Annotated in this window: 47 protein-coding genes and 2 riboswitches (1 of these 49 running past the window's edge); of the genes, 19 read left to right on the top strand and 28 right to left on the bottom strand. The window is 45.1% G+C overall.

The features are described from left to right. Nucleotides 1-46, top strand: the end of a protein-coding gene (locus Q1A86_RS05830; protein ID WP_299804067.1) for a hypothetical protein. Its footprint begins 239 nt before the window's first position; 46 of the gene's 285 nt are visible here — the last part of the coding sequence; the start codon falls outside the window, past its left edge; the stop codon is at nt 44-46. A gap of 60 nt (nt 47-106) precedes the next feature. On the opposite strand, the gene Q1A86_RS05825 is transcribed toward Q1A86_RS05830, so the two are convergent. Next, nucleotides 107-3,688, bottom strand: a complete 3,582-nt coding sequence (locus Q1A86_RS05825) for a hypothetical protein (RefSeq protein ID WP_299804064.1) — start codon at nt 3,686-3,688, stop codon at nt 107-109. 485 nt (nt 3,689-4,173) lie between these two features. Here Q1A86_RS05825 and Q1A86_RS05820 point away from each other — a divergent pair, with 485 nt between their 5' ends. Further along, nucleotides 4,174-4,539 (top strand): DUF805 domain-containing protein, encoded by a 366-nt coding sequence (locus Q1A86_RS05820; protein ID WP_299804061.1) that lies wholly within the window; start codon nt 4,174-4,176, stop codon nt 4,537-4,539. Between the two features lie 72 nt (nt 4,540-4,611). Here the strand turns inward: Q1A86_RS05820 and Q1A86_RS05815 are convergent, their stop codons facing one another. The 6 genes from Q1A86_RS05815 to Q1A86_RS05790 all read right to left on the bottom strand — a co-directional run bounded on the left by Q1A86_RS05815 (nt 4,612) and on the right by Q1A86_RS05790 (nt 11,445). Next, nucleotides 4,612-6,654: a S9 family peptidase gene (locus tag Q1A86_RS05815; RefSeq protein WP_299804059.1), complete on the bottom strand. Its 2,043-nt coding sequence runs from the start codon at nt 6,652-6,654 to the stop codon at nt 4,612-4,614. A 365-nt stretch (nt 6,655-7,019) separates the two neighbouring features. Then, on the bottom strand, nt 7,020-7,697 hold the full coding sequence (locus Q1A86_RS05810) for a DUF2076 family protein (protein WP_299804057.1): 678 nt from the start codon (nt 7,695-7,697) through the stop codon (nt 7,020-7,022). 320 nt (nt 7,698-8,017) lie between these two features. Then, on the bottom strand, nt 8,018-9,265 hold the full coding sequence (locus Q1A86_RS05805; RefSeq protein ID WP_299804053.1) for a nucleoside transporter C-terminal domain-containing protein: 1,248 nt from the start codon (nt 9,263-9,265) through the stop codon (nt 8,018-8,020). Nucleotides 9,266-9,314: 49 nt separating this feature from the next. Continuing rightward, complete coding sequence (locus Q1A86_RS05800) at nt 9,315-9,872, bottom strand: NAD(P)H-dependent oxidoreductase (RefSeq protein ID WP_299804050.1); 558 nt, start codon at nt 9,870-9,872, stop codon at nt 9,315-9,317. A gap of 340 nt (nt 9,873-10,212) precedes the next feature. After that, a complete protein-coding gene (locus tag Q1A86_RS05795) occupies nt 10,213-10,707 on the bottom strand; it encodes a hypothetical protein (RefSeq protein WP_299804047.1) in 495 nt (164 codons plus the stop codon). A 258-nt stretch (nt 10,708-10,965) separates the two neighbouring features. Then, on the bottom strand, nt 10,966-11,445 hold the full coding sequence (locus Q1A86_RS05790) for an aminoacyl-tRNA deacylase (RefSeq protein WP_299804045.1): 480 nt from the start codon (nt 11,443-11,445) through the stop codon (nt 10,966-10,968). Between the two features lie 423 nt (nt 11,446-11,868). On the opposite strand from Q1A86_RS05790, the gene Q1A86_RS05785 reads away from it, so the two are divergent. Next, the gene (locus Q1A86_RS05785) at nt 11,869-12,891 is read left to right on the top strand and encodes a tetratricopeptide repeat protein (protein ID WP_299804043.1); all 1,023 of its coding nucleotides are present in this window, start codon (nt 11,869-11,871) and stop codon (nt 12,889-12,891) included. Nucleotides 12,892-13,122: 231 nt separating this feature from the next. Here Q1A86_RS05785 and Q1A86_RS05780 read toward each other — a convergent pair whose 3' ends face one another. Genes Q1A86_RS05780 through Q1A86_RS05770 form a run of 3 tightly spaced genes read right to left on the bottom strand, consistent with a single transcriptional unit; the run spans nt 13,123 to nt 15,266 of the window. After that, nucleotides 13,123-13,848 carry an amino acid ABC transporter ATP-binding protein gene (locus Q1A86_RS05780; protein ID WP_299804040.1) on the bottom strand — a complete coding sequence of 242 codons (726 nt, stop codon included), beginning with the start codon at nt 13,846-13,848 and terminating at the stop codon, nt 13,123-13,125. Further along, on the bottom strand, nt 13,841-14,521 hold the full coding sequence (locus Q1A86_RS05775; RefSeq protein ID WP_220758753.1) for an amino acid ABC transporter permease: 681 nt from the start codon (nt 14,519-14,521) through the stop codon (nt 13,841-13,843). The genes Q1A86_RS05780 and Q1A86_RS05775 overlap by 8 nt, the downstream gene beginning before the upstream one ends. 7 nt (nt 14,522-14,528) lie before the next feature. Next, on the bottom strand, nt 14,529-15,266 hold the full coding sequence (locus Q1A86_RS05770) for a basic amino acid ABC transporter substrate-binding protein (protein ID WP_299804033.1): 738 nt from the start codon (nt 15,264-15,266) through the stop codon (nt 14,529-14,531). A gap of 391 nt (nt 15,267-15,657) precedes the next feature. Between Q1A86_RS05770 and Q1A86_RS05765 the strand changes: the two genes are divergently transcribed. The 3 genes from Q1A86_RS05765 to Q1A86_RS05755 all read left to right on the top strand — a co-directional run bounded on the left by Q1A86_RS05765 (nt 15,658) and on the right by Q1A86_RS05755 (nt 17,982). Beyond that, nucleotides 15,658-16,605 carry a LysR family transcriptional regulator gene (locus Q1A86_RS05765; RefSeq protein WP_299804031.1) on the top strand — a complete coding sequence of 316 codons (948 nt, stop codon included), beginning with the start codon at nt 15,658-15,660 and terminating at the stop codon, nt 16,603-16,605. Nucleotides 16,606-16,865: 260 nt separating this feature from the next. Next, the gene (locus Q1A86_RS05760) at nt 16,866-17,645 is read left to right on the top strand and encodes a nucleoside phosphorylase (RefSeq protein WP_299804028.1); all 780 of its coding nucleotides are present in this window, start codon (nt 16,866-16,868) and stop codon (nt 17,643-17,645) included. Between the two features lie 97 nt (nt 17,646-17,742). Continuing rightward, nucleotides 17,743-17,982, top strand: coding sequence for a YgjV family protein (locus Q1A86_RS05755; RefSeq protein ID WP_299804025.1), 240 nt, complete (start codon nt 17,743-17,745; stop codon nt 17,980-17,982). A gap of 195 nt (nt 17,983-18,177) precedes the next feature. On the opposite strand, the gene Q1A86_RS05750 is transcribed toward Q1A86_RS05755, so the two are convergent. From Q1A86_RS05750 to Q1A86_RS05690, 13 genes are all read right to left on the bottom strand, one after another. After that, the gene (locus Q1A86_RS05750) at nt 18,178-18,519 is read right to left on the bottom strand and encodes an NINE protein (protein ID WP_299804024.1); all 342 of its coding nucleotides are present in this window, start codon (nt 18,517-18,519) and stop codon (nt 18,178-18,180) included. Nucleotides 18,520-18,847: 328 nt separating this feature from the next. After that, complete coding sequence (add, locus tag Q1A86_RS05745; protein ID WP_299804022.1) at nt 18,848-19,843, bottom strand: adenosine deaminase; 996 nt, start codon at nt 19,841-19,843, stop codon at nt 18,848-18,850. A 94-nt stretch (nt 19,844-19,937) separates the two neighbouring features. Beyond that, nucleotides 19,938-20,037, bottom strand: a riboswitch (purine riboswitch). A 159-nt stretch (nt 20,038-20,196) separates the two neighbouring features. Continuing rightward, nucleotides 20,197-20,469, bottom strand: a complete 273-nt coding sequence (locus tag Q1A86_RS05740) for a YdcH family protein (protein WP_299804019.1) — start codon at nt 20,467-20,469, stop codon at nt 20,197-20,199. A 235-nt stretch (nt 20,470-20,704) separates the two neighbouring features. Further along, a complete protein-coding gene (locus Q1A86_RS05735; protein ID WP_299804016.1) occupies nt 20,705-23,983 on the bottom strand; it encodes a mechanosensitive ion channel domain-containing protein in 3,279 nt (1,092 codons plus the stop codon). Nucleotides 23,984-24,439: 456 nt separating this feature from the next. Beyond that, the gene (locus Q1A86_RS05730) at nt 24,440-25,678 is read right to left on the bottom strand and encodes a RidA family protein (protein WP_299804013.1); all 1,239 of its coding nucleotides are present in this window, start codon (nt 25,676-25,678) and stop codon (nt 24,440-24,442) included. 310 nt (nt 25,679-25,988) lie between these two features. Continuing rightward, nucleotides 25,989-26,612 (bottom strand): urease accessory protein UreG, encoded by a 624-nt coding sequence (ureG, locus tag Q1A86_RS05725; RefSeq protein ID WP_299804009.1) that lies wholly within the window; start codon nt 26,610-26,612, stop codon nt 25,989-25,991. Nucleotides 26,613-26,769: 157 nt separating this feature from the next. Beyond that, complete coding sequence (locus tag Q1A86_RS05720; RefSeq protein ID WP_299804007.1) at nt 26,770-27,453, bottom strand: urease accessory protein UreF; 684 nt, start codon at nt 27,451-27,453, stop codon at nt 26,770-26,772. A 3-nt stretch (nt 27,454-27,456) separates the two neighbouring features. Further along, a complete protein-coding gene (gene ureE / locus Q1A86_RS05715) occupies nt 27,457-27,969 on the bottom strand; it encodes an urease accessory protein UreE (protein WP_299804004.1) in 513 nt (170 codons plus the stop codon). 73 nt (nt 27,970-28,042) lie between these two features. Continuing rightward, entirely contained in the window at nt 28,043-29,746 is a 1,704-nt protein-coding gene (gene ureC, locus Q1A86_RS05710) for an urease subunit alpha (RefSeq protein ID WP_299804002.1), read from the bottom strand. 2 nt (nt 29,747-29,748) lie between these two features. Continuing rightward, nucleotides 29,749-30,066 (bottom strand): urease subunit beta, encoded by a 318-nt coding sequence (locus Q1A86_RS05705; RefSeq protein ID WP_299804000.1) that lies wholly within the window; start codon nt 30,064-30,066, stop codon nt 29,749-29,751. Nucleotides 30,067-30,127: 61 nt separating this feature from the next. Continuing rightward, a complete protein-coding gene (ureA, locus tag Q1A86_RS05700) occupies nt 30,128-30,430 on the bottom strand; it encodes an urease subunit gamma (protein WP_299803998.1) in 303 nt (100 codons plus the stop codon). Nucleotides 30,431-30,519: 89 nt separating this feature from the next. After that, nucleotides 30,520-31,437 (bottom strand): urease accessory protein UreD, encoded by a 918-nt coding sequence (locus tag Q1A86_RS05695; RefSeq protein WP_299803995.1) that lies wholly within the window; start codon nt 31,435-31,437, stop codon nt 30,520-30,522. Between the two features lie 321 nt (nt 31,438-31,758). Beyond that, a complete protein-coding gene (locus tag Q1A86_RS05690) occupies nt 31,759-31,929 on the bottom strand; it encodes a hypothetical protein (RefSeq protein ID WP_299803992.1) in 171 nt (56 codons plus the stop codon). A 475-nt stretch (nt 31,930-32,404) separates the two neighbouring features. Between Q1A86_RS05690 and Q1A86_RS05685 the strand changes: the two genes are divergently transcribed. Then, a complete protein-coding gene (locus Q1A86_RS05685) occupies nt 32,405-33,145 on the top strand; it encodes a hypothetical protein (RefSeq protein WP_299803989.1) in 741 nt (246 codons plus the stop codon). 103 nt (nt 33,146-33,248) lie between these two features. Here Q1A86_RS05685 and metH read toward each other — a convergent pair whose 3' ends face one another. Then, nucleotides 33,249-37,004 carry a methionine synthase gene (gene metH / locus Q1A86_RS05680; protein ID WP_299803986.1) on the bottom strand — a complete coding sequence of 1,252 codons (3,756 nt, stop codon included), beginning with the start codon at nt 37,002-37,004 and terminating at the stop codon, nt 33,249-33,251. Nucleotides 37,005-37,253: 249 nt separating this feature from the next. On the opposite strand from metH, the gene Q1A86_RS05675 reads away from it, so the two are divergent. The 11 genes from Q1A86_RS05675 to Q1A86_RS05625 all read left to right on the top strand — a co-directional run bounded on the left by Q1A86_RS05675 (nt 37,254) and on the right by Q1A86_RS05625 (nt 49,029). Then, complete coding sequence (locus Q1A86_RS05675) at nt 37,254-37,877, top strand: histidine phosphatase family protein (RefSeq protein ID WP_299803983.1); 624 nt, start codon at nt 37,254-37,256, stop codon at nt 37,875-37,877. Between the two features lie 370 nt (nt 37,878-38,247). Continuing rightward, nucleotides 38,248-38,400, top strand: a riboswitch (cobalamin riboswitch). Between the two features lie 118 nt (nt 38,401-38,518). Continuing rightward, complete coding sequence (locus Q1A86_RS05670) at nt 38,519-39,439, top strand: ABC transporter ATP-binding protein (protein WP_299803981.1); 921 nt, start codon at nt 38,519-38,521, stop codon at nt 39,437-39,439. Further along, nucleotides 39,432-40,487, top strand: coding sequence for an iron ABC transporter permease (locus Q1A86_RS05665; protein WP_299803978.1), 1,056 nt, complete (start codon nt 39,432-39,434; stop codon nt 40,485-40,487). The genes Q1A86_RS05670 and Q1A86_RS05665 overlap by 8 nt, the downstream gene beginning before the upstream one ends. Nucleotides 40,488-40,532: 45 nt before the next feature. Then, entirely contained in the window at nt 40,533-41,561 is a 1,029-nt protein-coding gene (cobT, locus tag Q1A86_RS05660; protein ID WP_299803976.1) for a nicotinate-nucleotide--dimethylbenzimidazole phosphoribosyltransferase, read from the top strand. A gap of 370 nt (nt 41,562-41,931) precedes the next feature. After that, nucleotides 41,932-42,711 carry an adenosylcobinamide-GDP ribazoletransferase gene (locus Q1A86_RS05655; RefSeq protein WP_299803974.1) on the top strand — a complete coding sequence of 260 codons (780 nt, stop codon included), beginning with the start codon at nt 41,932-41,934 and terminating at the stop codon, nt 42,709-42,711. Continuing rightward, nucleotides 42,708-43,289: a bifunctional adenosylcobinamide kinase/adenosylcobinamide-phosphate guanylyltransferase gene (gene cobU / locus Q1A86_RS05650; protein WP_299803971.1), complete on the top strand. Its 582-nt coding sequence runs from the start codon at nt 42,708-42,710 to the stop codon at nt 43,287-43,289. The genes Q1A86_RS05655 and cobU overlap by 4 nt, the downstream gene beginning before the upstream one ends. A gap of 11 nt (nt 43,290-43,300) precedes the next feature. Continuing rightward, a complete protein-coding gene (locus Q1A86_RS05645) occupies nt 43,301-44,908 on the top strand; it encodes a cobyric acid synthase (RefSeq protein ID WP_299803968.1) in 1,608 nt (535 codons plus the stop codon). 329 nt (nt 44,909-45,237) lie between these two features. Continuing rightward, entirely contained in the window at nt 45,238-45,915 is a 678-nt protein-coding gene (gene cobO / locus Q1A86_RS05640) for a cob(I)yrinic acid a,c-diamide adenosyltransferase (RefSeq protein WP_299803964.1), read from the top strand. 592 nt (nt 45,916-46,507) lie between these two features. Next, a complete protein-coding gene (locus Q1A86_RS05635; protein ID WP_299803961.1) occupies nt 46,508-47,344 on the top strand; it encodes a cobalamin-binding protein in 837 nt (278 codons plus the stop codon). Between the two features lie 422 nt (nt 47,345-47,766). Next, a complete protein-coding gene (locus Q1A86_RS05630) occupies nt 47,767-48,324 on the top strand; it encodes an HdeD family acid-resistance protein (RefSeq protein ID WP_299803958.1) in 558 nt (185 codons plus the stop codon). A 321-nt stretch (nt 48,325-48,645) separates the two neighbouring features. Then, a complete protein-coding gene (locus tag Q1A86_RS05625) occupies nt 48,646-49,029 on the top strand; it encodes an MAPEG family protein (RefSeq protein ID WP_299803955.1) in 384 nt (127 codons plus the stop codon). 319 nt (nt 49,030-49,348) lie between these two features. On the opposite strand, the gene Q1A86_RS05620 is transcribed toward Q1A86_RS05625, so the two are convergent. The 3 genes from Q1A86_RS05620 to Q1A86_RS05610 all read right to left on the bottom strand — a co-directional run bounded on the left by Q1A86_RS05620 (nt 49,349) and on the right by Q1A86_RS05610 (nt 53,197). Next, a complete protein-coding gene (locus Q1A86_RS05620) occupies nt 49,349-49,729 on the bottom strand; it encodes a cytochrome c3 family protein (protein ID WP_299803952.1) in 381 nt (126 codons plus the stop codon). A gap of 192 nt (nt 49,730-49,921) precedes the next feature. Next, nucleotides 49,922-51,565, bottom strand: a complete 1,644-nt coding sequence (hutH, locus tag Q1A86_RS05615; RefSeq protein WP_299803949.1) for a histidine ammonia-lyase — start codon at nt 51,563-51,565, stop codon at nt 49,922-49,924. Between the two features lie 72 nt (nt 51,566-51,637). After that, complete coding sequence (locus tag Q1A86_RS05610; protein WP_299803946.1) at nt 51,638-53,197, bottom strand: flavocytochrome c; 1,560 nt, start codon at nt 53,195-53,197, stop codon at nt 51,638-51,640. 982 nt (nt 53,198-54,179) lie between these two features. Between Q1A86_RS05610 and Q1A86_RS05605 the strand changes: the two genes are divergently transcribed. Beyond that, nucleotides 54,180-55,706 (top strand): sigma-54-dependent Fis family transcriptional regulator, encoded by a 1,527-nt coding sequence (locus Q1A86_RS05605; protein ID WP_299803943.1) that lies wholly within the window; start codon nt 54,180-54,182, stop codon nt 55,704-55,706. Between the two features lie 208 nt (nt 55,707-55,914). Here Q1A86_RS05605 and Q1A86_RS05600 read toward each other — a convergent pair whose 3' ends face one another. Further along, nucleotides 55,915-57,072, bottom strand: coding sequence for a porin (locus tag Q1A86_RS05600; RefSeq protein WP_299803941.1), 1,158 nt, complete (start codon nt 57,070-57,072; stop codon nt 55,915-55,917). Between the last annotated feature and the right edge of the window lie 599 nt (nt 57,073-57,671).

Here is a 57,671-nt window from a genome sequence, read left to right as displayed (position 1 = left end):
GGTGAGTCGTCACTTAGTCGATTGTGAAGACCCATTTAAAGCTTAGAGAAAGAAAATAAAATGAATAAGGCTGAGTGATGGCTCAGCCTTATTATTAATGTTTACTTTACCTTAATGCCGCCTCGACTCTGTCACGGATTTTTCGCGATTTCTCTTTGGCGAACAGCTGCATAAATTCTGCAGCATCAACTTGCTTGGCAAGAATATCCACTAAGGCTGCTTTGGTTTGAATATGCAAGAATGACATCAGTGGTTTGATTTCATCTCGGCGCGCCATAGCGGCAATATATTCGCCCATACATGGGCGGTATTTTTTGATCATATATAGCAGTAGATATTCACGTTTAACGTTTCGGCTAAATAGCCAATCGAGTAGTGCTTGAAACGCAGCCTCTTCATAGTCATCTTCATCGCATGCTAAACGAGTAGTTAAATCCATTTTTCCCTGCAAAGCGAGTTGATCCATATAGCCATCTACGAGCCCGTCGGTAAACACCTTATAGGCTGCGTAGCTATGGTTTGCGAGTAGTTCTACTAAGCGGCCACAGCGTTCATCATCGAGTAGCCACACATATTGGCTTAACGCATGGCTGCGATACTCTTTTAAATTGGCCGTGGTTTCATAGCTGACATATTGATTAAACTGCGGCGCAAACTCAGCATAATCTAGCTCGCCTTGCAGATATGCCCATAGGTTTTGGTTAACTTGGTTTCGGCGCTCTTCTGGACTAGGTAAGTTTTTGACTGCATCAATAACGCTTTGGGCGTCTACCTTGTCGTTAAGGATTAACACCTCGCCGCCGAGGTAGAGGTTGCCGTCTTTCACTGTGTCTTTGTCTGCCACTAACACCTGTAGCTCGTCGCCAACTTGCTGCAAGATCTCGGAGCATATCCAATCCATTCTATCGTTTCTGCGGGTTTGACTCAGATCGGCATTAGGATGCAATGTCAATGGTAATCGTAACTTTTTAGGTAACTCGCCAGCGTCAGTGACAAAGCCAGAGAAGCTCACATAGTCGCTAAATTTTCTCCCGATCACCTCTTCCCACGAATTAGTATTAAGCTGAATAAACTCTCTCAGACATTGCTTTAGCTCATTATCGAGTGCAAAGGGTAAGCTTGGAAAACGCATCGCCGCATGCTTATGAAAATCTAGCTTTATTGGTTGATAGCTGTAATCGAGTCCGCGGAGTAACGCCTTGGCATCACTACGTCTTGCAGCGGCCAGCATGCCTGGCTTCTCATCGGCGAGCTCACCGATTAACTCCACTAAGTTAAGGTAATCATCGGTACGTGAGGTGCTAGCGCTAAACTGCTCAACCTGGTAGGCCAAGGTGAAGGCTTTATCTATGCCATGGCTGTTAAGCATATCGAAGAAGTTGATTTCATCTAACGGCGAATCACACTTGAATTTACGGCTATGCTCGCTAAAGGCTTTAGCGATAACATGAACAACTCTAACAGGCGCCATAGTGATCAGCAGTTGCCAAATACGCTCTGCATTAATGGCTTCAGGGATGTCGAGTTGCTTTAGCCACAAGCAAGCGAGGACCACCCGTTGATAGTCATCATCGTGGTCATCTAAGAAGCTATAGCTTTTCTGTAGAGGACTAATTTTAGGGAAATACAAAAATGCTTGGCGGCAGATATCTTGGCTATACAGGTGTTGGTTTAATAGCGCTATCACCTGTTGCAGATTTAGCTCAGGCTTAGCGTCAGTAAAATAAGCTTTTAGCTGTTGTAGCTCTGTATCATTGAGGCCTTTTTCGGTGAAAGGCCCATCTTCTAAGATGTCGGCATTTTCGAGCATTAAGTTAACCGCACGTTCAAATACGCCATTTAGCCTTACATGTAACGCTTGGGTGTAGTCATCATTGCGATTTTGCAGCTTATCTTGCAGTAATAAGTATGCGCATAACGTATCGATACCAAGCTCATCTTCCGGCCAGTCTTGGCAGTCCAAACAGGCGCGATTGGCAAACAGCTCATCAGCCTGCTCGAGCATTTCGGCCGATACTTGGTTGTAACCTATGTCGATAAATTCATCTAGTAGGCTTTCGAGTGCCTTTTGCTCCGTTCTGCTTACACCTGAATCCAGCTTTGGTGTGGCATCGCTTGGCATGAAACGAGCGTAATAGTCTTCAACGCTGATAATCGCTTGATACTCTGACTCGCCCGTAAGCAGGTCGCACATTTCGTCATTAAAGGCTTGCTGGCCAAAGAAACGATAGAAAATGTCAACAAATCGCAGCATGGTTTGCGCATCGCGTACTCGGCTTGCCGGTTGTGTGTTAGCCGATCTCTGCTCCGTATCATTACAATGCATATCAGCATGAGCACTGACGCGGTTGATAAAGCCATTGCTCGATTCTTCGCTCATATCCTCATCAACTTCTAGCAGCAAATCTTTTGCTAGGTGCTCCATCACTTCATGGAAGTTGTCGCGCACATGCTCAAAGTCGTCCATATCCCAGCAAGACTCTTGGATGGCTTCAAAAAAGGTTAATGCGTGCTTTTCACTATGAGGGACGATGTTAAAGCATTCAATATCATCAAGGATCTCCGGCTTTTCACCCGTAGATATGTAAGACAGTAGAGCGTCGCTATTTTCAAGGCTCAGCATAAATTCGCTGACCATCTTAAGCCCGCCTAGATACTTGTCGCGTGCTTCTTTACGCTCAGCGCGTTCAATTCGTTGCTTTTGTTGCTGGGCAATACTGCCTGCGTAACAACAGAGTTTGCCATTAAGCTCATGCTTTAGCAGGTTTTGCAGATCCATCGCCTCATTTTCAAGGCTGTCATTAATGAAATGTTCAGCCAGCTCGCAGTTCATCTCTTCACTGTCTTTACCACAACTTTCGGCAAATAAGGTGAGATATAAATTGAGGATCGGCTTTTGTTCTTCAAGTGAGTCATGTTGGCTATAAACTAGTGCGGGCTGAGCGTGAAAACGCTGCTTTACTAACTCAATAAAGCGCGGATATTTATCAGGGTTAGCTTTTAAGTAATCCCCAAGTGGCTGGTATCTTGGGGCTGGTTGTTCCCAATCACTGCCGTAAAAAGCGAACCTAAAGCTGTGATTATCACACCAGATAAAGGCGTTAATCATCGCCTCGCACCAACCATGTTTCCTGAGTAGGCTTAACATCATATCGCCATAGCCTACCGCATGTTCATCATCCCAATAGGGGATAAAAAACTGCGCTAAATAAATCGCATCATTAGCGTCTTTGGCCGCCATCATATATAGCGGTTCTGCGCCAAATACTCGAGTGTCATCGAGCCACATCTCACTGGTGTCGTTTTCAAAGCGGGCGTAGTTAACTATAGCTTGTGCAGTCTTACGCAGCTGTGGGTAAAGCGAATCATGCTCAAGGGCTAGGGCAAATAATAGGGTTTCAGATAGATACAGCAGACGTTCATCACTTACAACATAACTACTTAAGTGGCCGCCATCAGGATTAAGCCCGAGAGCATCCATAGTGGGTTGCTTATCTTGCAGCATGTCCAGTTGTAGGTGTTCAGTTGTGCCGCTACTGTTATCCATAAACATCAAGTTGAATCGACCGCCTCTAACAAAGGCTTGATGCGCTTCTAATTGAGCTTGATAGCTTTGCAAGGCTTGCTCGATACTGGCAGGGCTGTGGCGGTTAAATTCAATAACTTGTAGCTGGCTAAATGCGTCCATACTGCTGTCCTATTAACGCTAAATCGATTCCAAAGCCGGTAAGGTAGCGGCTATCTATTTGCTGTTGAGCATAACCGATTACCCTATTTATAACAGTTGTTTAGCTGAGCGTTACTGTCGATAAAGTGTCAATTTGTGATAGAGCTTGGTTTTGGATAAGTCAGTTGTTTGATAATTAGTCTGGTGGTGTAGGTTTATTTTTCTATTGGAAAATGATGATCAGGTACGTGACTCGCTTTTTAATGTTAACGATTGGACATTGATTGCTTGGGTTAGTATGGTTAGTTCCGCAACAAGGATGCCGCACCGAAATCTTCTGATTTAGGTGCCTCCCACATCAGGATGATGTGTCTCAATCTTAGTATTTGTTTACTCATCTTGAACCGATAAATTCTTGTCGCTATACACTAGCCTTTAACTGGCTTCCATTATTTGGCAGGGCTTGTTGTTAAAGGAATTTAAAAGAAACTTAAAAGGAAGTAAGTATGAATTGGTATCTCCTCGCCCTAAAAAAGTATTTTGATTTTAGTGGCCGCTCACGACGTAAAGAATATTGGATGTTTGCGCTATTCAATATCATCTTCAGCATAGTGCTGAGCTTCATTGACGGTATTTTAGGTACCATGAGCTTAGAAACTGGAATGGGGCTATTGAGTGGGTTATACGGACTAGCGGTATTTATTCCAGGGCTTGCGCTTACGGTACGCCGACTACATGATATTAATAAGAGTGGTTGGTGGTTACTGATTCTACTGGTACCACTAATCGGTGTGATTACGATATTCGTTTTCTGCGTGCTCGACAGTAAGGCTGAAGAGAATAGCTGGGGTATGAGCCCTAAGTTGGCTTAGGCGTTAGCTGTTAATTAAAAAGGCTGCCAATGGGCAGCCTTTTCGTTTCTAGCTATTCATTACAGACTTTGATTAACGTCCGCCTGGCTCGGCAAAACGTGTCATCCAATCTTCGACTTGGTTATACCAGTAGATAGAGTTGTTCGGCTTCATGATCCAGTGATTCTCATCGGGGAAGTAGATCATCTTTGATTCGACACCACGGCTCTGCAGAGTACGGAATAGCTCAAAACCTTGGCCAACTGGTACACGGTAATCAAGCTGACCGTGGATCACTAATGTCGGCGTGTTAAAGTTCTCTGCAAAGTAGTGCGGAGAAATCGACTTATAGATCTCGGGCTTTTCCCAGTAATGACCAAATCGGGTGCTGTGCACCGCAAAGTCAGCCGACATTTGTGAATACATGTTGTACACGGCTGCATGGATCAGTAGTGCGTTAAACGGGTGCTCTTGGCCTAAAATAATTGAAGACAAGTAACCGCCATAACTCGCACCGCCGGCGACCATACGCTCGCTGTCGATCCAGTCTTTTTGCTCAAACCAGTCAGCCGCTTTAAGTACATCTTCTAGTGACTTATTCTTCCAGTCAGGGTTGATGCTGTCAGCAAACTCTTGGCCGAAACCGCTCGAGCCGTGGAAGTTTGGCCATGCTGTGACATAACCCCAAGAGGCAAAGGTTTGTGCGTTCCAGCGGTAGTGGAAACCGTCAGAGATAGCATTGTGTGGGCCACCGTGAATCAGCATCATTAGCGGATACTTCTTGCTGCTATCAAATCCTGGAGGGTAATGGACCCACATCTGAATGTCTTGATCGTTATAGCCTTTGTAGGTTACCGACTCATAAGTACCCATGTCGACATCTGCAAGAATGTCATCGTTAAAGCTATCTAGACGCGTCGTTTTGCCGTTACGCGGGTTAATGGTCACAAGGCGTGCTGGGTATAAAAAGCTGTCGTTGGTGGCAACGATAGTGCCGTCTTCTGCCATCACTGGCTTACCAAAGTTAGTGTCTTTGGTAATGGCTTTTACTTTGCCGTTTTTAGCATTGATATGATAAATGCGGCTAGTCGCGGCATCATCAATTGCGGCATAGAAACCTTTGCTGTCGGCAGTCCAGCCAAAGCGTGATACAGAGCGATCCCAAGTGTCGTTAATCACCTTTGGTTGACGCTGTTTCATGTCCATCAAGACTAGGCGTGATGTGTCAGCATAGAAGCCGTGGATCAGCTGCTGAGTAAAGGCTAAGGTTTTACCGTTAGGGCTAAACTGCGGATTGCTATTTGGCGCTTCATTATCTGGAGTTAAGTTTTCTGCTTTGCCGCTACCGATCTTAGCTAAGAAAATATCAATCTTAGGATCAACTTCGCGGGTTTTCATTGAAGCGTTCCAGCCATTAGCCGTAAAGGCAATCCACTGCTCGTTTGGCGCAATATCATAGCTTGAGGCGCTTTGTGATGAGCGTGGTAACTGCTGACTCAGTGGTTGAGTGATAGCTTCGATTTCACCGCCTGTTGCAGGAATACGGAATACATGAGCCTCGCGGTCTTCATCAATCCAGTGATCAAAGCTTGAGTAAGGTAGCTCTGTCCATTGGTGGGCAGAGACTTTGGTTTCTTTGTCGGCCTTTAGCTGCTCTGTCATCTCCTCCCAGTTCTTACCTGGGAAAATACGGCTAATAAAGTAGATATGTTTACCTACCCACTTCATACCGTAAACGCCGCCCGGTACGTCGGTTAGCTTTTGCGCCTCACCTGGACCTGTCATTGGTAATAGGTAAACCTGGCCTGCAGAATCGTCATCACGCTTGCTGATAAATGCGAGTGTTTTGCCATCCGGTGAGAAGGTGGCTTCGCTAGCGCGCATGCCTTTGGCTGTTAGTGCTTGTTGGCTATCGCCATCTTTGTCAAATAACCAAAGCTGGGTTGAGCCTTTATCTTCAGGCACATCATATTGGGTCACTGGGGCGACGATTTTGTCGCCGTCCGGTGAAATAATTGGACTGCCTATACGGTTAAGTTGCCACAGCACATCAACCGAAAGGGGTTTAGTTGAGTCTGCAAATGCACTTGCCATCGGCATTAGCATAGACAATAACAGGATCCCGGCTTTCTTCACGAGTGGTTCTCCTTAGGAGCAATTTGTTGAGTTTTTTATTAGTGTTTTAGCCAGCTTGTTACTGGCGAAGCTAGTATAGCCACGAGTATTACAAAAAGGATATCAATATAAAGAGGCTGTTGCAGATGGTTACAATTGGAGGCTTTACGGGGAGAAAATAGGCTTAAGCTTTGTGAGCGAGGAGCAGAGTGGTGCAAGTGTTTGGCCGATGGCCGATGGTGGACTAAAACAGAGTTAAGATCGCTTAGTTAAAAGCACTTAGCTAAAAGCATCTAGATAAAGCAAGTTAACAGTATTTCAGTGGCGGCCAAATTAAAAAGGGCATTTGGCTACCACCGATTGACTATCTATGGCTGGAGTTGAGATTAAAAATCTTCGTCGTCGCCACCAAAATCGCCAAAACCACCATCGCCAAAACCTGCGTCATCAAAGCCGCCGAAGCTTTCATCACCGCCAAAACCTGTGTTAGCAAAAGTGTCTTCGCTCGCATACTCAGAAGCAAAACCAGAATTGTCATCTAAGAAGCTAGAACCTGTATCTTCAGGTGCTGCGGTATCAGCAGCTGCAGTTTCTGTTGGCGCTTCAGTTTCAGCAGGAGCTTCAGGTGCGACTTCCGGTGCCGCTTCAGCAGTTGCAGTCTCTTCGCCACCAAACAGTGCATTGCTAATTAAGTTGCCGGCAACCATACCCGCTGCAACACCCGCTGCAGTTTGCATGAAGCTACCAAATGCACTTGGTTGACGTACAGGCTGAGGTTGTACTGGCGCTGGGTTAGCACCGCCCATCATACGGCTTAGTGCGCCACGCTCAGATTCTTTTCTGAAGTGATCAACTTGAGTCTGTAAAAAGTCACTTTTTGACTTCAGCTCTTTAAGTGCCATCTCTTGTACAAGTACCGCTTGAGTTAACTTGTAAACGATATCTTCTTGAGAAGCGATCTCTTGGCTGATTAGGCTTTCAGCTTCAGCATCTTTTGGCTTGTTCGGGCTAGCCTTTAGTTTGTCGGCTACGTTTTGAATCAGTTCTTGTTCTTGCGGAGTCATTGTCAAATTCCTAAATGTAAGGATACGTCTTTACGTATTTGACGCGCATCCTAGCCTAAGGTTCACAGAGTGCGTATAACTAATAATTAATCAGCTAATCAACAGCTTAAATAACTATCAGTTAACAACAATTAACAAACAAGCAGCTTTAAAAACTTACAAAGATTAAGAGAGTTTTATCTAAAATTGCTTAGGCTTTAATCTGTATCGAGAGGAAAGGGTAAAGCAGAGGGAAGCTAGAGAGGACTAGGAAAAGCTAAGTGGTAAACAAGTGCTTACCCTATCAAAGGGTAAGCACTTTCAGTTGGGCGTTTATAGTCTTAGAAAGACATAAACAGACCAACAACGGTCGCCGATAATAGGTTAGCTAGTGTTGCAGCTAAAAGTACTTTCATACCAACAGATGCGATGTAGCTAGACTTATTTGGGATCATGGTGCTCAACGCTGCAACCACCATAGACACTGAGCCGATATTAGCAAAGCCACATAGCGCAACAGTGATGATAGCCACAGACTTTGGTGACATCACTTCGCCTGTTGCTGCAACCACAGTTTCACCAGAGATGTACGGAGCAAAACCTGCGTAAGCAACGAATTCGTTAAGTACTAGCTTTTGTGCGATAAAGTTACCGGCAATATTGGCTTCAGCCCAAGGTACACCGATTAACCAAGCGATAGGTGAGAATGCATAGCCCATTAATAGCTCAAGAGTCACATCCTTAAAGCCAAATAGTCCGCCAGCCCAGCCGATCATGCTGTTTAGCATCGCCATTAAGCCGATACAGGCAATCAAAATTGCACCTACTACTGCGGCAATTTGCATACCAGCAATTGCGCCTTTAGCAATCGCATCGATAAAGTTAGATGGCTTTTCATCATCTGGCAGTGCAGGTACATCACTCACTGGCTGCTCAGTCTCTGGGATCATTAACTTAGCAAATAATAGACCTGCTGGCGCACTCATAAAACACGCCATAACTAAGTAGCGCACTTCAACGCCCATACCTGCAAGACCTGCTAATACAGAGCCTGCAATCGAGGCTAAACCACCGACCATGATGGCAAAGATCTCTGATTTAGTCAGGTGTGGATGCCAAGGTTTAACGAATAGTGGCGCCTCTGTTTGACCACATACCGTGTTGGCAATGGCGTTCATTGACTCGGCTTTCGATGAACCAATTAGCTTTTGTAGACCGCCACCAAGTACTTTAACTACAAAGCCCATGATACCCATGTAGTGCAGTAAGCTAACTAATGAAGCGGTGAAGATGATTGCTGGCAATACTTGGAAAGCAAAGATAAAGCCTAAGTTTTCAACTTGGAAAGTCACTAGGTTACCAAACACAAAGCTAATACCTTTAGACGCGAAGCCTAAAACATTGGCTACGCCGTTTGATAAAGACAGTAGTACGCTTTCACCAAAGCTGGTGGCCAATACAAAACCAGCAATGGTTAATTGGATCAGCAGTGCGCCACCGACTGTACGCCAGTTGACTTGCTTTTTAGCATTACAAAAAAGGTAGCCTACGATTAGTAGCGCTACGATACCTAATATGGATTGAAACATAATAGTTATAACCTATTGTTTATTTGATTAATTAAGCTGATTGACTCAGTTAGTTGAGTAAATGGGTTAAGCGCTCTACATGTTGTTGAGCTAATTGCATAACGGTATTTTGATCGCCGCCTTCATCAGGTGTTGAATTCATCTCGAAGGTGATCACCGTATCGACAATTTCCATTTGTGCAGCCTTCACGGGATGCATAGCGGCTTGTAAATACTGCTCAAGAGGCAAGAAGTTAAACTCACCTGGTTGATAGGAATTTTCAGTTGCACCACAGGTAATGGATAAGATCACTTTTTTGCCTTTTAGCTTGTCGCCGTTAGGACCAAAGGCAAAGTTGTAGGTAAAAACCTCATCGAACCACAGCTTCATCAATGCCGGATAGGTTGACCAGTACAGTGGAAACTGTAAAACAATCGTATCGGCTTGAGTCAGTAAGGCTTGTTCAGCGACAACATCAATTCGAAAGCCTTGGCAGGCCTCATCGAGTTTATGGATCTTAATCTGGCTAGTTGTCGCTAGCAGGTTAAGTATTTCGGTATTTGCAACGGAGCGTTTGAGGTCGGGATGGCCCGAGATCAGTAGCACATTGCTGTTGGTGTCATTCATTTTTTGTACACTTAAAGTCGTCTAAAAGTCATAAATAAGTGCGCGCAGTCGACCTCAAAACCGTTGTTTTTGAGGTTAATTTTAGTTTTATAAAGTTGACCTTTTATCTGGTCTAGATCTGCGGCGCGCTAATATTGCACAGACGCTTATTAATGTGGATTAACTTGATAGGATATTGGCGGGCGAGTCACACTTACCTTGTGGCTGTTGGGTGATTGTTAGACGGTTTGCGGCGTATTTAGCCAGTGACGTAATTTCATTCGGCACTAAAGCTATTGTCAGTCTACTTATCCAATGCAGCTATAATCCTTATTGTGGCAAGGAGCTTGCTGATTAACTTCTACTTTTGATTGCGTCTTAGTGAAATATCGCCGCTAATAATTTCGACTTGCTCGCCAGTTAAACTTACCAACTTAGCTTCAATATGCATCGACATCGGAAACTGACTATCAGGTTGCTTAATGATCACTTCGGCATAGGTTCTTACTCGATTAGATAAAAAGTAATAACGGCCATTCCAGGTACAGTCAAAGTAGAAGTTTTTCTCGCTAAGGTTAATGTTCTCTAGCCGATTCTTAGCGTGCCTTAGATAATTGTCGGTGGTGATAATGCTGCAAGTATTTTTGTTACTGCTATTGGTGTTAGTAAACTTAAAATTGAGCGCAGACTTATTATTGAGCTTGCCTTCTGTGCCACCTAGGTATTTATTGAGCTCAATTGTCACCACATCACTGTTGGAATGGCTGGCCGCTTTTGAGATGGCGAGTGAATTGAACGATAGCAACAGTAAGCCACTAGCAATCAGTATATAACTCACTCTGAGCAGAATATGCATGGTGCTTTCCTTGCCTGTTAATCTCTTTACATCTGTGCATTCTTTACCCATCCATAATGCACTTCAGTCGTCAATTCAGCAAGTGTGGGCTTGTAATTAAGTTATTGAAAATTAAGTGTTCTATTGATTAGGTATTCTACTCGTTAGGCATAGCATCATTTTCTAATCGATTGATGGAACTATGAAAAATATTGCAATGTTGGACAGGTGGAGGAGTCTGCCCAACTTAAACCATAGTATTGCTAAGTCGCGTGCATGTTAATGGATGCTTTGGTGGCTGAAGCGCAAATGCTTGGCATCCTTAATCAGTTTGATAAAGTCCTCTCTAGCCATGTGAACAAGCGTGTTGTGGTCACCAGCTTCAATGTAAACCTCTTTGGCTTCGACTAACAGATCGTCATAAACGGCCTCGACATTGTAGACCTCTCCTAGCGATGGGATAGCACCTTTGTGACAGTCGCTAAACATCTCATAGACCTCTTTCTCTTCAATCAAGCGTAGATCGCGGTTGAGTTTGTCGCCCAGTGCTCTAAGGCTGACCTTATGGTTTGCGGGCAGTACGGCCATGACTCTTCGGTCTTCATGATCTTCTAGGATCACAGCCTTAGCTAGCTGAGAGGGTGAGATATTGGCGGCAATAGCCGTGCTCAAAGAGCTAAAACTATGGGGATGAGGAACAAGATCATAGTCGATCTTATTGTCATGCAAGTATTCATTCAATCGTTCTGAAATAGACATGGTATTACCTCATAAAAGTCCAATGATTCTCCCCATAATTATAGTTCAGCACAGATATTACTGGTTGAATACGGCAAAGGTTTTTCTGGTAAAAAGCAGAAAGCAATGCGCTTCCTGCTAAGTATAATGGTTAGTGATTGAGCCAGTGCTGGCAGGCGAGAGCTGCCACACTTAATTTAATATCATAGGGCAGAGGTTGGGGCTTGGCGTTAACGATTTAGCGTTTAGGACAATTCGATCAAGACTTAATGATTGTAGTGCCAAGCCGAGATCCATTATTTCAATCGGGTGCCGTCACCAGCTGCAAGGTTGATACGTCTTTATTTCTCGTAGGGCTCTGAAATTCAATTGAATACTTTAACTAAAAGCTTCATGCTCCGCCTCTAAAAGCGAGTGATAGGGTCATGTTGCCAAAGAGTCATTATGAGATTTTTATTTCTATTGATCGTTTTCTTGTTGGTTGGATGTGTAAGTCCTGAAAGAAATCAAGATTTTGCCATTGAGAGTTATCGCAAGGCAGCAGAGCAAGGCGATGCTGACGCGCAATATACGCTCGCAACCCTGTATGATTTTGGAATTGGCACATTGAAGAACAGTGACGTAGCGATTAAATGGTATCGCAAAGCGGCAGCACAAGGCATTGCCGACGCGCAATACAAACTCGGGTCGATTTATGATTATGGACTTGGTGTACCGGAGAACAGACAAGAAGCACTCACATGGTATTACCTAGCGGCGGAGCAAGATCATGTCGATGCACTTTATGCCATAGGGATGATTTTTCATTCGACTAGAAAAAACTACCCTGAAGCCATTTATTGGATAAGAAAAGCGGCAGATAAAGGCCTTGATGAAGCCCAGTATGACATGGCTAGAATGCTAACGTTTGGAGTGGGTATTGCAGAAGATAAAGTGCAAGCTTTTGCCTGGTATATGAAAGCCGCTGAGCAAGGCCATGTTGCTTCCCTATTTTATGTTGGTTCTGCCTATGATTTTGGACAAGGCGTTGCTGCCAACAAGGTAAATGCCTTTGATTGGTATCAAAAAGCAGCCAATGAGGGGCACGCAAAAGCCCAGTTTTACTTAGCCTCAATGTATGAACTAGGGGAAGGTACCAAAATTAACAAAGCGAAAGCCATAAGCTGGTATTTGAAAGCGGCTGAGCAAGGGCTATCCGATGCGCAATATAGCCTTGGGGTGATGTTTGAACAGGGTGACGGTGTGGTCAAAAGCATGTCTGAAGCGATAACCTGGTACACGGCTGCGGCCAAGCAAGGAGATGCTGAATCACAGTATGTATTGGGTAGCATATATGAATCAGATAACAGTGATCCGCAAAATCCACATATCGCTGAGATGTGGTATCTAGAAGCCGCAGCGCAGGGACATCAGCAAGCGTTAGAAGCGTTAATGCGAAGTCCTACAGAGCTGCGTACAGTGCATTAACGAAAAGACAGTACATTGATGTGTATTGGTCATCACTAGGTCTGACACTTTGATCAAAGAACAGAATTCCTAAACCCAAGAAGCTAAAAGGTAACTCTCAAACTTCATGCCTATCAGGCGCGAATTGGCGGTTGAGCAAATATGTTTTTGATAAGGGCTGATGTTCCTCTTTGAGGCGCGGAAATGAGAGGCCACTATGCTGCTCAAACAGAAGCAACATAGTGGCTAACACTATCTCAATACCTTACTTAAAAATGCCTGAGTTCTGGCTTCTTTAGGATGGCTAAATAGCGCCTCGGGTTCGCTGTTTTCTACGATTACGCCGCCATCCATAAAGATCACTCTATCGGACACATCTCGTGCAAAGCCCATCTCGTGGGTGACAATGACCATGGTCATGCCTTTTTGTGCCAAGGATTTCATCACATCGAGTACATCACCCACCATCTCAGGATCGAGCGCCGATGTCGGCTCATCGAACAACATCAGCTCTGGCTTCATCGCTAAGGCTCGAGCAATGGCGACACGCTGTTTTTGGCCTCCCGACAGGCTAGAGGGATAAGCATCCGCCTTATCTTTTAAACCTACTTGCTCAAGCAGGGACTCGGCTTCAATATCCGCTTGTGCTTGGGTCATCAGCTTTAGTTTTACAGGTGCAAGGGTGATGTTCTGCTTAACTGTTTTATGGGGAAACAGGTTAAAGTTTTGAAACACCATACCGACTTTTTGTCTTAGCTTATCAACACAGGCACCTGCAGCGCTAATCGATTGACCATCTATGATGATTTCACCTTCGGTGGGCTGCTCGAGTAAGTTGATGCAACGTAGAAAGGTACTCTTACCGCTACCCGATGGCCCAATCACACTGACAACTTCGCCATGGTTAATCTGCTCGCTTATCCCCTTTAGCACTGGGTTATCGCCAAAGCTCTTATGTAAGTTATTTATTTTAATCACTTTGCTTTAACCTCGTTTCAAATCTAGACAGCATAAAGGTGAAGATATAGGTCAGTAATAGGTAGATCAGTGCACAGGTAAATAGCGGTACACTGTCTTCAAAGGTACGGCTACGGATGATCTCACCTGCCCGCATCAGATCTACTCCGCCGATAAAGCCAATCACGGCGGTTTCTTTGAGCAATACGATAAACTCGTTACCTAGCGATGGCAGAATGTTCTTAATCGCCTGAGGTAGAATGACCTCTTTCATAGTTTGGCCGTGAGATAAACCGAGTGATCTTGCCGCCTCCATTTGGCCTTTATCGACAGCTTGAATACCCGCACGAATGATCTCTGAAATATAGGCTCCGCTGTTAAGGCCAAAGGCGATAATCGCTGCGGTGATCTTATCGACATCCAGCGCGGCGAGCACGATAAAGTAAAGGATCACTAACTGCACAACTACTGGCGTACCACGAATAATGCTAACGTAAATATTAGCAGGCCAGCTCAGGTACCATTTTGAAGACATCTTCATCAAGGTCGTAGCGACCCCGAGTATCGAGCCGATTATCATGGCGAAGAAGGTCACAATAAGGGTGACTTTAAGGCCATTGAGAATAAGGTAAATACCGATTAAACCGTCTTCACCTATGGGGGTAAATAGAGAAGTGTTAATTGCATCAATCATTGCAGGCTCACTTCATATGCTTGTTAACGAGGGCTTCATAGCCACCGTTTTGCTTCATGATGCTTAGGCTATTGTTGATGCTGTCTAGCAGTTCAACTTTGTCTTTAGCCACCGCAAATCCGTAAAACTCGGGTGAGAAATCCAGCTCAACCATCTTTAGCTGTGGGTTCTTCTCTAAAAAGCTGATGGCGGGTTCGCTGTCAAATAGCACTAGGTCGACTTTTGAGTTTCTCAGTTCCATTACCGCTTCGAAGCCTGAGTTGAAGGCCGTTACCTGCTGGCTATAGCTTTTCGCCATGATGTCGCCGGTCGAACCTAGTTGCACCGCGATATGCTTACCCTTAAGGTCTTCTAGACTTTTGATGCTGTTATTGTCTTTATTCACAAGCACCATTTGAGTGGCTTCATAGTAAGGCTCAGAAAAGTTAACGCTTGCCTGACGTTCTGGCGTGATGGTCATGCCCGAGGCGATAAAGTCGACCTTGCCCGCATTGAGCGCCACGATCAGCGAGTCAAAATTCATGTTCTCAACTTTGAGTGTCTTACCGGCATCTTTGGCGATTTGCTTAGCTAAATCGATATCGAAGCCCATGATTTCATCGCCGCTAGCGCCACCTACGTATTCAAATGGTGGGAATGAAGCATTGGTGCCCACAACCAGTACATCATCACTCTTACCGCAGCCAGTTAACATTAATGCGCCTGTTAATCCTAAGCTTGCTATAACCAATACTGACTTCTTCATTTTCAATTCTCTTCATCAAAATACTTAATTGGCATCGACTATAAATGGATGAAAATTAAAATCAATAATTATTCATATAAAATGACTTAAAATTCAGTCTTGGGTGGTTTGAGTGAGCAGTTATTAATCGCTTTCGTTGTTTGTTAACGCTTTGGTAACAGTATTTGTAGTGTTTTTGCTGGTGTCCTCTTTGTTGTTTAGATATTCATATAGTAGTGGCTGGTGAATAAATATGTAGTGGGTTTGCGTGGGGGAAGAGCTGAAAAATTAGAGCCGCTTCTTAAAATCATAAAGTAATCGTTAACAAACAAAATATTTCAAATTACTCTGAGAAAGCGTTTTTGCATTGTTAATGCTCAAATATCTACATGGCTCTGATACAAGGTTAAGCATGAAAGACGGTATACAACATGAAGCCTATCAAATGGTGCTCTTTAACGCTTTAGCCTGTACTGGCAGTTTAACTAAAGCCGCTGAAAAACTTGGGATATCTGTCTCTCATGTCAGTAAACAGCTGAATGTCATTGAGAAGAGGCTTCAAACTCAACTGATTAATAGGAATACTAGAGCACTGACCCTAACTGAGGAAGGTCGGGACTTCGCGAGTTACTGTGAGGTCATCGTGAGCCAGATTCATTTGGCGAACACGAAAATACCGGGTTGTAGAGACGAGCTTTCAGGGAATGTACGATTAGCACTTTCCTGTTCATTTGGAAATTTGCACGTTTTACCTGTTTTGGATGATCTTCAAAGAAAGCATCCACGACTCAATATCGAAGTGAGTTTATTTGATTATAAGGTAGACATGTTGGATGAAGGTTTCGACCTTTGGTTTACGACTTTTGAAGAGATAAATATAGGCTATGTTGCGCAAAGAATAGTGGATACACACTTTATATTGTTGGCATCTCCAGACTATATACAAAGGCATGGTGAGCCAATACACCCTGACGATTTGACGGAGCACAACTGTGTTACCTACCACAGTAAGGATCGCAGTTATACCCATTGGTTATTTGCAAAAGACGGTAAACAGCGGGATATACAGGTCTATGGAAACTATCGAGTCGATAAGGCTGAGGCTATTCGTGATGCTGTGCTGGCAGGCAGAGGCATTGGTTATATCGGCAGCTACCTTTTAACCGATGAATTAGAGAAAGGAGAGCTGCTCCCCTTGATGAGGGATTGGAAGCCAACGCAAAAAATGCCTGTCTATGCGGTTTACCCAAGAAGCCAAAACCTTCCTACTCGACTGAAAACGATTATAGATGCTGTTAAGCATTCGATTGGTCAACCAGCATATTGGGACCAAAACATATCAAAGTGGGTTAACGGATAGCAAGTTAACCTAAACTTGGTATCTGCTTTAAGGCGAAGCAGATCCTCAATATCTTGTCAGTTATCGCTTTTAACCACTCCTTGAAGCTACTCTTCTTTAGTTTTCGCCCTCTTACTTTATGTAACTACGTCTCCATTCTCAGGTGGAAAAACTGTTTCAAGTGAAAGCCTGTAGATGAGAAAAATGAGCTTAATTACTATCTGATTATTAGCTGCAAAGTCAGCAGCAAGATGATTAATCATAATAATTAGAGGTGGGTTATGTCAGTTGTAGATAAAAGTGAAAGAACCAAGGGGATCAAACAGTACCATATTGGCATGGTAGAAGGGGATGTGGCTGAATACGTGTTGTTACCGGGAGATCCATTCAGAACAGATATCATTGCGAAATATTTGGACGATGCAGAATTAGTTGCCCATAAGCGCGAGCACAAAACCTATACAGGTTATTACAAGGGAGTTCGGGTATCTGTTACTTCAACAGGTATGGGCTGCCCATCTACGGCTATTGCAGCTGAAGAACTCGCTAATATTGGCGCAAAAGTATTTATCCGTTTAGGAAGCTGCGCAGCCCTGCAAGATGATATTAATATCGGTGATTTAGTTATTACGACAGCGGCCATGAAAAATGAGGGAACATCAAAATTTTATGTGCCAGATAATCTACCTGCTGTTGCTGACCTAGAGGTCACATCTGAATTAATTCGTGTCGCTAAAGAGATGTCTGTAGGGGAAAACTATCAGGTTCACTGGGGGGTTACTTCAACGGATGATTCATTTTATGGTGAAACTCCCGAATGGATTGAAAAGCTTATTAGCCTAAATTTAAAGAATATTGAAATGGAAGCATCGGCACTCTTCACAGTGTGTCATCGTCGTGGATTGAAAGGCGCGACTATCTGTGCCGTGGCTGCAAACCATAAGAGAGGCGAGAATTTTTGGGGTAAGCGAAATATTCTACTCGAACAAGGTATTGAGAAAGAAACAGAGGTCGCGCTAGAAGCTATTTATCGTTTCCATCATGGCAAAAACTTATTCTAAATTCAGCTGATAACGTGGTGTTTTATCAAGGTTCACAGCTTGTTGTTCTTGAGGGTAAATCACCACTCTTCATTGTTTAACTCAGAAGGTACTAATAGTGGATCATGAAATTATCGGCTATTTGGGTTCTATCGTTATAGCCATTTCTTTGCTGGTATCAAATATAACAAAGCTTCGTTATCTGAATTCAGTTGGCTGCTTAATGATGGTGGTTTATGCGCTGTTAATCGGGGCGTATCCAGTCGTATTGATGAATTGCATCTGTATCATGATCAATATTTATCATATCGTTAAAGTGGAAAGAAACCCCAAGACTGAGCCAGTAAAAGCGGATTAATCAGGGGCTTCTGTAGGTGTCTTGTATAGAAAGCAACTCTCCTCAAAATAATTGCGTGGTAATGCTGCAACCTTATAAAGCAAAAAAGACAGCCTTAGCTGTCTTTTTCTATACGTTCAACTGAGCAAACGCTTGTTTAAGCGAGCCAGTTTAAATCAGTCTTGCATAAAGAGTCTTTGCTTAAACAATAGCGGCTTAAAATCCTTGCGACACTCTTTTGCAGTAACGCTGCTCAAAGTTAAATGGCGTCATCTTCAAGGTGCGGATTGCATCGACCCAGCCAACAACCATAGGTACCAGTGTCCAGCTAAATGCTAAGTACAAACTGCCCTTTAAATGTTGACCTAAGTAGAACTTATGTAGCCCCAGTCCACCGAGTAGGAAGCTAAACCATATTGCTAGTTTCTGGTTTTTAATACGCATATCAGGATCGACTCCAGCTAAGGATTCTAACCCTTGTGCGGCATGACATTGTGGGCAAGAAACTGAATTAAGGTCGATTTTATGGCTGCACTGTGGGCAATCAATGTTCTGCATCGCAAACTCCAATAGTCAATACGGCTGATATCTGGCTAGTACCTCATTATGTGTACAAGTGTGCGCCGAAACATAGGTGCATGGTTCACAAAATTAAAATAAAACAGTAAGAGGCGAATAGCTTTATTCTAAATAGAGGGGCTATGACTTGGATTTTGCCACGCTTGGGCTGAGTAAAGGGGGATGGGGGCCATTGTTACCTGTGGAGCAAGGCTGAAACAAAATAGCCAAGAGCAGTATCTGAATATACAGTTCTTGGCTATTGGTTAAGAGCGCTTTATAAGTGCGACTTTAACTGACAAGCTAAAGCCTTAGGAGTTATAGAGCCCTAATTGATGAGCTTCAGTAAAGACTGTTTAACGTCGTTAGATGCAAATGCATTTTCAACGCTCATCTTATAGATAGCAAAATAATCTTGTTCGCTTAAGTTGAACTTCTCTACCGCCAGTTGTAGCTCTTTAGTCATAGTGGTATCAGATACGGTGCGGTTGTCAGTGTTGATGGTAACTAATAAACCATCACGGTAGAACTCGCCAAATGGATGGCTCTCTAAACTCTCAACCGCTTTGGTTTGCACGTTACTGCTAGGGCAAGTTTCTAATGCTACGGCCTCAGCGCGTACTAAGTCGTAAGCTTGTTGATGGCTGTTAATATGAATACCATGACCGATGCGCTCCGCGCCTAAGAGTGAGATGGCATCATACACGTTTTGGCCAACGCCTTGCTCACCGGCATGAATGGTAATGCGATAGCCTTTTTCAAGGGCATACTTAGCATAAGGAATATACTCGTGGCAAAAACCTGGCTCTTCACTGGCGGCTAAATCAAAAGCCACCACGCCGTTATCGAGGAACTTAGCCCCGGCATCGATAACATCATTGATATCATCTTTTGGTAGCACCTTAATGATAGATAAGATGTAGTTGCCTTTGATGTCGTATTTAGCTTCAGCTTTGCGCATACCTTTGACGACACTGCCAATAATCTGCTCGAAGTTTAGACCCATTTTACGATGGAGTTGAGGTCCAAAACGCACTTCTAAGTACTTCACGTTTTCTAAAGCTGCATCTTCAAATAGCTCAAATGAGATACGCTCAAGGGCGGCTTCTGTTTGCATCACAGAAACTGGCAGTGCAAAGCGGGTTAGGTATTCATCAAGGTTGGGGCAAGACTCTGGTGCCACCATCAAGGCTTTGATGTCATCGACGTTAAAACTTGGGATAGTAACGCTTTGAAGCTTAGCGAGGTCGATGACGGTTTGCGGGCGAACGCTTCCGTCTAGGTGGCAGTGAAGATCGATTTTGGGTAGCTGTAGATAATTCATGAAGCTCTCCTTTATTAAGTGGTTATACCCATTTAAGTTCATCAGCGCCCACTTGCTGCACAGCAACAATGCACTAAACTTATTAAATTAGCATTACATAAAGTAAAGTCTTCATAATCAAGAGTTTAGGGCTCTTGGTAGAAACTCTCAAACCATATCATTGAGATTATACGAAGTGTTAACCGCAAATATTAGCACTCATTTACCCACTAGTGAAAGATTCTATAACAAATAACTGAAAACGGATTTTCATTTAACGGCAATAATAAGCTAGGAGCTTGCCTATGTGTTGATAGCCAAAAGCCAAATTAATTTGATCTTCTGGCTCATCTTAACGGTATGCTTTTAGTCGCTTATGAATTAACTGTATGTGATTTAGATTTGCCGTGATGGGCTTGAAGCTTATGGAACAAAACATCTTTTAAGTTGGCACGTTGCACTTTGAGTTGATGCATATGTTCATCGTCGGTAGGGCTGCCGGCAATTTCTAGCTGGCGAATATCATAATCAAGCAGGTGGTATTGCTTAGAAAGCTTATCAAACTCTTGGTCGGTGTAATTTAAGTAAACAATGTCTTGTTTAAATTCTGGGAAGTCGAAAATAAGCGCATGATTTTCATTTAACATAGTTGCCCCTTGAATTGCTGAACTAAAATGTCGTACTGAACAGAAACAATTGATTTTGGCTCTCGATTCACTATAGCAGTGCAATCGGCTCTAAAGTGAGATCTCTGTAGGTTTTAGCAATACAAAATTGCAAAATAATGAGCAAATTGCATGCTTACTTTTGACATCAAAAAGTAAATGCCTTCATATCGAAAGCAGTCACTACTAATAAATATTCAATGACTTAAAATAAAGTTTATGCGTCTTTAGGCTTTGGTGGCAAATCACGAACATGTAGATCCATTTGCGGAAAGGCAATTTCAATCTGGTGCTCTCGAAACAAGCGATCAATATTTTTGTTGATGATATGAACCGTTGATAGGCGTAGTTCAATTGCGGTGATATGGGCTCTTAATTCAAAGTCGAGACTGCTAGCTCCAAAAGATAAGAACACCACAGAAGGTTGCGGATCTGGTAGTACGAGTGGATGCTCATCAGCAATTTGATACAGTAAGCTCTCCACCTTATCGATATCTGAGCCGTAAGCCACACCAATAGGAATGACGATTCTGGTGATGGGGCTCGTCAAGGACCAGTTAATGAGTTTTTCTGTAATAAAGGTTTTATTTGGCACCACTATTTCTTTGTTGTCCCAATCTATAATGGTGGTGGCACGGGTCTGAATTTTACTCACCGTTCCCGATAAGTCATTAATCGTCACAATGTCACCAATGCGGATAGGTCGTTCAAACAAGAGGATCAAACCAGAAATAAAGTTGGCGAAAATTTCTTGTAATCCAAACCCTAAGCCAACTCCAAACGCCGCAACCAGCCATTGCAATTTTGACCATTGAAAACCTAATATGGAAAACGCACCCATTAAGCCAGCCATTAAAATTACATAGCGCAATAGAGTGGTAACCGCATAGCCAGCGCCTGGCGCTAAGTCGAGACGACGCAGGATCAACAGTTCCAAAATGCCAGGTAAGTTTCGCACCCCGACAAACGTCACGATTAATGTGACCATTGCATAAATCAATGATTGCAGAGTCACATCCACTAGGGTTACACCGGTTTGGGTCATTTCATTTACTTGCCACACCACAATGGCATCTAACCAACTGGTCATTTCTAAGGCGCTTGACCATAAGGTTAACACCGCAGCCACTAAGCCAATTAAGGACAAGCCACGCAACAGCGTTAGTGACTGTTCACTAATTTGTTCACTCGCTAAACTGCGCTCTTCTACATCAGGAATAGTTTCCCTTAATTCAGTAATTTCGGGTGATTCATCTGCTTGCTCTTGTTGTTGAGCAATGAGCTCTTCACGCCGTGCTAGCAGGCGCTGATAGCTGAGCTGCCGGTGCTCTAACTTTAGCCAGCGTTCTCCCATTTGGTAGGTAAATAGCACGGCTAACACTACGTAAATGGTTAACTGTTGATAGATAAGTAGGATCCATGAAGCAATATAAAGCCCCATAACGGCCATAACGATAATAGTAATAAACGAACCGATAACGATGAAACGAAATAGATAGAGGGAGAAGCCTCTATTAAGTGGGGACGGTAAAGTAGAGGGGAGATGGTTTTCCTTCAGCAGTGAAATAAATACAGCCATCATTACTCCCATTAGTAATAGGAATAATACGCGTGAGATTTCCGCTTCATGGATCCCTGAAACCAGTTCTGCAGCAAAAATACTAAGCAACAAAATGACAAATGGCCAGAGGATCCGTTGACTTCCTTTATGCAGGTATGAGCAAATTTGCTCTGGCCAGTTTAGATGGAGCGCGAGAACACCTTGTTTATAGCTTAAGGCGTGGATGAGTTCGACGACAAACACGCCTGATGCACTGGCAAAGATCAGTGTACTGAGCTCATTTGAGGTCGTAACTGGCCAAAACCAATACAGTCCCCAAGCGGTTATTACATACCAAATCGGCAGAATAAGCGCGCGTATAATGGCGAGTAAAAATAACAAAACAGTATTATGAAATCGATCTTTCAGTGGGTGACCAAATACTTTTTGAAGCTCATCTTTACGCTGAGCAGCATATCGATTCAGTCGAGTAGTGCTATAGATAAGAAGAATCGTGTACAAAGCAAATATAGTTAACAGCGATATTGACTGTCCTTGTGGGAGATCATTTAACATATTTTTAAGTGGTGTCTTGGAGCCGAACCAGATCACAGTATTGAAGTCAGTAAGGTGTTGCCATATGGGCACGTTACTGCGTGTCCATAGCTGTTGCTGCTTTAAAAAACTACGTGCTTTTTCCACTGTTTGAGCATATTGATCCTTGACCAACTTTAGCTGACTCAATGCTGAAATTAGCTTGTCATAATCTTTCGTTAATTGGACTAATAATTTATTTAATAACGAGGCTAATCTGTCTGGGTCTTCTTCGTTTTTTTTACCTCTAGAAGTTGCACCTTGTTGCTCTGCATCATCTTTTAACTGGCCTATCTCGTATTTTCGAATGTGGGCTTTGGCAATTTCATCGGGAATATATTGCGTGTCTACTTTGGAGGGTAACCTTTGTAACTGTGCACGGATGGAAGCACCAAAAACCGTGCTATCGCGTAACCAAGCCAAGTTATCTTTTATTAAGCGTTGGTCATCCGCTAAACTGCGTTGCTCAGACTCAACTTTTTGATACATAATTCGCGTTTTATCAATCTTATCCAGTACTTCTTCTAATTCTAAGGTGTAAGCTTTGACTAGCTCTACTTGGTGTTGCTCCTCCGTATCTCCTTGCGCCTCCTCGCTGATCTGCCTTGCTTGTTCAATGAGTGTTTTAACTGAGGCCTGCTCGACTCGGGTTAATTTATCTTGTAATTCAATCAAAATTGGCGAGGCTAATTGAATTTTTCGGTTCAGTAATTGCTGCTCTAAAATCAGTAATTCAGTACGTTCATCTAAGCTCTGTAACTGAGCAGAGGTCACTTGTCGTTGAAGTTTTAGCGAGGCCAAGTGGGTTGATTCAAGCCACTGATCTAACTGGCTGCCAGTATCACTTTTAATGATAGAGGCTTGCTCGATTTCTTTATCCGTTTGTGCGAGAGACTGGGGTAATGTTGTTTTCTCATTAATCAGTCGCTTATTTTGATCGCTATTGGTTTGATATGTAGATCGCCATTCTATTAGCGCAGCTTGCAGTGTCGCGATAGATTGAGAAAGGTCACTATACTTATCTTTACGGCGAATATTAAAGATATCTAACCGCTCTACATCATCTATCTTTTTGAGTAACCGCTCTCGTTGCACCGGAAACTGGCTAACAATGTTTAGATACTTTTCTCGCGTGGCAGTTTGTTTTTCATAGCCATTAATTCGAGACAGCAAAGTTTCATATTGGCTGATTAAGCTTTCATTTTTTGGCGATTCAATATTCAGTCGGGCTATTTCACTTTTTAAGAAATTGGCATCAGGCTGGGTCTGGCTGCTTGATGCTAAGGAGAGTAGCGTTAACGATAAAAATAGGAATAGCCACCATAGGCGCCTTGTCACTTTGAGCTTAACTTCCAGACTCACAGGCTTTCCCCACTTTCACGGTATTATCCATAGATATAAGTGTATACGGCTTATTGGGAACTGCTGGTTTCATTTTTAACGGAATGCAGGCTCGTTACTGTTAACGAGTAATACCAAGTGACATCTGGATTTTGATTAAGTGAAGGGATTATTGCAAAGCGGCTTTTCTATGGGAAAGTTGAGGCCGAGCGATGGGAGGTTTCTGCGATCGCTAAGACTAAGGTATCAGCTTAGCATTTGAACATCACTAGAGGTCGTTAGTGAGATGCTTTAAAAGTTTTGTTGCAATGGTTATATGAATGACTTGATCACTGTAAGTTTTAGAACCATAAGGTTAGGCGTAATATTTAAAGTAAAGCCCCTAGCTCAACACTATGATAAATAGCTTGAGAAATAGGGGCTTTATGGATGGTTCTAAATGGATGTTTGGACCATCATACGCTCAATAAACGCTTGTTAAGCTTGTGGTGGCGTACCTTCACAGTTTGAAATAACCGCATCTATTTGCACCCGTGCTCCCATTGGCAATGTTGACACTGCAAAGACGGTTCTTGCTGGAAGCTCTTGCTTGAAAAAGCTGCTGTAGACAGAGTCAATTACGTCAATATCTTCGATATTGGCAACTTGAATATTAACCTTTACCACGTCATCCATCACATGCGCGACGCTCTCGATAATGGCTTTTATATTGTTTAAACATTGCTTAGTTTGTTCAGCCACATCAGCGCTAACGATTTCGCCAGTTGTTGCATCGATGGGTAACTGGCCTGAAATATGGTTGTAATGGGAAAATGCCACAGTGTGTGAGTAGGGGGCATGTGGAGCCTTGTCGCTGTTGCTTGCTTCGATAACGATAAACTGAGTATCTTCTGGTGGCTGTGGTGGCGTGCCATCACCGTGGGACACTACTGTATCAATTTGCACTAAAGCTCCCATAGGTAAAGCTGCTGCATTAACAATAGTACGTGCAGGCACATAGCCTTCGAAAAACGCGTTACACACTTCATTTACTGCTGCAACATCAGCGATATCTTTAACGAATATGGTTGTTTTAACGATATCAGCCATGACGTGGTCGATGCTTGCTAAAATTGCCTTGATGTTATTAAGACACTGCTCAGTTTGCTCTTTTACCCCACCAGCAATTAGTTTTCCGGTGGCAGGCTCGATAGGTAATTGAGCCGAAAGGTTGTTGTAATGAGAAAAAGCCACCGTCTGTGTCGATATCGCTGTTAACGGTGCATTTTTGGTGTTTCTTGACACTTTCACTAGTGCACATGGAGTTTGCGGCGCAGTGCCTTCACCATTAGAAATAAGTGCGTCCATTTGCACTAATGCATCACTCAAAGGTAACTCTTTTACCGCAATCACAGTGCGGGTAGGAAAAGGAGTTGAGAAGAATGTCGCATACACTTCATCGATAGCGTCCATATCCTCGATGTTTTTAACAAACACATTGATTTTAACCATATCGTCCATCACATGGCCGATACTTTCAACAATGGCTTTGATATTAGCGAGACATTGTTTAGCTTGATCTTTTACGCTACCAATCACGATATCATCGGTTTTAGGATCGATAGGTAATTGCGCTGAAATATTGTTGTAATGAGAAAAGGCGACAGTTTGAGTAGAAACAGAATTTTGTGGTGCATTGTCTGTATTTCTTGAAACTTTTTTTATGTCGTGACTCATATTGGTATTTTACCTCTTAGATGTAGTTAACTGAATGTCAGTTCTATGGTGATAGCGATGGATACTTAGCTGCTAAAGTCACCGGTTATAAAAGTAAAGGTTGATATTTGTTAACCGTTACTTTTACTATTTTCTTAGCCAAATCATGATGCTGATTCGGCGGTAGTGCGTTATTCACAGCGCTAGCTAGTTTGGCTGGCATAACAGATTGAGTTTCTATGTTGTCGAGTTCATGACGACTCAGATATATGACTCTGCGGTATAGAGAAGCTGCGATGCATCAAGCCATGCGACGACCTCTACTGCCTATTTAGATATTTAGCATGCCTGCGGTTTCGATAAAGGTGATGATCTCTGGCACTCCTTTACCGGTTTTCATATTGGTAAATACATAGGGCTTTTCAGGGCGCATACGTTGGGTATCTTGGTCCATTACCACCAGTGATGCGCCAACATAAGGGGCAAGATCGATTTTGTTGATGATTAACAGATCGGAGCGGGTGATCCCAGGGCCGCCTTTGCGGGGGATCTTCTCGCCTTCGGCAACGTCAATCACGTAAATGGTAATATCGGCAAGTTCAGGGCTAAAGGTCGCGCTTAGGTTATCGCCGCCACTTTCAACAAACACCACATCTAAATTCTTATGGCGCTTGGCCAACTCTTCAACTGCCGCCAAGTTCATTGAAGCATCTTCACGAATGGCTGTATGGGGGCAACCGCCCGTTTCAACCCCGATAATGCGGTCAGCATCTAATGCCTCTGAGCGGGTTAAAATCTTAGCGTCTTCTTGGGTGTAAATATCATTGGTCACCACCGCAATTTGGTACTTATCACGCAGTGCTTTACATAGCACTTCTAGCAGTGCTGTTTTTCCTGAACCCACGGGGCCACCTACGCCGATCCGCAGTGGTTGTTTATAATCAAATTCGGTCATTGTTATTCCTAATTCTGGTTAAGGTGTACCTAATGCTTTGACTTAAAGAGCTCGTATTTCAATGGGTAAGCCTTTAAGTTTTGTTGCTTTAAGTGATACGGCCTTAGGGGATATCAACTCGCTCGATGGCAAGTCTTCTTGTCGATTAACAGCCCAGCTAAGAGCGAAATAGCCGAGTATATTGGTGCTCATGGCGACAGCTGGCCATGACCTGCGCAGGGGTAAAACTCCCAATGTCTTCATCAGCTATAGTTAGTGCTTTTTCTACCGCAGCAGGAATGCTTTCGGCTAACGACATCAAGAGCTGTTGACCAGCACTTTGACCTAGAGGCACTAACTTGATACCGACCACCACTGCATTTTCAAGCCAGCTCCATAGGTAGCCGCCAAGTGCTTTCTCTAGCGGGATCTGCCATTGATTCATCCCTAACGCAAAAGCCGCTAGCTGAGTGGTTTTCACCATGGTGGTTAGCTCAGGGGTCAGTGCTATGCCTAACTTAGGGAGTAACTGTACAAAGGCGATGCCCCGTTGGTGCTCTTCTAGCCGTAACTCTTTAGTTTCGCGGCTCGCGGAAAGGTAGTTACACCAAGCTTGCGCCTGGACATAATCATCTGCGGCCAGATAGCTTTGAATACGGACTAAAATGGGTAACTCAAGGCTGGTTAGGCTCGCTAACATCTGGCTTTTAAGCCAATCTTCCAGTGCTTGCGGTGTCGTTACCCAGCCTTTATCAATGGCCCATTCAAGCCCTTGAGAATAGGTAAAACCGCCTACAGGAAGTGATGGACTGATAAGCTGATAGAGGCGTAGTTCTGGCAACATATTGTGAGCGCTATACATCGACTAATGCTCATGGAGATGTGAATGGCTATGCTCTTGACCTGCCTTTTCTAAACTATCGTCGTAGGCGTCACCATGGGAATGGCCACCAGTGGTGCCCCCGTAGGCGCCGGGTTCAGGCTGAAAGGCTTGCTGTTCTACAGTAACCTGCAAACCTAAGCCGATTAGCATTTCATCGAGTACATGATCATGTTGATAACGGCACCAGCCTGCCTCGACTTGTAAAGGCACATGGCGATTACCTAAGTGATAGCAGCCCTTAGCAAACAAGGTCGGATCATCAGAGCTTGCCGTCGAGACTTGCTCTTTGGCTGCAATCACTTCAACCACAAAACCGTCATCACTTACGAGCAAATCGCCAGCATGTAAAGTATGGCCGCGTGGTAGTACCAAGCCAGCATCACGGCCATCTTCAAGGGTGATACGTAAACGACTTTTCGTGCGCTCGACCATGGTCAAACACACCGTGGCGTCAACCTGTGATGCAGCAGTTAATACTTGGGTTAACTTAATCATTTTTACCTCTTCAATAAGCTCGATTGAGCCAGCTAATGGCTCAGTCGGTATGGGAGTTGAAAGCGAAAACAAACTAAAACAAGAAATAGCGCTGCGCCATTGGCAACTCGGCTAGCGGTTCACACACTAAGGGCATGCCGTCGGCCTTTACCACATAGGTTTGCGAATCGAGCTCTATCTCTGGGGTGTAGCTGTTATGAATCATGTCTTTCTTACGAATATCGCGGCAGCCTTTTACCTCACCAATTAAGTGGGTTAATTTAAGTTTTGCAGGTATACCGGCATCGATTGCGGCTTTTGGTAAAAAGGTCATCGAGGTCGCAGCTCGAGCTTTACCTGTAGCGGCGTACATAGGGCGGTAATGCACGGGTTGTGGCGTTGGAATAGCACCATTGATATCGCCCATAGGTGCATAAACAGTAAGGCCACCTTTTAAGACTAAAGCGGGTTTAACCCCAAAAAAAGCCGGCTCCCACAACACGATATCGGCCAATTTTCCGACTTCAATTGAGCCGACTTCATGGCTTATTCCGTGGGCAATAGCTGGGTTAATGGTGTATTTGGCGACATAGCGCTTGAGGCGAGTATTATCAGAATCTTGATTGTCGCCTTCGAGTGGGCCACGCTGCAATTTCATCTTATGGGCACATTGCCAAGTACGCATGGCCACTTCAGCTACTCGGCCCATTGCTTGTGAATCTGAGCTCATTACTGAGATAGCACCTAAGTCATGCAAAATATCTTCAGCGGCAATAGTTTCACGGCGAATACGCGATTCAGCAAATGCGACATCTTCAGCAATCGCGGGATCTAAATGGTGACACACCATCAACATGTCCAAATGCTCATCTACGGTATTAATGGTGTATGGCATAGTTGGGTTAGTTGACGCAGGAATAATATTGGCTTCGCCCACCGATTTAATCACATCGGGTGCATGACCGCCGCCAGCGCCTTCGGTATGGAATACGTGAATGACGCGATCGCCAATTGCTTTCGCTGTGGCTTCGTAAAAGCCGCCTTCATTTAGCGTATCGGAGTGAATGGCAACTTGTACGTCCATCTCATCAGCAACAGTCATGCAGGTATCAATGGCTGCAGGGGTTGCGCCCCAGTCTTCATGGATTTTAAGCCCCATGGCACCATTAGTGATTTGTTCTCGAATGGCGTCTGGATTACTGACGGTGCCTTTGCCAAATAAGCCGACATTAATAGGTAAGTCATCGGCGGCTTCAAGCATGCGATGCATGTTCCAAGTACCTGGTGTCACAGTGGTTGCGGTTGAGCCTGCAACAGGCCCGGTGCCGCCACCGATAAAGGTCGTTGTGCCTGCAGACAGTCCCTCTTCAGCCTGTTGTGGGCAGATAAAATGAATATGGGTATCAATTGCACCTGCAGTAATGATCTTACCTTCACCAGCAATAGCCTCAGTGCCAGCGCCAATGACAATATCAACATTGGGTTGTATGTCAGGATTCCCCGCCTTGCCAATACCGCTAATGCGCCCATTTTTAATACCTATGTCGGCTTTGACTATGCCCCAGTGGTCTAGAATAAGCGCATTGGTGATCACTGCATCGGCGCAATCTTTACTTAACGCTTGGCTTTGGCCCATGCCATCGCGGATCACCTTACCGCCACCAAACTTAACTTCTTCACCATAGGTGGTGAGATCTTGCTCGACTTCTAATAACAAAGCGGTATCGGCTAGTCGGATTTTATCGCCAACGGTTGGGCCAAACATGTCGGCATAAGCCTGTCTTGAAATGGTAGCCATACTTACTCCTGAATTTGTCCCATTACTTGGCCATCAAAGCCTTGAATTATGCGTTTTCCAGAAAACGCGACGAGTGCGATTGTGCGGCTTTGACCGGGCTCAAATCTCACTGCCATTCCGGCAGGAATATCGAGACGAAACCCTAAGGCTTTCTCTCTATCAAAGCTTAAGAATTCATTTACTTCATAAAAGTGATAATGGGAACCGATTTGAATCGGTCTATCACCCATGTTGGCTACGGTTAACGATTGTTTGTCATAGCCTTGGTTGAGCTCAACATCACCGAGCGCTTTATTTACAATGATTTCACCAGGGATCATGGTGTTCCTTTAACAACTTAATCGACGAACGACTTACTGAACGAAAGTGCTTAAACTGTGTTTAAACAATTGGTTCATGTACCGAAACTAACTTAGTTCCATCAGGGAAAGTGCATTCCACCTGAACGTTATGCACCATCTCTGGCACGCCCGGCATAACCTGCTCAGCGGTCAGAATCGTGCGGGCGTAATTCATCAATTCGGCTACTGTACGTCCGTCTCTAGCGCCTTCCATAATGGCGCAGCTGATTATGGCTATTGCCTCTGGGTAATTGAGTTTCAAGCCACGTGCTAATCGGCGTTCAGCGACTAAGCCAGCAGTAAATAGCATCAGCTTGTCTTTTTCTCTTGGGGTTAATTCCATGGTTTTTTTCTCTTTCAAATCGATTTTTATATCGAGGCGATGGTGACCATCTTATTGGTGTTACTGACATTGGCTCTGTGTGCTTTGGGTTAGGTGGACCATATTCTTGGCACCTCTGGGTATTCACCGAACCAGTGTTGGCGAACGCAGCGCCAGATCTGCACAAAACTGGCCATCATAGGCTCGGTTTGTTGGCCTAAGGCTCGCACTATCATCAAGCTATCTTCTGCACCGCTGGTTAACGACATTGCACTACTGGTTGATGCGCTGCCAATTTCACTGGTACCGAGCAAAACGTCGGCTTTAAAACGCATCTGCAGCTCGTCAATCACTTGGTTAATCTTCGCAATTAGCTCAGGCTCAACAGGAGTGATATACAGGCTTCCTGACATGGCAAAGTCTCGTAATGCAGCAGCTTGTTCGACATGACTCGGCGCTTGTACTCGTAGCGTTTCCGCCAGTAATACTCGGTCATTACGACGGATAAAGGTTTGCCCTAATACTTGGCCATGATCAAAGTGCTCATCTAGCATTGGCCGACCAAAGCACTGCATTTCCCAACCGATGAACCGTGCATCTGCTGCCAGCTTAATTTGTGTTAGCAATTTACAGTTCGCCCCAGGAAAGAAGATGTTCTCCATGGGGAGCCATTCAAGTAAACCGTCCTTTTTGACGCTTAATTCTTGGCTTTGCCATGCTTGCTCGCCATTACTGCGGTAAAACTTAGTGGCACCGGGGGTGGTCAGCAACGCATGGGCCTTGGCGCCAACATCAATATCGACACTCAGCAGATCACCACCGACTACGCCTCCAGGGGGATGCAACAGATAGGTGTGACAAGCTGCACCGTCAGGAAAGAACGTTTTTTGTACTGTTAAAGGCCCGAGCTGATGACGCTCTAAAAGACGAGTTTTTTCTCGCTTGAAGCCATATTTAAGGCTGAGTTCTGCGCGCCAGCCGCCAGTAGAGTCAGGGCGTTTAAAGCAAACGCTATTAGGAATATTCATTAATCAAATTTATCCAAATATTGCAGGCAAAATAGCAAGCCGACAGTTCGCATATTCATAAATGAGCATGCAAAATAAATGAAGATTTCAGAAAAACGCGCGCAACTAGGCTACTCAATCAATATGAATATTGATGAGGTTTTAGGCTGTGCCTAAGTGAGGCTTAAGCAAGATCTAAACGGAAACTAAGCTGAGTCTGAGCTAAATCTAGGCTAAATCCGGACTAGATCTAAACTAAAGGTAGCAACAAAGCTCAAACGATTCAGTGAAGGATCGGCTGCGAGCGCTTTTAAAATCTATTGAATAAAAAGTTGTGAATAGTTAACGCTTTGAACGAACCCAAATCGCGTAGCCAGCTACGATTACGGCCAGTAAGATAAGAGGTGCAACATCAGATAAGTGATGGAATAAACCAACAGAACCGTGACCTGGATGTGCCCATGAAACAGAAGGGATCAATAGCATGATCAATGTAGGAAGAAGACTCTTCATTGTGTGTATATCCTGAAATAAATTGTGGTAAGCAGTGCGGAGGAAAGAACATTCCTCCTGAGAAGCCGCCATAGTAAACCTTTTCGACCGAAAAACAATGATAGAGATCACTAAGTGGGCGACAAGTGCGAAGAAAATCTGATTTCTAAATTTAGGGGCTTATTGCTTTGTTTTAGAGCTGTACGTTATGCCTGCAGTTGCCGAGCGAACAAATTTGACTCTTTCACTCAGGGCTAGTGTATGTTGTAGGCCTGCGGTCACTGAGCAAATAAGTTTGCTCACGGCATCAAGGCTGATGCTTTGTTTTTATATACAATGGCTTGATACAAACTTTGCTATAACCCGCTGCAGTTATGGGTTTAAGCTGTTTTACAGGTAAAGAAGTAGCGCCTATAGTTAATGCAAAATATTGTCTGTATTAACTCTGATTGTTTGCTATCTGTACAGATAATGGGTTTATTGAGTGGAGCGGTATATGGCATCTCATAAAAGTAAGGCGGAGCTATTTTCCTTATTGCACCTACTTGATGATTTTAGTCACTGCCAACTACACAATGGCTTCATTCAAACATTAACTGAAAAAGATTTACGTCTTCAGGCTCCGTCCTCTATCGGGCTCGATAAGTCATCAGTTATGCCTTGTATTAGTATTTATGATGATTCAAAGCCTGAAAACACCAATGTTCTGCAGCAATACTTCTGTAGCAAGAGTGCTGATGATAATGCTGCCATTCAGCAGGTTTTCAACACTCTTAACCCAGTAAGTCAACTGTCGAAAAGCAGGCATCAAAGACACTACCGACTAGTCGCATATGCTGAAGAGAAAAAGCGTACACCTGTGGCGTTTGTGACCTTTAATGTTGGTCTGATCGATTCTTGGTATTCGGACGATAATACCTGTAATGAGCGCCAAATCGGGGGGTGTTGTTACCTGCTTTATGCCTATGTGGTACCAAAGTGGCGTCACCTTGGGATAGGCAGCTGCCTGTTTCATCTTATATCAAATCTATTTTGGGCCCAGTTACAGTTTATCGATGCACAGGCAAAATCCCACCACTTAACTATGGTGCCTTTGATTTATGAGAGCGAGGCGGCGAAAGGCGCCGAAGGCTTGTTAAGTCAGGTCGCGATGAACATCAATCAGTATGAGGCTTTATCACTGAATAATGATAAAGCCTCTACGAGTGCCAAGCCTTGTATGAGTAATATTTTATAGGCTTTGTTTTAGGGACGGCTTTTTGCTTTAGGCCTTGAGCCACAGGGCAAACAAGTTTGCCCTGTGGCTCAAGGCCGATGCTTTTTTCTACTCAGCTTGACTCTTAGTCAGGGTCATAGTCTAGCACTGGGGCTAACCAGCGCTCGGTCTCTTCGATGCTCATGCCCTTACGTACCGCATAATCTTCAACCTGATCGCGGCCAATATTGGTCACGCCAAAATAGCGAGACTTAGGGTGGGCAAAGTACCACCCCGATACCGCTGCCGTTGGGAACATGGCGTAGCTTTCGGTGATATTAAGACTGATGGTTTCATCAGGCTTAAGCAAGTCCCAAAGCAGGCCTTTCTCGGTATGATCCGGGCAAGCAGGGTAACCGGGCGCAGGTCTAATACCTTTGTATTTTTCACGAATTAGCGCCTCGTTATCGAGCGCTTCATCGCTAGCGTAACCCCAAAACTCTTTACGTACCCGCTCATGCATACGCTCGGCAAAGGCTTCGGCTAAACGGTCTGCTAAACATTTGAGCATAATCGCGTTGTAATCATCGTGCTCGGCTTCAAAGCGCGCCACATGCTCGTCAATACCGTGACCTGCAGTTACCGCAAAACCGCCCATGTAATCAGCAACACCAGAGTCTTTTGGTGCAACAAAGTCGGCTAAACAGAAGTTGTCGTTACCCACGCGTTCTATCTGCATCCGTAGGTGATGAGTTGTTAGTTCAAGCTCGCTACGGCTCTCATCGGTGTAAAGCTCAATATCGTCATGGTTGACGGTATTGGCTGGGAACAGGCCAATCACAGCTTTAGCGGTAAGCCATTTTTCATTGATGATCTTATCTAGCATGGCTTTACCATCGCTAAATAGTTTACGTGCTTCAACGCCCACGACCTCATCATCTAAAATACGTGGAAAGTGACCATGTAGCTCCCAGCTTCTAAAGAATGGCGTCCAGTCTATGCGTTCCACCAAATCCTCTAGTGGGTAATCATCAAATACCTGACGGCCTAGCTGATTAGGCACAAATGGTGTGTAGTTATCCCAGTCATGTCGACAGCGGTTTTCACGCGCCGCCTCAATGGTGGTGATCTCTTTACGCTTAGTCTGCGACAGACGCTTTTCACGCATCATGTCATATTCTGCATAGGCTGCATCAATTGTCGCTTGGCGTGTTTCATCATTAATCAGCTTAGACACCATAGGCACTGCACGTGACGCATCGGCAATATAGATGGCACCTTCTGGTGAATGGGGCGCAATCTTTACTGCGGTATGAATTTTCGAGCAGGTTGCACCACCAATAATCGACGGTATGGTTAAGCCCGCTTTATGGAAGCTCTTAACGTTATGCACCATCTCATCGAGGCTTGGGGTGATAAGCCCTGACATACCGATAATATCGACTTTTTCCGCCTTGGCTACTTCGATGATTTTCTCAACTGGTACCATAACGCCTAAGTCGATCACTTCATAACCGTTACAGGCTAGCACTACGCCCACGATGTTCTTACCAATATCGTGGACATCGCCTTTAACGGTGACCATTAAGATCTTACCGTTAGACTGGCCCTCGACCTTTTCAAGTTCGATATAAGGGTTTAAGTATGCCACGGCTTTTTTCATCACTCGGGCAGACTTGACCACTTGCGGCAGGAACATCTTGCCTGAACCAAATAGGTCGCCCACTATGTTCATACCATCCATGAGTGGCCCTTCAATCACATCCAGCGGGCGCGTGGCTTGCTGACGGGCTTCTTCGGTATCTTCATCGATAAAGTCGGTAATACCTTTCACTAGTGCGTGAGCAAGGCGTTCATTAACTGGCTTAGTGCGCCACTCTAAATCTTCTTTCTTTACGGCTTGACTGCCATCACCGCGGAATTTTTCCGCGACGTCTAATAACAGCTCGGTGTTATTGGTATCGGCAATTTTGCAAGGCAAGTTCTGGACTATGGCTTCGACTCTTTCTTTAAGCTCTGCATCGATATCGTCATAAATTGCCAGTTGTCCGGCGTTAACGATCCCCATGTCCATACCTGCTTGAATCGCGTGATACAGGAACACGGCGTGAATCGCTTCACGTACCGGGTTGTTACCACGGAACGAGAACGATACGTTCGATACACCGCCTGAGACCATCGCGTGAGGTAGGGTACGTTTAATTTCAGCGGTTGCCTCGATAAAGTCGACGGCGTAGTTGTCGTGCTCCTCGATACCCGTTGCGATAGCAAAGATATTTGGGTCGAAGATGATGTCTTCTGGCGGAAAGCCGACCTTATCAACCAACACGTTATAAGCGCGGGTACAGATCTCGACTTTGCGCGCTTTGGTGTCGGCTTGACCAACCTCATCAAAGGCCATCACAATCGCTGCAGCGCCATAACGCTTAACGAGTTTGGCCTGCTCGATAAATTTATCTTCGCCTTCCTTTAGGGAGATAGAGTTAACGATACCTTTACCTTGAATACACTTAAGGCCAGCTTCAATCACCTCCCACTTAGAGGAGTCGATCATGATCGGCACTCGTGAGATATCAGGCTCTGAGGCAATTAAGTTAAGGAATTTATGCATGGTTTCGGCGCCGTCGAGCATGCCTTCATCCATGTTGATATCGATGATCTGTGCGCCGTTCTCTACTTGATCGCGCGCAACTGACAGAGCCTCTTCATATTCGCCGGTTTTGATTAGGCGTAAAAACTTGGCCGAACCCGTGACGTTGGTTCGCTCACCCACATTTAAAAATAGCGAGTTCTCATCTATGGTCAGAGGCTCAAGCCCTGATAGACGGCAAGCGACTGGAATATCGGGTAATGGGCGGGCTTGATGTTTGATCACGGCTTCGCGAATGACCCGAATATGATCAGGCGTGGTACCACAACAGCCACCAATAATGTTTAAGAATCCTTCTTGTGCCCACTCTTCGATAACCTCAGCCATCTGCTCAGGGGTTTCATCATAGCCACCAAATTCATTAGGTAGACCGGCATTCGGGTGTGCCGATACAAAGCATTCAGAGATCTTAGATAGTTCTTCCACATAGGGACGCAGCTCTTTTGGCCCTAATGCACAGTTAAGACCGATAGATAGCGGCTTAACGTGGCGCAGTGAATTATAGAAAGCTTCGGTTGTTTGGCCTGTAAGTGTGCGCCCTGAGGCATCGGTGATGGTGCCTGAGATCATAATTGGCAGACGGAAACCTTGAGTGTCATATACGGTTTCAATCGCGAACAGCGCGGCTTTAGCGTTTAGCGTATCAAAGATGGTTTCCACCATGATGATATCCGCGCCGCCAGCAATTAGGGCATTGATTGATTCGATATAGGCTTCGACGAGTTCATCGAAGTTGACGTTACGAAACCCAGGATCGTTTACATCAGGACTGATAGAACAAGTACGGTTGGTCGGGCCGAGTACACCGGCTACATAACACTGGCGCCCGGTTTCGGCTTCAACTTCGTTGGCGGCCTCGCGAGCAAGGCGTGCTCCGACAAGGTTAATCTCTGCCGAATGCGCCTGCATGTCATAGTCTGCCATCGCGATACGGGTGGCATTAAAGGTGTTGGTCTCGATGATGTCTGAGCCAGCAAATAGGTAGTCTTTATGGATCTGCTTGATGGCTTGAGGCTGGGTAAGTACCAACATGTCGTTGTTGCCCTTTACATCGCAATGCCAGTCCTTGAACTGCTCGCCACGAAAATCTTGCTCTTCAAACTTACGATCTTGGATCATGGTTCCCATCGCACCATCTAGAATAAGGATCCCATCATGAAGCTTTTGGGTAAGGACAGCTAAAACCTTGTCGGCAGTGTCTGGAGTATGTGCTACCGCGCTCAAGGCATGTGTTGGGGTACAGGTTGCCATAGATAATTCCTACCAGTTCGCAAAAGAGTATTTTTATAAATTATTCTTGGTAAATCATGTCCGTAATTTTTCATTTAAGCGCCTCTCGTTAATAGAGAGACTTTTTGTTTGGACATTTATACGTATAGACGTCCATAATACGTGAGGCGTAACAAAAAGTGCAAGTGCTAAAGCATGATACTTTTTCAGCATTAAAAGCCTATGAATTTTATGTAAGTAGCTGATAAACAATAGAGGAAAATGGTAAGCATGCAAACCACAAGGGTGATCTTGCTTAGACATGGAGAATGCGAAGGTGGCAATATTTTGCGCGGCCAGATCGATGTTGCGCTGACAGAGCAAGGTCAGCAACAGATGCAAAGCGTGCTTGGCGGGCTTCAAAGCCCCGGTTTTGCACCCGATGCGGTGCTGAGCTCCCCACTTATTCGCTGCGCTAATGTCGCTGAGGAATTTGCATTAACTCAGGGGGCGGCTTATTCAACAAATGCTGGCTTTAAAGAGCTGAATTTTGGCGATTGGGATGGGCAAACATTCGATGCATTATATCAGTCGCATGCCGAAGAACTTGATGCTTACTGGGCTAATCCTTGGGCTGTTGCGCCGCCTAATGGCGAATCCATGCAGGCATTTGAGTTGCGTATCGACAAGGCATGGCTGACCATGCTTGAAGAGTATAAAGGTCGGTGTGTGTTGCTGGTGACTCACGGCGGCGTGATGCGTCACTTGATGGCGAAGGCTCTAGGAATAACACATGCCGCAGGTTTTTATACCTCACTTAAATTACCTTATGCAGCAAAGGCTGAGATTGATGTGCTGCACGATAGCGACAAGCAATATATGACCTTGAATTGGGGAGAGAAGGTTCTAGGATAAAAAGAAGGTCCTAGGCCCTAGGAACAGCAGGAAAAAGCTGAGACGGTGAAAGCAAAGACGATTAAAGCCGAGCGGCCTGCGGCCTTGACTGCGTCACTTACAGAACGTTGCGCTTACGGCAAGGCAAAGAAAGCTCCTAGGAAAAAGCAAAGACGGGAGAAGCCGGAAAAGCAAAGAAGAGACAAAGGTCGTGATTTTTGATTTTTCTAGCAGGGCGTAGCCCGTCCTCGAAGCGAAGCGCCCTAGGACCTAGCCGCTTTTTTAAAGCAAGGCGACTTGCTAGATAAGAAAAAAGCTCAGCACGCAAATGCACTAAGGCGTGTTAAACTGCGGCGTTATCTTTAAGGCCTTGCATTAAGGCGTTAAAGAAAGCGTAAAAAGAAAGTTAGGTGCTTAACGGCATAAAGGGAACCGGAGGCTGACTGAAAAGGTTAGCTGAGTCCGGACTGTACCCGCAACTGTAGGGAAGATAGCATTTGGCTATTTTTCAAGTCAGATACCTGCCTAACTTAATGTTGTTCGAAACATGCCAATATGTATCGAAATTTAAAAGTGTAGCCATATGCACATTGACTCGAGCGGGCGACTCGGGGGAGACAATAAAATGAAACCTAAAATAGGTTTAGAGGCGGTCAGCCTCAATGACTGAACGGGCGCTAGAACCTAAGGTTAACACTCACAGCAATGCTCAAGCTAAGTGCAATGCTAACGGTAATAGCAATAGCAATACCGTGCTGTCAGTGAAAGATTTAAGCTGGGAGCTCAACGGTACAGCTATTTTATCGGCCATCGAATTTAGCTTAGCTGAAGGCAAGATGTTGGGCATTATCGGCCCTAATGGCGCGGGTAAGTCGAGCTTACTGCGTTGCCTATACCGTTTTATTAAACCCACAACTGGCAGCATTCATCTATTTGGTGACGAGATCAATACCTTGTCGGCCAAGGCTTTTGCTAGACAGATTGCGGTCGTTCTTCAAGATACCCCACACCATTTTGAGATGACAACTGCGCAACTCATCGCCCTAGGGTTAACCCCCCATAAAGGCGCGTTTGATTTTTCCAGTCGTGGTGATCGAGAAGTGATCGCTAAGGCCCTTGCTAAGGTAGGTCTGCAAGACAAGGCAAATCAAGCCTATGAGAGCCTGTCTGGCGGTGAGAAACAGCGTGCGCTTATCGCTCGGGCAATAGTGCAGCGACCTAAGTTGCTTATTCTCGATGAGCCGACTAACCACCTAGATATTCGCTATCAGATCCAGACCTTAGAGCTACTGCGAAGCCTCAAGATCACGGTTATCACCTCAATTCATGACCTTAACCTCGCCAGCGCCCTATGCGATGAACTGCTGCTATTGAACAATGGCCGCAGCGTGGCGAAAGGCTCACCTAAAGCTGTGCTGACCGAGAAGCGTATTGCCGAGGTGTTCGATGTGTGCTGTGAGATTAAGCCCCATCCACAACATGGTAATCCACTGATCAGTTACTTTTATGGCTATGATGCAAGCCTTGAGAAAAATGCTCAGCATTCAATAGCAGAGCATGTGGTAGGAGGCCAAGATGATTAACTCTACAACGGCTCAAGTTGGTGCCCTAAAACTTGAGCGGCGTCCTGTCGAGTACCTAGTGTTTTGCTTGTTAGTCTTTATTAGCTTGCTCACCCCCTTTGCGGCGACAAGCTTTGGCGCAGCCACGATTAGTGCCGTCGATGTGTTCAATGTCTTTAGTTATAAGCTGTTGAGTGTTGGCGAGCCTCTTGGCGTGAGAGAACGAATTATCTGGGAACTGCGTTTACCGCGAGTGCTACTGGCCTTTGTGGCCGGAGCCGGACTGTCGATAGCGGGCAGTGTGCTGCAAACCGTGACACGTAATCCGCTGGCGGATCCTTATCTGTTTGGGATCTCATCTGGCGCCTCTTTCGGCGCTGTGGTGGCATTAACTCTCTTTAGCCAAAGTATGCTCTGGTTAAGCCTACCCGTAGGGGCCTTTATCGGTGCTAGCTTGTCGGTGGTGATGGTGCTGAGCCTGTGCGGGCGCAACCTGAGTACCCAAGTCGAGCGCATGCTGCTCTCCGGCGTGGCCATTTCGTTTATGTTTGGGGCAATGGCGAGTCTAATGCTGTACTTCTCTAGCCCACAAGCCACAGCTTCTGTGCTGTTTTGGACCTTAGGTAGTTTTGCTAAAGCCAGTTGGCAAGGTCTGTGGTTACCTGCCGGTGTCGTCATGTTAGCGACCTTGATTATCTTACTGAATAAAAGGCAGATTGTGGCTATGCGTGCGGGCGATGAAACGGCCCATACCTTAGGGATAAATGTCGGCCACTTGCGTCTAAATATGTTGTTATTGTGCTCGCTTATCACCGCGATACTGGTAGCAAATTGTGGCGGCATAGGCTTTATCGGCTTAATGGTGCCACATACGGTACGTTTACTGTTTCCTGGGCGTTATCCGCTATTGTTAACTGCGCTGGTGGGCGGACTATTTATGGTCTGGGTTGATGTGCTCGCGCGGACCTTATTGAGTTATCAAGAGTTACCTGTGGGGATTATTACCTCGGTGATGGGCAGTATTTTCTTTCTATTTATTCTAGGCAGTCGTAGCGGTAAACGTATTTAGCGAGCCAGATTAAAAACCTTATTGAGTGGCAAAGTGGAGCCCGCGATGTTTGATATAAAAGCAATAAACACTGAATTTGATGAACAGATCCAGCAAAAAATAGACACCAAAACTAAACCTCTAGGCGCGCTGGGTGATCTCGAATCATTGGCTCTGCAAATAGCCAGAGTGTTAGGTAAAGATAAGCCACAAATCACCAACCCGAAGATGATGGTCTTTGCCGCCGATCACGGTATTGCAGAGTCGGGGGTATCGATAGCACCTAGTGAGGTGACCACTCAGATGGTGGTTAACTTTATCAACGGCGGCGCGGCGATTAACGTGTTTACCCGTCAGGTGGGCTTCGATTTAGAAGTGATCGATTGCGGAATTTTAAAGCCGATTGAAAATCTAGAGGGCGTGATTAACCAGCGTTTAGGCTCGGGCACTGGCCCGATTCATAAACGCGCGGCGATGACTTTAGGCGCGGTGAAACAAGGCTTTAAGATGGCGACCGAAAGAGTCGAGCTGCACCATCAAAATGGTTGTAATTTGATTGCCTTAGGTGAGATGGGGATTGGCAATACTTCGTCAGCCGCCGCGATAATGTCAGCCTTAACAGGATGCAAAGTCGAAGATTGTGTTGGCCGTGGCACTGGCATAGATGCGGCGACCTTTAAGCGTAAGAAGATGCTCGTTGAGCAAGCGTTGCTTGTGCATCACAGTGAACTTGATGACCCTATGCAGGTACTGGCCTGTGTCGGCGGCTTTGAGATAGTACAGATGACGGGGGCAATGCTAGCCGCAGCCGAGCGTAACATGCTTATTATTGTCGATGGTTTTATTGCTAGCGCCGCAGCGTTAGCGGCGGTGAAGATTAATCCAAATGTACGAGATTATATGATTTTCGCTCATCAGTCAGATGAGAAGGGACATGTGTTGATGCTGGAGTTCCTGCAAGCTAAACCATTATTAAAGCTTGGCATGAAGCTAGGTGAAGGTACGGGCGCTGCACTGGCGTTACCGCTTATCCAAGCAGCCACAAATTTTTATAACGAGATGGCCAGCTTCGAAGATGTTGGCATAGAGATTTAACAGCCGAAACAAGCTAAGACGGTACAGGCTCAGACGAACGGCCTGCGGCCTAGCGAACGTGACGTCGTCACTACAGAACGCTTTGCTTACGGTACAAGCAGAGACGAAAGAGCTTATTTATTCTTTTGTAGGTTGGGCTTTAGCCCATCAATCTTGGTTTTATATAAAGGATTTGCCGGCATAAATACCGACCTACGGGACAAGACGGTACAAGTTAGAACTAAAGAGCTGGAAAAGCCGGAAAAGAGTGGAAGGTTATCCTTGTTCCGGTAGGTAGAAGAGCGTTCGTCTTTGCTTCTTCGGCTTTTACCGTCTCTGATATTCTCGGTTTTTTCGTCTTAGCTTTATTCGATATTTTAAGGATTTTTACATGCAAGCTTGGCAACAACAGCTCAATCTTTTCTTTATCGCGATGGGGTTCTTTACACGAATTCCGATGCCGAAATGGATTGAGGTCGATGCAGATAAACTGAATAAAGCCAGTCGCTACTTTGGCTTGGTTGGCTTGCTGGTGGGCGTGATTAGTGCACTGGTTTACACGTTAATGCTGTATTGGGTCTCGCCTTCTATCGCCATTGTATTAGCGATGATCACCAGCGTGTTAGTCACGGGGGGCTTTCATGAGGACGGCCTTGCCGATACCGCCGATGGATTAGGTGGTGGTTGGACGGTTGAAGCCAAGCTTAGCATTATGAAAGATTCGCGCCTTGGCAGTTATGGCGCATTAGCACTGGTGTTGGCCCTGTTACTCAAGTGGCAGCTGCTAACAGAGCTTGCGCTGTTTGACCCGAGTAGTGTGAGTTTAGCGCTGATCTTAGGCCACTGCTTAAGCCGAATTGTGGCTGCGAGCTTTATTTTCTCCGAGCCATATGTCAGCGACTCAGATACCAGCAAGAGTAAACCGCTTGCTCAAGAGCAGGGCATTAATGAGTTATCTATCTTGCTTGCAACTGGCGTGTTGGCGCTGTTGTTAGTGGGGGTGATGCAAGCCTTAGTCTTAACCCTTGGCCTTATTATAGTGCGCTACGGTTTTGTCAGACTGTTTAGAAAGCAGATCGGTGGTTATACCGGAGATACGCTAGGCGCAGCCCAGCAAGGCTCTGAGTTGACCTGTTATCTGCTGTTACTTGTTTTAGGAGTGAGCTGGTGATCCATCTGGTTTTAGGCGGCGCACGTAGCGGTAAGAGCCGCTTCGCCGAGGCGCAAGTGCAGCAATATTTAGCTGACGCAGCTGGCATTAATATTAGTGCTGATTGCATTTATGTCGCTACTGCGCAGGCGCTCGATAGCGAAATGGCGCAGCGTATTCGTCACCATCAAACTCAGCGCGAAACCGATGATATTAACTGGCATACCATCGAGAGTCCGCTTGAGTTGACTACTGCCCTAAAGGAGCACGCTGGCGAGAACAGCATCATCTTGGTCGATTGTTTAACCCTATGGTTAACTAACCATCTGTTGCAAGAAGAGCCTGCCTTGCAAAAACAAGTCAACTTTGAAAAACAAGATTGCTGGCAGCAGGTAAAAACCGATTTTTTACAAACCTTAAGCGAGCTATCGGGAACGGTCATTTTGGTGAGTAACGAAGTCGGCTGCGGCATAGTGCCAATGGGCGAGATAAACCGTCGCTTCGTCGACGAAGCGGGCTGGCTACATCAAAATATTGCGGCTATTGCAGACAGAGTCACCTTAGTGACCGCAGGCTTACCCCTGAATTTAAAAGGTTAAACAGACAAAATATGGCAACATCGAATAACAATAAAGCCAAGCCTCTCACTAAGGTGTTAATGGTACAAGGCACCACATCCGATGCAGGCAAGAGCACCTTAGTAGCAGGTTTGTGCCGCTTGTTTGTGAGAAATGGCGTTAAAGTCGCCCCCTTTAAGCCGCAAAATATGGCGCTTAATAGCGCGGTGACCATAGATGGTGGCGAGATTGGACGCGCCCAAGCACTGCAAGCCGTTGCTTGTCATCTTGAGCCGCAAATCGACTTTAACCCTATTTTGTTAAAGCCCAGCTCAGATACGGGGTCGCAAGTCATTGTCCATGGTAAAGCTTTGATGAAGATGGAGGCCGAAGATTACTTTGGCAAGAATGCTGAGGGCTATCGAGTCAAGGCGATGGCGGCTGTTAAAGCCTCCTATCAGCGTTTAATCAGCGACTACGACATGTTGCTGGTGGAAGGCGCGGGTAGCCCTGCCGAGATCAATCTGCGTGAAGGCGATATTGCCAATATGGGCTTTGCTGAAGAGGTGGATTGCCCTGTAATTATTATTGCTGATATCGACAAAGGCGGCGTGTTTGCCCACTTGGTCGGTACCTTAGCGTTACTGAGCGAGTCTGAACAAGCGCGAGTGAAAGGCTTTGTGATTAACCGTTTTAGAGGTGATGTTAGCCTGTTGCAAGGTGGCTTAGATTGGTTAGAAAACTACACTAAAAAGCCGGTGTTAGGCGTGTTACCTTATTTGCACGACCTGCATTTAGATGCAGAAGATGCATTAATTGCAGCGCCAGAAAAATCTTCTGATACTAAGCTTAAAGTCTTAGTGCTAGTGCTGCCGCGTATTAGTAACCACACTGACTTTGATCCCTTAAGGCTTAACCCGCAGATCGATTTTAATTATGTGTCATTGCAAACACAGGCGCAGAATATAGAGAAGGGCACACATACACTTCCTCAAGCGGATTTAATCATTATTCCTGGCAGCAAAAACGTCCGCGCCGATCTCGATTTTATCCGTCAGCAAGGCTGGGATAGTGCCATTGAAAAGCACCTGCGCTATGGCGGCAAAGTGCTGGGGATCTGCGGTGGTTACCAAATGCTAGGGATGATAATTGATGATCCGCAAGGGGTTGAAGATACGCCGGGTAATAGCGAAGGGTTAGGCCTGTTACCACTGGCGACTGAGCTAACGACTCATAAAATTCTGCAGCAAGTTGAGGGCAGTTTAAACCTACTCGGTGAAACTGCAGAGGTTACAGGCTATGAGATCCACAGTGGTCGTTCTCGCTCGTTAATGCCATTGACTCAGCCTTTGCAGTTACGGGCTAAAAACGACTCAGAACAAGAGGCGCACTCCACAATAGACCCAAGTGTAGATAATCAACCGGCACCAACAGCGCCAGAGGGAATGTTATCTAGTGATGGTCAAATATTGGGTACCTATGTTCATGGCCTATTTGACTCGCCACAGGCGTGCCAACTTATTTTGCAATGGGCAGGAATGAAAGATGCTGCAGTGGTTGATGTTAATCAAGTACGCGAGCAGCAACTGGATCGATTGGCTGATGTATTAGAACAACATCTCGATCTTGATCGATTCGATCAGATCTGGGATCGACATTAACTTATCAAGCTTGCTTGGTATTTAAAACTAAAAATGTATTTATAAGGCTTAAAGCGGGTAAAAATGATAAAGGTGTGAAAAATCGCCTTTTTGCTTGAAAGTTGAACGTTGGTTGTGCGCTAACTAAACGATTAAAATATGATGTGCGGGCTTCATAATTCACTTTGTTCAAACCCTCGCCAATGCTGAGTTTGTTGTGGGTTTTTAAATTGAGTTGATAAAGGTGGTTTTAGCTGTGAGAGACAACATTTTAGCCGAAAAGCTGTTGGGTGTTTTTTAGTTTGTTTGCAAATTAGATTAGTGTTTAAGGGATAAAGTAGGGAAGTAATATGACGGATAATAACTCGAACGAGGCAGATCAAGTCGCAGCTGCTCAATCAGCTACAACTCAATCGGAAGAGGCGAGAGCTGAAGCTGTAAAAGCAGAGCGTCATAAAGCGCGACAACAGCGGATCAAAGAAGGTGTAGATGCCAAGATCGCCCGTGCTCAAGAGGAGAAAGGGATCCTTTTAGTGCTAACCGGTAACGGTAAAGGTAAATCCACCTCAGGTTTTGGCACCGTGGTACGCGCAGTCGGACATGGTAAAAAAGCGGCTGTTGTGCAGTTTATTAAGGGCAACTGGGACTGTGGTGAGCGCACGTTGCTCGAAGGTGCAGGCGTTGAGTTCCATGTAATGGGAACCGGCTTTACTTGGGAAACCCAAGATCGTGAAAAAGATACCGCTGCGGCAGTAAAAGCCTGGGAAGCCACCGAGAAGTTACTGCAAGATGAAACAATCGATTTAGTTATGCTAGATGAGCTGACCTATATGGTCAGTTATCACTATCTAGAAGTGGAGCGGGTGATTGAAGCGCTAAAGAACCGCCCACCAATGCAGCATGTGATTGTTACGGGCAGAGCCTGTCACAGGGCGATTGTCGAGCTTGCAGATACTGTGAGCGAAGTGCAACCGATCAAACATGCGTTTGAAGCCGGAATAAAAGCCCAGCCCGGCTTCGACTACTAAATTTCGTCCTGCTAGCTTCTGTAGCGTTATTGTCTGCGCTTTCTCACCCAATCACATACTACTCGTATGCTCATGGGCTGAGAAAGCTTGACGGCTTAGCTACAAAAGCGATCAGTTTGAAATTGCTTCTTCGCATTAATTGTTGTGGCGTTATTGTCGGTGCGGGTTGAATTTAGATAATAGTTCACTCCATCAACCGGCTCTTAGAAAGTGTCGTATGCTCAGGGGCTAGGCTTTTTATACTGAGCGGCTTGACGGCTTAGCTACAAAAGAGATCAGTTAGAAATTACTTTCTTCGCCTTCTTTGTGGTGGCGTTCTTGTCGGTGCAGGTTGATTAGACTAGAGTTCACTCCATCAACAGTCTCTTAGAAAGAGTCGTATGCTCAGGAGCTGGCTGTTTTGGAGAAAGCTTGATGGCTTAGCCAGTGAAATATCCATTAGGGGGATCGTTTGCTAGGGGTAGCCTTATTTATTCAGTTGATGTTATAGCAGGACGCAGTCCGCTCTAGCCGCGAAGCGTTCTCGCAGTGAGCTTGCGAACGCTCTAGGACATTTTTGGATCATGCCGAACTTAAAACAAAAAGGATTTTAATGAACAGAGTTACCAGATTATTTGTGTTGCTGACGGCTTGCGCTTTAGCATCAGCTTTTGCGCATGCTGATATCGCAACGCCTGCTAAGCGGATCGTTGCATTGTCGCCGCACTCGGTGGAGATGCTGTATGCCATTGGTGCGGGGGAGTCGATTGTGGCAACCACAGATCATGCTGATTTCCCAAAAGCTGCTCTCGCTATTCCTCGTATTGGCGGTTATCACGGGGTACAAGTTGAGCGCATACTTGAGCTTGAGCCTGATCTGGTCGTGGTATGGGCTAGTGGTAATAAAGCTGAAGATATAACTCGTATCAAAGAGCTAGGCTTTCGGGTATTTGATAGTAACCCTAAGACTTTAGAGGCGGTAGCGGATGAACTTGAAGCGTTAGGAGAGCTTACGGGTCACCAAGTTCAAGCAGCAAAAGTCGCTGACGATTATCGTCAGCAGCTTAAGCAGTTACGTAGCGATAACCTTGCCAAGCCAGAGGTAAATGTCTTCTATCAACTCTGGTCGACACCGTTAATGACGGTGGCTAAAAACAGTTGGATCCAACAGATCATTTCAGTGTGTCATGGCGATAATGTGTTTGTTGATGCTGCTAACGATTACCCACAAGTCAGCTTAGAAACCGTAGTACTCAAGCAACCTGAGGTGATTTTGCAAAGTCAGGATGAAGGTAACATCATAGGCGTAGATTGGAGTGGCTGGCCGGAGATCCCAGCGGTTAAAAATCAGCATATCTATCAGTTAAATGCCGACTTGCTTCACCGCGCCGCTCCACGAGCCCTACTTGGGGTAGAAGCTTTATGTGAAGCGTTAGATAAGGCACGTTAAAAATTATCTACTCCATAAGCCTGTCCGGCTCTGGTGCAGGCTTGCGGCAGGTACTCAACCTATCCCGGAGCCTTATTTTTGATATGAGCAATATCCCCCCGTCATTAAAGTCACGCTACATCGTCATTTGTGACATTGGTCACGTTCGCATTTAGTCTTGAGTTCTACCATAACTGTCTCTCGCGGTTTATATCACTGGCTTAACCTTGTACGCCTAGAGTAAAAATCTGTTAACTCTCGGTAGGCATTAGATTAAACCAATAAATATTGACTTACAGCTAGTCATATCTTCATTGATGACCAATACTTGAGCTTGTATCGCCAATTCAAATGGTTGGATTTGTATTTGATAAACAATCTAAAAATGAATTGAACACTCAGGCTTAGCTGCTAATCAATCAGCTGATTCTTAAGGATATAATATGGAAAACCCAGTAAATAGCATGCTAACCAAAGGCTGGAAATGGTTTGTGATGGTCGGTGTGGTTGTGACTTTTGCCGGAATTTTAGCTATTAGTCTACCTGTGGCGGTAGGAATGACTATTACCACCATTATCGGCGGGATCTTTCTTGTGATTGGTCTGGTGCAGGTCTATCACACCTTGAGTATCCCTAAATGGAAAGCCAAGTCTTGGTATGTCATTAGTGCTCTGTTCTATCTGATTGGTGGTATTTTTATTTTAGCCGAGCCCTATGTCGGCTTGTTAACCATCACTGTGATGATGATAATGATTATGCTGTTTAACGGCGTGACTCGGATGTTCTTTGGTTTTATCAGTCGTAAGAACTTAGATGGTTGGCTAGTGATTGTATTCAGTGGTTTATTATCCACAGCGATTGCAATTTACTTTTTCAGCCTGATGAAAGATCCGGAGTTTTCATTGTCTATTTTAGGGATTTTCGTTGGCGTCTCTTTTGTGTTTGAAGGCTTAAGTTTTATCTTCATTGGATTACAGATGAAAAAAGCCGTGCCTAAATAAGCTCTAACTAGCCGTTTTTACACGTATTAGCTTGTCACGACTTTTCCTAGGAACTCGCTCCTAGGAAAAGTAGCTTCTCCGACCTAGGCGTTGTTTCCTATAACTAACAGCTCTAGTTCCGCCTAAAAAAGTGACGGCATAAATGCGGCTCTACAGTTTCTTGCTGTTGCTTTCCGGCTTTCTCGTCTTAGCGCTAACCGCCTTGATTTCTCGCTTTCCTAGCACCTAGAACCTGTATTGATAATCCTGTAGGGTTATAACCAATAAAGCCTTAGTTTCAGGTAAAACGATTAACAATAACAATAAGAAAGGGATCTCACTATGACGACATTACTCATCTGCCTATTTATCACCATGTTGCTTCCCTACGCTGCAAAAGGGCCCGTTGCTGTGGCAATGGCTAAGCTTGGAGGTTATGACAATAACCACCCACGAGAGCAGCAGTCTAAACTCACAGGCTTTGGCGCTAGAGCGGTCGCGGCGCATCAAAACGCCTTCGAATCACTGCTGATTTTTGGACTTTCAGTCTTGGCGGTGATTGCAACAGATAAAGTTAATGGCATTGCCGAAACTGCTGCGGTGGTGCATGTGCTAGCCCGCATAGCCTATCAGCTACTGTATTTAATGGATAAAGGTACGCTGCGATCTCTATCTTGGTTTGTGGCGATATTCGCTTCATTTACCGTGTTTTGGCAGGCGGTTTAAAAGAAGGTTCTAGGGTTAAAAGAAGGTTCTAGGTCCTAGGAAAAGCAAAGACGGTACAAGCTAAGATGATTCAAGCTGAGACGGTAAGAGCCGAACGGCCTGCGGCCTAGGGAACGTGACTGCGTCACTACGGATCGCTGCGCTTACGGCAAGGCAAAGAAAGGTTTTAGATCCTAGGAAAAGCAAAGACGGGAGAAGCCGGAAAAGCAAAGAAGAGACAAAGGTCGTGATTTTTGCTTTTCCTAGTAGGGCGCAGCCCGTCCTCGGAGCGAAGCGCCCTAGAATCTAGGTCCTTCTTTGCTTTATTTGGCGCTAGAACCTATCGCTTCATATCTGGGTATTCAAACTCGTGACACTGATTACAGTAAACCTTGCTCTCTTTGTGCTCTTGGTGACAGTAAGTGCAAGGTAAGTCTGTGCCGTAGTGTAGGCTGTCATGTGGGTTTGGCTCTACATCGTGACCTGAACCAGCTGGACGTTTGGTGAGTTCGGCTACATCGCCTGGTGTGCTGTGACAGCTTTCACAGGCGCTTGCGTCTGGAATGGTTTTGCGTTTGGCTTCGCCGTGGCAAAAACTGCAATCTACTTTGCCGTTGTCAGCTGTCATGATCTCTTTGTGATAGTCTTTAAGCTTCATCGCGTTGGCTGCTGGAATTGACATCAGCATCACCATACAGATAGCCGTTAGTACTCTAAACATTGTTAATCCTATTCTTTCTTTAGGGCGATTTAGCCCGGTAATCGTTAAAACATCACTTGTTAGTCAGACTCTTACTGTTAGGGCCGCCTTCTTTAGCCTCTTGCTTTCCACTTACTGCAATAGGTGGGAGTGGTACCTATTGCAGCAAGTTGGAGCATGTGGGGCTCGATTCGCGTCACCCTAACTTATGAGTTAGCGCTGAGTAATAAAGTCGTATGCAGCTTTAATGTCTGGTGTAAATGGACGGTCAATCTCAACAAATGGCACTTGCTTACGGAAACCTTCATACATGGCTTTTGTTGCTTCGCCTTGTTTTAAGTCTTTGTTGGCAAGTTTGCGTAGATCGATCGCTTGAGTTGAATGCATTAGCTCAAGACCGTACATTACATTGGTGTTATCAACGATTTGGATAAGTCTGTCAGACGCCAACTTCAAGTTAGTGAAAGTGTCTTCGATGTTGCCAGCGATTTGGATACCGTCGAATGAAACTGGGTTCGCTAAGGCTTTATTACGTACTTGCATATCAACGAAGCTCTTCTGGATAGCACCGAATGCGTGGCCATTGTTACCTGGTGCGCTTAAGAAGCGAGGCAGGTGAGTAAAATGGTCATCCGATAGGTGGATGGTACGCATAGCACTGTTATGTGAAACGTGAGTCAGCGCGACGCTTAACTGCTGTACAGCAAGTGCGACAGGGAGTGGCTCAAAGTTGGTGGTTGGGAACACGCCACCTTTACCTTCAACTAAATACTTAGAGACCTGAGAGTTATTACCATAGTCTTTACCCGCGCCTAAGATCACACCTGGGTTGTCGTCTGAATGATTGATCTGGATATCAATCATCTGACCAAGATCGGCTAGTGCCTTATAGGCGCTTGCAAATGTGTAGGCTGTGGTGCGGTAGCTAAGTGGATCTTGTAGTGGACGCTCGCTATTGGCATCCCATAAGTAGCTGCCAGTCAGTGTGTTACGCACATCGGCTGTAGCTTCTTTTAGGTATGGGAAAGGACGAATGTCATTGGTCTGTGGTAAGAATGGCGATACATTACCGTTTAAACCTTCCAGACTTAGGCTAAATACAGTTGGTGAGACTTCTAGTAAATGCTTAGCATCGCGATAGCCCTTCATCGCGTAAGTGACGCCAACAGAGTTATTCGAAAGAATTGATAGTGCATCTTTACCCACAGGGGCTAGCGGCTTGATCCCGGCTTTTTTCATCGCCTCGGCGCTGTTCATGCGCTCGCCTTTGTAGATAACGTCCCATTCGCCAATCATGGCTAGACCAACGTGAGAAGCCAGTAGGATGTCAGCTTCACCAACCGTACCCTTAGATGGGATGATTGGGGTGATGTCGTTGTTTAAATAGGCTTGGTATAAATCAGCAACGTAAGGCTGAACACCTGTATGGCCAGACAAAATCGTATTTAAACGTACTGCTAATGCAACACGAGTTAATTTAACAGGCATGGCTTCACCAACACCAGCACTGTGAGCACGAAGCGTGCTGTAGTTGAACGACTTCGAAGCCTTTAATACTTCGGCGCTTAGCTCACCGTTAGCATCGAACAGTTTGTGATCTTTGTTAAGACCTACGCCAACTGTTAGGCCGTAAACTGGCTTACCTAGGCGCGCGGCTTCCATTAATAACTCATGGGCTTTTACTAAGGTTGTCGCTGATTGTGGTGCAATTTTAACTTCGGCGCCATCGGCAATGGCCCATGCTTGGTCTTGAGTAAAATGTTTACCATCGAGAACTACAGAGTCTGCAGCCATGGCGTGAGTCGCAGTCAATGCAAGTGCGAGTGATGTTAGTACAGCATTTTTAGTTGTTTTCATCTTGATCTATTCCATAATTTTTTGCTGCTCAGTGCCGTGCACTAAGCAAAGCTAATTTGATTTTTATTTGAGCTAAGCGAGATTCAGTTTCATTGACTGGCTCTGTGCACAATGGCGACCTGCATTACGTCCAGTTACAACCCCTTCGGCTACCGCACAGGCTCCTAAACGACTAGCACCGTGAATACCGCCCGTGGCTTCGCCTGCGGCGTATAGACCTGGTATTGGCTTGTTACTGACAAGGTGTAGTACTTCTGATGCTGTATTCACCTTCACGCCACCCATGCAGTAATGCACTTTTGGCCACATGCGTACGGCATACCAAGGACCTTTATCGAGCAACATAGCTTTTTGCATTGGACGACCAAACTCGCCGTCTTCACCCTTGCTTACCGCTTCGTTCCAGCGTGCAACCTGTGCTTTTAGTGCATCGGCAGGCATGTTGTAGAGCTTGGCTAGCTCATCTAGGTTGTCGGCTTTCTTAATAACGTTATATTTCAGACCCCAATCTAAGGTTTGTGCATCTTTCGCGCCTTCAGCGTTAGTAAAGCCGATTGGATAAACAGGCTTACCCTGATCGTCACGACGGGTCATGATGGCGTCAGCGCGAGCTTTACGGTCGGCAAGTTCGTTAAAGAAGCGTTCGCCCGTACGTACGTCAACTACGATGCCACTTGGGTAGGTCGCAATCGTGTTGAATTGCGATGCGGTGCCAAAGCCTTTCTCATCAGGTGATGCCCATGGGCCTAGCTGGATCTGATCTAAGTGAAGAGGGTTAGCGCCCAGTAGCATCATCTGCTTAAGCGCTTCAGAGGTTGCGCCTGCATGATTAGTCGAGTCTAGCTCGCTGGTATATTCAGGCTGTTGCATTTGGCGATACTCGATGTCGTTACCGAAACCGCCTGTTGCCATGATCACGCCTTTGCGTGCGCCAATCTTAATCATTTTGCCCGTACGCTCTTTCGGGAAATAATAACCTTGGCGTACGTCAAGGCCGATAACACGGCCGTTTTCATCTTTAATAAAGCCTTCAAGCTTGGCTTGGTTACGCATTTCAATGCCGCTTTTCTTTGCCGCTTTGATAAGCGGGCGAATAATACCAGCACCTGAGCTTTGCACCGTCTGTAGTACACGTGGAATAGAGTGGCCACCGAAGTGTTGTACGAAAGGTTTCCACTCAACACCATGGTCGATAAGCCAGTCGCAAGATTCTGAAGTACCGTTACACACAAGTTTGAGCATTTCGACATCGTTCATGCCGCGGCCTGACTCAAGCATATCGGCGACCATGACATCGACTGAATCTTCAATACCTTCTTTCTTCTGTAGTGGCGAGCCTGCAACCGCCATTGCACCACCGTTGATGGTAGAGTTACCACCAAACACTGGCATCTTGTCGATAACCATAACGCTTGCGCCACTCTCTTTTGCTTGTAGCGCCGCAGACATCCCCGCGAAGCCGCTGCCAACGACGATGATATCGACCACTTCGTCAAACTTTGCCTCTTCAATAGATACGCAAGCGGCATTTGCCGATACGGCAACCGTACTACCAAGACCGGCAACGGCCATTGCGGCGCCGCCTTTAAGTAGTTGGCGTCGGCTAGGACTCACCAGTTCTTTATCGTTCATCTATCTGTTTCCCTATGTGCATTTTTAATTATGTTTCCGAGCTGTTTAAGCTCAATATATGCAGATAAAATGCAGCGACTGTGCCAACTACTTAATTTGCGGTATAAAGCCAATGATTTATGAACAGGATCTTGAAATCGTGAAATATCATGATTTGTCGCCATGATATTTCGTGGTTATCTTGACATTTCAATAATTAGATTAGCTTGTAATTAAATTTAAAAGTAGTGTTGAGTACTTATTTTTTTAAAAGGCGTTGGCACTTAACTATAAAATGAAAGTTTTGAATTACTTTATAAGTAAAGCGAATGGTGATTATTAGTGAATATATTAGCTAATTAATTGTGTGGGTGGTAGGACGGCGTTTATATTTAGCAAGTATTAAATTAAAACTGTGAATTAAAGAGTCGTTTATTTATTTTTCCTGACCTTATTATCCAGTGCGGAGAAATTGTCGTCGAATTATTGAACCCTAACATGTAGGGGCTGCACCTGACCATAGGATATCGGTTGGAGGTGTGCACCTATATACTTGCGTTATTCTTTATAATCAAATGGTTTCTATCAATGCTTTTTTTATCGGTGGGTTGTAGGGAGAGTCGAGGTTTAAGTAACGAGGCCGCAGATGATGGACATCTTTTCTATGTATAAGACATCACATGTTGCAGTAGAAATTATAAGCTTCTCACACATTCAACTTTATATGTGATTAGCTCACACATCTAGATTTAATTTTAAATTACTCACAGGTTTTATTGGTTATGTACAAGTAATCACAACTTTACATTTAGTTTTAAATGAGTCTCATGGTTTGGCTTGTATTTATTTAGAATTGTTCCTTGTTTTTATGTGGCGAAGAGCACGTTTCTATATAAGAGACCATAATTAATTTTGAATCTTGGGCTATTTATGAACAGGTGCACAGAATCACGAAATACAATGATTTACCATCACGAAGCTTCGTGGCTAACTTGGGATATTAATGAAGGAACAATTTTATTATCAGGCGACTCACTGCTTATGTAGCAGTCTGTCACTCGAAGTCGCTCTGCAAAGTTACTACGAATTTGTAAAACAGCACTTACCTATAGATGGTATTTTTCTCAACATATACCGTCCAGAACATGGTGATATTCAGTTTTTATCTCATGTTAATGAGCAGCAGTCAGTCGCTCTGGATAAGCAGGTCAAAATCTCGCCTGAGATGGAAGCTGTGTTGCAGCAAAATGATCGACCTGTGATCCGCATTATTAATGATATTGGTCTTGATCCGGTGACAGGTTTTGTCGCGCCACAATTGATCCCTGAAATTGCTTCGGTCATTTTACTGCGTATGGTCAGTAGCGATACACATCTTGGTGTAGTGGGGTTTTATTCAAAAAAATCAGGACAGTTTAAGCCACGGCATGCGGATTTAATTGAACCCCATAAAAACACTTTATCTCTTATTACGGCTTTAAATTTACGGGGTCGTAACCTACTCAGTGCTAACCAAGCATTAAGCCAAGAAAATGATAGTCTTAAGCGAGCGATGTTTAGCCCTGACGGTGTTGTTGGTGCAGAAGGTGGCTTGAAGAAGGTGATGGTTCAAGTCGATGCCATCGCGGCCCTGAATACCAGTGTATTGATGCAAGGTGAAACAGGTTGCGGTAAAGAAGTCATCGCCAATGCGATCCATGCAAAGTCTAATCGAGCGGGTAAGCCTTTTATTAAAGTAAACTGCGGCGCGATTCCAGACACCCTGATCGATTCTGAGCTATTTGGTTACGAGAAAGGGGCATTTACAGGCGCAGAGACTCGTAAAGCTGGTTACTTTGAGCAGGCAAATGGTGGCACGATTTTCTTAGATGAAATTGGTGAGCTGCCATTATCGGCTCAGGTGCGTTTACTGCGGGTGCTGCAAAACAGTTCGATTACTCGAGTCGGTGGCTATGAAAATGTCGATCTGAATATTCGAGTCATTGCCGCAACCCATAGAAATCTGCAGGCCATGGTGCATGAGAAAACATTTAGAGAAGATCTCTGGTATCGATTGGCTGTATTTCCGATTGATATCCCGGCATTACGTCAGCGCCGCAGCGATATTCCCTTGTTAGTACAGCACTTTATAGAGAGTTTGGCGGCTAAGTTTAATCTAGAGCGATTACCAAGAGTGATGCCTGAGCAATTAGTGATACTGAACAATTACGCTTGGCCGGGTAATGTGCGCGAGTTGATCAACGTGCTTGAGCGAGCCATCATTCAAAAGCCGCAAGGGCCGCTTAGCTTCGATCTGTTACAGGCACAATCCGATGAAGAGGTGACTACGCAAACGGGACAAACGATTATTGTCGATCCGAGTCATGCCAGTGATAAATTAGTACCGCTAGACACTATGATAGGTAAATATATTAGCCATGCGATGCGTATTACGGGTGGTAAACTCTATGGCCCTGGCGGGGCGGCAGAGCTGTTAGATATTAACCCTAACACCCTAAAGAGTAAGATGAAAAAGCTAGGGTTATGCTAAAGCTAATGCCTAGGAGGATGGATTAACATCAAGCTTAACTAGGCAATAAAAAACACTTCCGAGGAAGTGTTTTTTTATGGCTTTCTTAAAGAGATTCTCGAAAATAGTGGGAGCTAATAAAACGAGATACTAGTGACTCAATCTATCCTTGATTGAGTCCAACGCTGGGGTGAGTTCTCACTGCTTGGTGAAAACAAATCCGCTATAACTAGAAGAAGTAGCGAATACCGACTGCATAGCTATTGTCTTGTAGGTTTTCAAAGCTCTTATCGTCCATGTCGCTAAAGTCGATTTTAGCTTCGGCAAACATCACTGTGTCATTGCTATAACGGTAGTGCAGACCGACTACTGCAAATTGACGAGTCCAGTCACCTTGAATCGTTGTCGATGCATCTGTGTCTAGGTCTTGGTAAGACAATAAGAAACTAGGCACGAAACCATTTTCATACTGATAGGCAATTAAGAATTCACCGCCAGTCGAGTCGTATAGCTCGCCCGCCACTAGCTCGTTTTGTTTACTCTTATGGGCGTTGAAACCAACATAGAAGCCATCGGCGTCGCGGTTAGGAGCATATTGATAGAAAGAGCCGTACTGCGCACCAACACCTATGATTTCGTTAGTGTCGTCAACGCGCTCTCCTGCAAGCTCTCCTGTGAAGTCACCACGGTTAATGCCTGCAAGTACCTTGAATTTGTCAGTGAAGTGATAGGTTAAGCTCGCACCATAGCTAGTATCAAATTCAACGTGTGAACCGTCATCCAAGGCGATGCCATCTTTGTCATAAAGCGCGACATCACCATTTTGCTTAGCCGCATATTGAAGTGCGATGCTCAAGTTACCAAATGAGTTACGGTAAACAAAGGCCGAATCGGCACGACCGGCACCCGTTAGGCCGCCATCACCAAAGGTATAGGCACCCACAGAGTAGCCAGTATAGACGTTCAGTACGTCGGTGGTGTAAGCCACATCGTAGTACACGCCCCACTGCTTACCGAAAGTTAAGCTACCCCATTTATCATTGGCTAAGCCCACATAACCTAAACGATTGAATAAAAAGTCAGAGTTTTTCTCTGCACCGAGTTGGCCGCCTGAATAACTGAGTGAGTCATCGCTGGTAACCATGTTAATGCCCCACTCGGTATGGGCAAAGCTGCGCCAGCCGTTCTTCTCTTGGCGATCGAATCGAAAGCCAACACGAGAGAAGTTGTCCACTACTGCGGTATCGTGGGTGTCATTGATGGCTGCAAAGCCTAACCAGCCCATCATATTTATGCTGTTGGTTTGGTCATTGTAGATCTCGACAGCTTGTGCTGAACCTGCCATTAAAATTGACGGGATCAGTAGCGCCAACAGTTTCTTGTTCATATCATTTTCCCTATCTTTTTATTTTGTTAAAGCTAATCAATATTGGTTTTTACCAATTAGCCCTAACAGAGCAGCTAACGTGCCAAGGGGAGAAATACAGGGTTTAACAGTAAGAAGTTGGAGCAAGATCTGCGAACCACGAAATATCGTTAAAGAAAATCGTTAAATATCGTGTCGAAAGTGAAATATCGTTGTTAAAAGGTTAAAAGAAGAAAAAGCTAAGACGATGAAAGCTGAGACGAACGGCCTGCGGCCTAGCGAACGTGACTGCGTCACTCACAGAACGCTGTGCTTACGGAAAGAGAAAGGGCCTAGGAAAGGCAAACTGCAAAGACGATGAAAGCAACGACGATTAAAGCAAAGACGGGTAGAGCTGAGATAGGACATGCCGGAAAAGTATTGGCAGTTGTAGGTCGGGCTTTAGCCCGTCAAGCTTGTGATTTCCCTAGCAGGGCGCAGCCCGCTCTCGAAGCGAAGCGCCCTAGAACCTAGCTCCTTCTTTTAAGGCAAAGACGATGAAATCTGAGACGAACGGCCTGCGGCCTAGCGAACGTGACTGCGTCACTCACAGAACGCTGTGCTTACGGAAAGAGAAAGGG

The organism is uncultured Shewanella sp. (assembly GCF_947497935.1).
GTDB lineage: Bacteria > Pseudomonadota > Gammaproteobacteria > Enterobacterales > Shewanellaceae > Shewanella.
This window is presented reverse-complemented; position numbering and strand designations above follow the sequence as displayed.

What these genes read in the sequence shown, in the direction of transcription:
- add (WP_299804022.1), bottom strand. Translation starts at nt 19,843, where the DNA reads ATGAATTATCTACAGCTACCCAAAATCGATCTTCACTGCCACCTAGAC.
- Q1A86_RS05770 (WP_299804033.1), bottom strand. Translation starts at nt 15,266, where the DNA reads ATGAAGAAGTCAGTATTGGTTATAGCAAGCTTAGGATTAACAGGCGCA.
- cobT (WP_299803976.1), top strand. Translation starts at nt 40,533, where the DNA reads ATGTTTGATATAAAAGCAATAAACACTGAATTTGATGAACAGATCCAG.
- Q1A86_RS05665 (WP_299803978.1), top strand. Translation starts at nt 39,432, where the DNA reads ATGATTAACTCTACAACGGCTCAAGTTGGTGCCCTAAAACTTGAGCGG.
- cobO (WP_299803964.1), top strand. Translation starts at nt 45,238, where the DNA reads ATGACGGATAATAACTCGAACGAGGCAGATCAAGTCGCAGCTGCTCAA.
- Q1A86_RS05720 (WP_299804007.1), bottom strand. Translation starts at nt 27,453, where the DNA reads ATGTATAGCGCTCACAATATGTTGCCAGAACTACGCCTCTATCAGCTT.
- Q1A86_RS05600 (WP_299803941.1), bottom strand. Translation starts at nt 57,072, where the DNA reads ATGAACAAGAAACTGTTGGCGCTACTGATCCCGTCAATTTTAATGGCA.
- Q1A86_RS05820 (WP_299804061.1), top strand. Translation starts at nt 4,174, where the DNA reads ATGAATTGGTATCTCCTCGCCCTAAAAAAGTATTTTGATTTTAGTGGC.
- ureG (WP_299804009.1), bottom strand. Translation starts at nt 26,612, where the DNA reads ATGACCGAATTTGATTATAAACAACCACTGCGGATCGGCGTAGGTGGC.
- ureE (WP_299804004.1), bottom strand. Translation starts at nt 27,969, where the DNA reads ATGATTAAGTTAACCCAAGTATTAACTGCTGCATCACAGGTTGACGCC.
- Q1A86_RS05690 (WP_299803992.1), bottom strand. Translation starts at nt 31,929, where the DNA reads ATGAAGAGTCTTCTTCCTACATTGATCATGCTATTGATCCCTTCTGTT.
- Q1A86_RS05810 (WP_299804057.1), bottom strand. Translation starts at nt 7,697, where the DNA reads ATGACTCCGCAAGAACAAGAACTGATTCAAAACGTAGCCGACAAACTA.
- Q1A86_RS05610 (WP_299803946.1), bottom strand. Translation starts at nt 53,197, where the DNA reads ATGAACGATAAAGAACTGGTGAGTCCTAGCCGACGCCAACTACTTAAA.
- Q1A86_RS05685 (WP_299803989.1), top strand. Translation starts at nt 32,405, where the DNA reads ATGGCATCTCATAAAAGTAAGGCGGAGCTATTTTCCTTATTGCACCTA.
- Q1A86_RS05785 (WP_299804043.1), top strand. Translation starts at nt 11,869, where the DNA reads ATGAGATTTTTATTTCTATTGATCGTTTTCTTGTTGGTTGGATGTGTA.
- Q1A86_RS05675 (WP_299803983.1), top strand. Translation starts at nt 37,254, where the DNA reads ATGCAAACCACAAGGGTGATCTTGCTTAGACATGGAGAATGCGAAGGT.
- Q1A86_RS05730 (WP_299804013.1), bottom strand. Translation starts at nt 25,678, where the DNA reads ATGAGTCACGACATAAAAAAAGTTTCAAGAAATACAGACAATGCACCA.
- Q1A86_RS05750 (WP_299804024.1), bottom strand. Translation starts at nt 18,519, where the DNA reads ATGCAGAACATTGATTGCCCACAGTGCAGCCATAAAATCGACCTTAAT.
- Q1A86_RS05760 (WP_299804028.1), top strand. Translation starts at nt 16,866, where the DNA reads ATGTCAGTTGTAGATAAAAGTGAAAGAACCAAGGGGATCAAACAGTAC.
- Q1A86_RS05805 (WP_299804053.1), bottom strand. Translation starts at nt 9,265, where the DNA reads ATGTTTCAATCCATATTAGGTATCGTAGCGCTACTAATCGTAGGCTAC.
- ureA (WP_299803998.1), bottom strand. Translation starts at nt 30,430, where the DNA reads ATGGAATTAACCCCAAGAGAAAAAGACAAGCTGATGCTATTTACTGCT.
- Q1A86_RS05825 (WP_299804064.1), bottom strand. Translation starts at nt 3,688, where the DNA reads ATGGACGCATTTAGCCAGCTACAAGTTATTGAATTTAACCGCCACAGC.
- Q1A86_RS05775 (WP_220758753.1), bottom strand. Translation starts at nt 14,521, where the DNA reads ATGATTGATGCAATTAACACTTCTCTATTTACCCCCATAGGTGAAGAC.
- Q1A86_RS05620 (WP_299803952.1), bottom strand. Translation starts at nt 49,729, where the DNA reads ATGTTTAGAGTACTAACGGCTATCTGTATGGTGATGCTGATGTCAATT.
- Q1A86_RS05635 (WP_299803961.1), top strand. Translation starts at nt 46,508, where the DNA reads ATGAACAGAGTTACCAGATTATTTGTGTTGCTGACGGCTTGCGCTTTA.
- metH (WP_299803986.1), bottom strand. Translation starts at nt 37,004, where the DNA reads ATGGCAACCTGTACCCCAACACATGCCTTGAGCGCGGTAGCACATACT.
- Q1A86_RS05800 (WP_299804050.1), bottom strand. Translation starts at nt 9,872, where the DNA reads ATGAATGACACCAACAGCAATGTGCTACTGATCTCGGGCCATCCCGAC.
- Q1A86_RS05645 (WP_299803968.1), top strand. Translation starts at nt 43,301, where the DNA reads ATGGCAACATCGAATAACAATAAAGCCAAGCCTCTCACTAAGGTGTTA.
- hutH (WP_299803949.1), bottom strand. Translation starts at nt 51,565, where the DNA reads ATGAAAACAACTAAAAATGCTGTACTAACATCACTCGCACTTGCATTG.
- ureC (WP_299804002.1), bottom strand. Translation starts at nt 29,746, where the DNA reads ATGGCTACCATTTCAAGACAGGCTTATGCCGACATGTTTGGCCCAACC.
- Q1A86_RS05625 (WP_299803955.1), top strand. Translation starts at nt 48,646, where the DNA reads ATGACGACATTACTCATCTGCCTATTTATCACCATGTTGCTTCCCTAC.
- Q1A86_RS05605 (WP_299803943.1), top strand. Translation starts at nt 54,180, where the DNA reads ATGAAGGAACAATTTTATTATCAGGCGACTCACTGCTTATGTAGCAGT.
- Q1A86_RS05670 (WP_299803981.1), top strand. Translation starts at nt 38,519, where the DNA reads ATGACTGAACGGGCGCTAGAACCTAAGGTTAACACTCACAGCAATGCT.
- Q1A86_RS05740 (WP_299804019.1), bottom strand. Translation starts at nt 20,469, where the DNA reads ATGTTAAATGAAAATCATGCGCTTATTTTCGACTTCCCAGAATTTAAA.
- Q1A86_RS05765 (WP_299804031.1), top strand. Translation starts at nt 15,658, where the DNA reads ATGAAAGACGGTATACAACATGAAGCCTATCAAATGGTGCTCTTTAAC.
- Q1A86_RS05695 (WP_299803995.1), bottom strand. Translation starts at nt 31,437, where the DNA reads ATGAATATTCCTAATAGCGTTTGCTTTAAACGCCCTGACTCTACTGGC.
- Q1A86_RS05630 (WP_299803958.1), top strand. Translation starts at nt 47,767, where the DNA reads ATGGAAAACCCAGTAAATAGCATGCTAACCAAAGGCTGGAAATGGTTT.
- Q1A86_RS05790 (WP_299804045.1), bottom strand. Translation starts at nt 11,445, where the DNA reads ATGTCTATTTCAGAACGATTGAATGAATACTTGCATGACAATAAGATC.
- Q1A86_RS05705 (WP_299804000.1), bottom strand. Translation starts at nt 30,066, where the DNA reads ATGATCCCTGGTGAAATCATTGTAAATAAAGCGCTCGGTGATGTTGAG.
- Q1A86_RS05655 (WP_299803974.1), top strand. Translation starts at nt 41,932, where the DNA reads ATGCAAGCTTGGCAACAACAGCTCAATCTTTTCTTTATCGCGATGGGG.
- Q1A86_RS05795 (WP_299804047.1), bottom strand. Translation starts at nt 10,707, where the DNA reads ATGCATATTCTGCTCAGAGTGAGTTATATACTGATTGCTAGTGGCTTA.